Origin of the sequence: Lysobacter dokdonensis DS-58, from assembly GCF_000770795.1 — a bacterium.
GTDB lineage: Bacteria > Pseudomonadota > Gammaproteobacteria > Xanthomonadales > Xanthomonadaceae > Noviluteimonas > Noviluteimonas dokdonensis.
In genome coordinates this window covers 1-57,671 of sequence record NZ_JRKJ01000003.1, presented here as the reverse complement: position 1 = coordinate 57,671, position 57,671 = coordinate 1, and the positions used below count along the sequence as shown (strand labels likewise).

Here is a 57,671-nt window from a genome sequence, read left to right as displayed (position 1 = left end):
CGATGTCTACGTCGGCGCCGCCGCCGTCGCCGACTTCACGCCGGAGAACATCGCGACTTCGAAAATCAAGAAAATCCCCGGCGAAGCGGCGCTCGTGCTGCGCCTGGTGCGCACGCCCGACATCCTTGCCGACGTCGCGCGCGATGCGCGCCGCCCGCGCGTGGTGCTGGGGTTCGCCGCCGAAACCGACGATGTCGCCGCTTACGCGCGCGGCAAGCTCGACGCCAAGCGCGTCGACATGATCGCCGCCAACCGCGTGGGCCAGGCCGGCAGCGGATTCGAAAGCGACGACAACGCGCTCTCGGTGTACTGGCGGCGCGACGATGGAACCGTCGGCGAACGCACGCTCGGCCCCGCGCCGAAGGTCGCGCTCGCCGATGCCTTGCTGGACCTGGTCGAGGAGCGATTGCCCGCATGACGCACAAGGTGCTCGAAGTGAAGGTGCTGGACCCTCGGTTCGGCGACGAGTGGCCGATGCCGGCCTACGCGACGGAACACAGCGCCGGCCTGGACCTGCGCGCCGCGCTCGAGGCGCCGCTGGTGCTCGAGGCGGGCGACACCGCGCTGATCCCCTCGGGCCTGGCGATCCACCTCGCCGACCCGACGCTCTGTGCGGTGATCCTGCCCCGCTCGGGCCTCGGCCACCGGCACGGCATCGTGCTCGGCAACGGCACGGGCCTGATCGACGCCGACTACCAGGGCCCGCTGATGATCAGCACGTGGAACCGCGGCCGCGAAGCGTTCACCATTTCGCCCGGGGATCGGATCGCGCAACTGGTCGTGCTGCCCATCGTGCGCGCGACGTTGCAGGTAGTGGATACTTTCGAAGAAAGCGCGCGCGGCAGCGGTGGGTTCGGCCACACCGGCGTGCGTTAACCAGGGGATTTTTGCAATGACGGACCAGGATCTCGCCACACCGGCGAAGGGCAAACTCGGCATTCCCGGCGGCGCACTCAAGCCGCTGATGCCCGTCGTAGCAGTGGTCTGCGGGCTGCTCGCGCTGTGGCTGGCATGGTGCGGGTGGGTGCAGTTCCAGGCGCACAGCCGGGAGTCGGCGCTCACCGGCACGCGTGACCAGGCCGCGCGGCAGGTGTCGGAGTCGGTCGCCAAGCAACTGGCCGAACTCGACAAGCGCCTGCAGTCGCCGGCCGTGCAGGCCGCGCTCGCCCAGAACGATTTCAACGCCGCCGCCGCCGCGATCAAGCAGGGCTGGGCCGGCGCGGAATCGGCGGAGATCTTCCCGGACGGCTTCGAATCGCAATACGCCGGCCTTCCGAAGCAGGGCTTCGGCAAGGTGGGCATCGCGGAGAACGCGGTCGCCGAGAACAAGGCGGTCGCCGCGATCGTGCGCGATGCCGGCGGCCCGAAGCTCGCCGTGGCCGCGCCCGCCAACAACGGGCCGGTGCGCGTCGGCGTGGCTTACGTCCGCCTCCCGCTCGATCAGGCCACGGGCCCGATCGCCAGCGGCAACGTGCGCGACGACAGCTACCTCGCGCTGCGCCAGGGCAGCTACAGCGTCGCCGAGCGCGGCGACAAGGAACTGGCCAGCGGCGCCGAAGTGCTCGCCGTTCCGGTGAAGGGAACGACGTGGCGCGTGGCCGCCGGCCTGCCCGACGCGGGCAACGCGCCGTTCGGCATGGGCGCGCTGCCGTGCTGGATCTCGGCGCTCGTGTTCGTGATCCTCGGCTGGCTGGCGCTGCGCGCGGGGCGTCGTCCCGTGCGCGCCGCCGATGACGCGGACCACGCCGAAGCCCCCACGCTGTCGCAGATGCAGGCCGCGGTCGCCGGCCCGGTCGCCGCAGCGCCGGCCGTCGTCGCACCGGCCGCCGCCGCGTCCGACACGCCGGAAGCACCGCCGCAGCCGCGCGCCGTCGAACCCGCGAAGGGCCCGGCCGGCCAGGTGCTGATCGACAAGTCGATCTTCCGCGCGTACGACATCCGCGGCATCGTCGGGAAGACACTCGACCACGGCGTCGCCGAGTTGATCGGCCAGGCGATCGGTTCGCTGATGACCGAGCGCGGCCTGCACGACATCGTCGTCGGGCGCGACGGCCGCCTGTCGGGCCCCGACATGGTCGACGGTCTCGTGCGCGGCCTGCGCAAGACCGGCCGCAACGTCGTGGACATCGGCCTTGCCGCCACGCCGGTCGTGTACTTCGCCGCGTACCAGTTGCGCACCGGGTGCTGCGTCGCGGTCACCGGCAGCCACAACCCGCCGGACTACAACGGCTTCAAGATCGTCGTCGGCGGCGAAACGCTGTCGGGCAAGGCGATCGAGGACCTCTACGCGCGCATCGCCGAAGACCGCCTCCACGAGTCCGCCTCGCCGGGCAACGTGCAGCAACGCGACGTGTCGAAGGACTACATCGACCGCATCGCCTCCGACGTGCAGCTCGACCGCCGCCTGAAGGTGGTCGTCGACGCGGGCAACGGCGTCGCCGGCGCGATCGCGCCGCAAGTGCTCACCGCGATCGGCGCGGACGTCACGCCGCTGTATTGCGAAGTCGACGGCACGTTCCCGAACCACCATCCCGATCCGAGCGAGGCGCACAACCTCGAAGACCTCATCAAGATGGTCAAGCGCCTCGACGCGGACATCGGCGTGGCCTTCGACGGCGACGGCGACCGCCTGGGCGTGGTCACCAAGGACGGCCACAACATCTTCCCCGATCGCCTGCTGATGCTCTTCGCGGCCGACGTGCTCGAACGCAACCCGGGCGCGGTCATCGTCTACGACGTGAAGTGCACCGGTCGCCTGCCGGGCCAGATCCTGCGCCACGGCGGCAGCCCGCTGATGTGGAAGACCGGCCATTCGCTGATCAAGGCCAAGATGCGCGAGACCGACGCCGAGCTCGCCGGCGAGATGAGCGGCCACTTCTTCTTCAAGGAGCGCTGGTTCGGCTTCGACGACGGCATCTACGCCGCCTCGCGCCTGCTCGAAATCCTCGCCAGCCGCAGCACGTCGCCGAGCGATGTGCTCGACGCGTTGCCCGACGGCGTGTCGACGGCCGAGATCAAGGTGCCCGCGCCGAACGACGATCCGCACGCGTTCGTCGACCTGTTCAAGGCGAAGGCGAAATTCGAAGGCGGGCGGTTGTCGTCGATCGACGGCCTGCGCGCCGACTGGCCGGATGGCTGGGGCCTGGTGCGCGCGTCCAACACGACGCCGGTGCTGGTGCTGCGCTTCGACGGCGACAACAAGGACGCGTTGGCGCGCATCCAGAACGCGTTCCGCGAGCAGCTGCTCGCGGTGCGGCCGGACCTCGTGCTGCCGTTCTGATTCTTGCCCGGATCAGCCGCCCGTCGCGGGCGGCTGCGCGGGCGTGGCGGCCGCCGATTCCGGCGCGCGCTGGCCCTGCTTGATCTCGCGGTAGCGCGTGAGCACCGATTCGAGTTCTTCGTCGAGGCTCGCGCGCTGCACGCGCTGCGTGGCGAACAGGCGTTCGCGGCGGCGCAGTTCGGCGTGCTGCTTGGCGATGTTGGCGCGCGCGACCGGCGTGACCGGCTTGCCGGCCAGTTCGTTCTCGCCCGCCTGGCGCAGCAGTGCGACCAGGCTCTGGCGCAATCCGACGACGCCCAGCTCGGAGGCCTTCAGCGACTCGTCCAGCAGCGCGATGCGCTCGTGGAAGGATTTGCGCAGGTCCTCTTCGGTCGCGTAGGACTCGGCCATCGCCATCTCGCGCAGGAAGCGCATCTTTTCGCTTTCCGCGTGTTCGCGCTCGGCCTTGGCGGCGGCTTCGGCGGCGGCGCGTTCTTCCGGCGTCATCGCACGCGCGATCTCGCCGGTATGCGCACCGGTGGTGCTGAACTCCGAGCGGCGCGCGCCGGCGGCCTCGGCGGGCAGTGCGTCGCCGCAGACCTTCGCGCCGTTCTGTTCCCAGCAATAGAGCTTCTTGGTTTTCGGTTGCGCGCCGCGCTTCTGGGCGTGCGCGTCGATCGGCACGAGCGCCAGCGCGAGCAGCGGCGCGAGCAACAACGTGGCGGTGGCGATGGTCTTGTTCGGCATGGTCGCAGCCCCTGTTCTGCGATGTTCGCGATTACGCACTGGCGATGCCGTAGCGCGCGCGGTAGGCGAGCAGGGCATCGCGATGGTCTAAAAGGTCCGCGCTTTCGCCGGCAAACGCAAGCAGGTCGCCCAGGCTCGCCACGCTCACGACCGGCAGCGCGTGTTCCTCGGCGACGGCCTGCGCGGCCGACTGCGCGTGCGCCTCGCTGGCCCGCTCCTGGCGGTCCAGGGCGATCACGATGCCGGCGGGGATGCCGCCGACCTCACGAATGATGCCGAGCGCTTCGCGGATCGCGGTGCCGGCGGTGATCACGTCATCGACGATCAGCACGCGCTTGCCCGCGAGCGGGGCGCCGATCAGCGTCCCGCCTTCGCCGTGCGCCTTGGCTTCCTTCCGATTGAACGCGAGCGGCAGGTCACGGCCGCGGCGCGCGAATTCGCAGGCCAGCGCGGTCGCCAGCGGGATGCCCTTGTAGGCCGGGCCGAAGAGGACGTCGAACTCCAGGCCGGCCTCGTCCAGCGCATCGGCGTAGCACGCGGCCACCTCGGCCAGCGCCGCCCCCGAATCGAAGCGGCCGGCGTTGAAGAAATAGGGACTCTCGCGCCCGGACTTGAGCGTGAACGCGCCGAAGCGCAGGGCCTGCGCGCGCAGTGCGAGGGTGAGGAAGCGGGCGCGGTGGTCGGTCACGTGGGAGGTCGGGCGAATGAGCGTTGGTGCGAATGATAAGGGCCGGGGGACCGGCGGGTCGTGCCCTTGCATGCGGATGGGCTAGGCTTGCCGTTGCACTCGCCCATGGGTCCGTGATTTGCGCATCGTCAGTTTCAACGCCAACGGCGTCCGCTCCGCGGCGGGCAAGGGGTTCTTCGACTGGTTCGCCGACCAGCGCGCCGACGTCCTCTGCCTGCAGGAAACCAAGGCGCAGGAACACCAGGTCTCCGGCCCCGAGTTCCTGCCCAAGGGCTACAAGGCCTTCTTCCGCGACGCGACGACGAAGAAGGGCTACAGCGGCGTGGCGATCTACAGCAAGCGCGAGCCCGACGAAATCCGAACGGGCCTGGGCTGGGCGCCGTTCGACGACGAGGGCCGCTACATCGAGGCGCGCTTCGGCAACCTGAGCGTGGTGTCGTTCTACATCCCGTCGGGCTCGTCGGGCGAGTTGCGCCAGGGCTTCAAGTTCGAAGTGATGGAATGGCTGCGGCCGATCCTCCACCACTGGCTGCACAGCGGACGCGACTACGTGCTGTGCGGCGACTGGAACATCGTGCGCAGCGAGCTCGACATCCGGAACTGGAAATCCAACCAGAAGAATTCCGGCTGCCTGCCGCGCGAGCGCGACTGGCTCAACGGCATGTGCGCGCAGGGCAACGGGTGGGTGGATGCCTACCGCGCGCTGCATGCGGACGGCCAGGATTACACCTGGTGGAGCAACCGCGGCGCGGCGCGCGCCAAGAACGTGGGGTGGCGCATCGACTACCAATTCTGCACGCCGTCGCTGCGCGACAAGCTCGCCGCGTGTTCGATCCATCCCGCGCCGCGTTTTTCCGACCACGCACCGTTCGTCGTGGACTACACGCTATGACGAAGGGCGGCTGGCGCACGGTGCTGCGCAACCTGCGGGAACCGAAAGTCTTCGTGATGTTGCTGCTCGGCTTTTCGTCGGGCATCCCGATCTACCTGGTGGGCAACACGCTCGGCTACTGGATGCGCGACAACAAGATCGAGTTGTCGACGATCGGGTTCCTGTCCTGGGTGGGCATCGCATATTCGCTGAAATTCCTGTGGGCGCCGCTGGTCGACAAGATCGACGCGCCGGTGCTAGGCAAATGGCTGGGGCGCCGCCGCGGCTGGATGCTGGTCGCGCAGATCGTCGTCGCCGCGGCACTGGTCGGCATGGCGCTCGTGCAGCCTGGCATCGGCGGGATCACGATCGCGGGCGTCGCGCTGAGCCAACTGCTGGTGTTCGGCGGGCTCGCACTGGTCGTGGCGTTCGCATCCGCCACGCAGGACATCGTCATCGACGCCTGGCGCATCGAGAGTGCCGACACGCCCGACCAGCAGGGCATGCTGACCTCGTCGGCGACACTCGGTTACCGCGCCGCGTTGCTCGTCACCGATTCGCTGATCCTGATCTTCGCCGCGCACGTGGGCTGGTCGGTGTCCTACGAGATCATGGCGTTGCTGATGATGGTCGGCGCCGCCGCGGTGTTCATGGCGCGCGAACCCGAAGCCAGCGTGCGCGCGGCCACCACGCCGCACCCGGCGCTGTTCACGGCGCGCGGGATGATGGATGCGGTCTTCGGCCCGTTCGTCGCGTTCTTCCGCGACCACGGGTGGTGGGCGTTGCTGATGCTCGCGGCGATCAGCCTGTATCGCCTGCCTGACTTCCTGCTCGGTCCGATGGCCAACCCGTTCTATTCCGACCTGGGGATGGACAAGGAAGTCGTGGGCGCGGTGCGCGGCTCGATCGGGCTCGTGGCGACCATCGTCGGCATCGCGGTCGCCGGCCTGTCGTCGATCCGCTTCGGCACGCTGCCGACGTTGCTGGCTGGCGCGGTGCTGGGGCCGGGGTCGAACCTCGCGTTCTCGTACCTGGCGCTGCATGGCGCCGATTCGGGCGTCTTCGCCGCGGCCATGGCGATCGACAACTTCTGCAACGGGTTCGTGGGCGTGGCGCTCATCGCCTACATGTCGCAACTGACGCACGCGGGCTATACCGCAACGCAATATGCATTGCTCAGTTCGTTCTACGCGCTGCCGGGCAAGTTCCTGAAGGGTCTGTCGGGCGTGGCGGTGGAGTACCTCGAACAAGGCCGCACGCTGTTGGAGGGCTACGCCCTGTTCTTCCTCGGAACTGCGTTGATGGGAATACCGGCCCTGCTGTTGTGCCTCTGGCTGGCGTGGAAGATGCCTGTACGCAAGGCCTCCCCCGCCGTAACCTGAAGGCCTCCCCCGGGGATTTCCTTTCGCGGCCACGGGCCGGGAGGCGAAGTGACCGACCTGGTGTTGCGGGACATCGATCCGGAGATGGCGGATCGCATCAAGCGCCTGGCCGACGCGCGCGGCTGGAACATGCACGTCACCCTCGAAAACCTCCTGCAACGCGGGCTGCAGGCCTGCGAGGCGGGGCTCGAGGTGCACCTCGACGACCGCGAATCGACCGCGCTGGAACAGGCGATCGCCGCGCTTGAAGGCGTGCCGCGCGACGAAGGCTTCGGGTTGATCGGCCGCGCGCCTCCGGCGCCGGCGCCCACGCACATCCTCGACCGCTGGGTCGAGGAGATCTGACGGTCAGCGCGGGTAGACCACGCCGAGCACGCGCGGACCGCGCGCGCCGGTGACCGCGGGCACGTTGCCGGGGCGGCCGGCCAGGGTTTCGCGCGCGAGCCACGCGAACGCCATCGCTTCGACGAAATCCGGATCGAGCCCGTGCGCGGCGGTGGATTCGACATGCACGCCCGGCAGGTTGGCCGCGATGCGCGCGAGCAGCACGGGGTTGTGCACGCCGCCGCCGCACACGAGGATCCTGCGCGTCTCCGGCTGTTGCGCGCGCAACGCATCGGCGACCGTGCGCGCGGTGAGTTCGACCAGCGTGGCCTGCACGTCTTCCGGCGTTTGCACGCCGTGCATGTGCGTGCGGACCCAGTCGAGATGGAATTGCTCGCGGCCGCTGCTCTTGGGCGGCGGGCGCGTGAACCACGGGTCGGAAAGGAGGCTGTGCAGCAACGCCTCGTCGATGCGTCCGCGCGCGGCGAATGCCCCGTGTGCATCGAACGGCGTGCCGTGATGCAGCTCGCACCAGGCGTCCATCAGCGCGTTCGCCGGGCCGGTGTCGAAACCACGCACGTCGCCCTGCGTCGGCAGCAGCGTGAAGTTCGCGATGCCGCCGAGGTTGAGGACGGCGCGCGGTTCGTCCGCATCGTGCAACAGCGCGGCGTGGAAGGCGGGGACGAGCGGCGCGCCCTGTCCGCCGGCTGCGACATCCCGGCGGCGGAAATCCGCGACGGTGTCGATGCCGGTGCGTTCGGCGATCACGTTGCCGTCGCCGATCTGCCAGGTGAAGCGATGCTTCGCGGCGGGGCGATGGCGGATGGTCTGCCCGTGCGAGCCGATGGCGCGCACGTCGGCCGGCGCGAGTTTCGCAGCGGCGATCAAGTGCAGCGCGGCGTCGGCGAAGGCTTGCGCGACTTGAACGTCGAGTTCGCCCAGTTCGTCGAGCGACGTCGCGTCGCCGCCCTGGCCGAGCGCGACCAGGCGCGCGCGCAGCGTGGCGTCCCAGCGACAGGTTTCGCCGCGGACGAGCGTGCAGTGGTCGCCATCGAACCGGACGAGCGCGGCGTCGATGCCGTCGGCGCTCGTTCCCGAAATCAGCCCGAGGTACAGCCCGCCGTCGCGTGTTTCCACGCGCGCGTCAGGCCTTCTTGTTCTTCTTGGGCGGCGCGCCTGCGTCGGCGTAGATCACCTTCTCGACGCTCTGGATGCGCGCGAGCGCGTTGGAGGTCTGCGAACGGAACTGCGCGAGTGCGGCGCCGTTGAGCGGCTCCGGCGGCGGCATGGTGATCGACAGCGGATTGCGATGCACGCCGTTGATGCGGAATTCGTAGTGCAGGTGCGGGCCGGTGGCCAGGCCCGTCATGCCGACGTAGCCGATGACCTTGCCCTGCGGGATCTTCTGGCCCTGCTTGATCTCGCCGAAGCGCGACATGTGCCCGTACAGCGTGGTGTAGCCGCGGCCGTGGTCGAGGATGACCGCGCGGCCGTAACCGCCCTTCCAGCCCACGAACTGCACGCGCGCATCGCCGGCGGCCATGATCGGCGTGCCGGTGGACGCGCCGTAGTCGACGCCCTTGTGCTGGCGCACGGTGCCGAGCACCGGATGGCGGCGCGAACCGAACGACGAGGTCAGGCGCGCATACGGAATCGGCATGCGGATGAAGCTTTTCTTCAGCGGGCGGCCATCGGCGGTGAAGTACTCGGCCTTGCCGTTGCGCTCGAAGCGGAAACCCGAGTGCAGCTTGCCGCCGACGGTGAACGTCGCGGCCTGCACCGGGCCGGTGCGGATCAGCTCGCCGTCGCGCCAGGTCTGCTCGACGACGACGCTGAAGCGGTCGTTGGAGGCGACGTCTTCGTTGAAGTCGATGTCGTACTTGAAGATGTCGTCGGTGAGCGTGTTGATCGCCCCGCCGGACAGCCCGAGCTTGCGCGCCGAATGGAACAGCGACTTGCCGACGGTGCCGCTGATGACGACGGTGCGCGATTCGGTCGGGCGCTCGATGACCTTTTCGGTGAGCTTGTCGCCGTCGAAGGTGTATTCGACGCGGTGCGTCTCGTCGCGGTCGAAGCGGAACGCACGCAGCTTGCCGTCGACCGGCAGGTCGAACGCGAGCTCGGTGCCGGGCTTCATGCGCGTCAGCGCCTGCTTCGCGCCGGGCTGCTCGAGCAGCTGGTGCATCGTGGCGGCGGGCAGGTCCATGTCTTCGAACAGGCTGCCGAGCGTCTGGCCGCGCTCGACATGGACGATCTGCCAGCTGTCGCCGGCATGGCCGCGCAACTTGGCGACCGACAGCGGCGGCAACGACAGGGCCAGGGTGGTGCGGGCCTGCGCAGGCGCGATGCCGTCGGCATGGCGGGAATCGGAGAAACCGGGGACGATGGCGGCGACGAGCGCGGCCAGCGTGGCGAAGAGGGACACGTGGGCCCATTGGCGGCGGGTCCAGCGGCCGTTGAAGCCCTCGGGCAGGCGCGCGGCCACGTGGCGGTGGAGCGCCGCTTCGCGCAGGATGTCGAGCCGCGCGCGGCGTGCCTTGTCGATGCCGGATTTGCCCATGGTGCGTCCCCTTCTGAAAAACGGTTACCGCGTCGTGAGGCGCGCGTAACGGCGCTACCATAGTCACGCTAGAAACGTGCGTCAAACCCTTGAGTGGGATGGATTTTTTGTTTTAACCCCGCTTTAACGCTACTTTCACGATCCGGGTCACGGATCCGTAACTTCCCTTATCGAGTTCATCTTCGTGTCGATTCAGGCAGCCCTCGACCTCATCGCCCGCGGCGCGGACGAAATCCTCAAGCGCGACGAGCTGGAAACCCGTCTTAAGACCGGGCGTCCGCTGCGCATCAAGGCCGGTTTCGACCCCACGGCCCCGGACCTGCACCTGGGCCACACGGTCCTGCTCAACAAGATGCGGCAGTTCCAGGGCCTCGGGCACCAGGTGATCTTCCTGATCGGGGACTTCACCGGGATGATCGGCGACCCGACCGGCAAGAACGTCACCCGCAAGCCGCTGACGCGCGAGGATGTCGAGGCCAACGCGCGCACCTACGCCGACCAGGTCTTCAAGGTGCTCGATCGCGAGCGCACCGAATTGCGCTTCAACAGCGAATGGTTCGCGCAGATGGGCGCGGCCGACATGATCAAGCTGGCCGCGCAGCACACGGTGGCGCGGATGCTGGAGCGCGACGACTTCGCCAAGCGATACGCGGGGCAACAGTCGATCGCGATCCACGAGTTCCTGTATCCGCTCGTGCAGGGGTACGACTCGGTCGCGTTGAAGGCCGATGTCGAACTCGGAGGCACCGACCAGAAGTTCAACCTGCTGATGGGACGCGGGCTGCAGGAACATTTCGGGCAGGCGCCGCAGATCGTGCTGACGATGCCGCTGCTCGAGGGCCTCGACGGCGTGCAGAAAATGAGCAAGTCGCTCGGCAACTACATCGGCATCGACGAGCCGGCGATCGACATGGTCACCAAGACGATGAAGATCGGCGATGCGTTGATGTGGCGGTGGATCGAGTTGCTGAGCTTCGAGATCGGCGCGGCCGAAGCCGTGCGGTTGAACGCGGACGTCGCTTCGGGTGCGTTGAACCCGCGCGACGTGAAGCTGCGCCTGGCGCGCGAGCTCGCCGCGCGCTTCCACGGGCGGGAGGCGGCCGAGATCGCGATCGCCGGATGGAATGCCGCGGTGCGCGGCGAAGGCGACATCGCATCGCTGCCGCTGCACGACGTGGCCGTGCCCGCCGAAGGGCTGCGCATCGCGCAACTGTTGGTCGCCGCGGGCCTCGCGCCGAGCAACTCGGAAGCCAATCGCAAGTTGAAGGAGCGCGCGGTGCGCGTGGACGGCGCGGTCGTCGAAGACGCCGCGCGCGTGTTTTCGGCCGGTTTCGAAGGCGTGCTGGCGATCGGCAAGCGCAACTTCGCGCGCATCAGGCTCGTCGCTTCGGCCTGATCACCGCGTCGTGAACCGGCGTGGGGCAGTCTCCGGTGGATGATCGGAGACTGGCACCCGCAGTGGATCCTCGTGCTCGGCACCATGTACGCGATGGTGCTCGGCGGTGCGATCGGATTCGAACGCGAAATGAAGGATCGGCCGGCGGGATTCCGCACGCACATGTTGGTGTCGGGCGCGGCGTCGTTGCTGGTGGGGCTTGGGCCCCTCATTCTTTCGGATCCGGCGTTCACCGGCCGCGGCGAATCGCTGCGCCTCGATCCGATCCGCCTGGTCGAAGCGACCATCACCGGCGTGGCCTTCATCGGCGCCGGCACGATCTTCAGCCATCGCTCGAAAGAGCAGGTCGCCGGCATCACCACGGCCGCTTCGTTGCTGATGGTCGCGGTGATCGGCATCGTCGTCGCGCTGCGGTATTACCTGCTCGCGCTGCTCGTCACCGCGCTGACGTTGGGCGTGTTGTTCGGACTGGGTTGGATCGATCGGAAATTCAGTCGAAAAAACGGTTGACGCATTTTCTTGGATCGGCATAATGCGCGGCCCGCTGGAGCGGTTGCGGAAGTTGTTTTCTCCGCAGCGATGACATCACTGAATCGCGCGTCGCTCCTCCGGTTTTTTTCTTCATCGGGTGTTGACGTTCCTCGGAACGCCTGTATGATGTGCGGCTCCCTCGGGCACTTTGGTGCGGCGGGGGAAGGGAGAAGGCGCTGAGGCCGATCCCGACGATCTTTGACAGTGTGCGCAGGTGACTTGTGCGGGCGTCTGGCGGGTGGAAAGTTGTCCATCTTGCAGACGTTCGTAACAGAGCAACAAAGTCAATTCAAATGGCGACCAAGCAATTGGTCAGCCAGCGAGTGATTTCGGGCTCGGTGACGACGACTGCACTCAAAGCATTGGCGAAGACTTCGGTCGGAGCCGCAATACTTAAGTGAAGAGTTTGATCCTGGCTCAGAGTGAACGCTGGCGGCAGGCCTAACACATGCAAGTCGAACGGCAGCGCAGCAGTAGCAATACTGTGGGCGGCGAGTGGCGGACGGGTGAGGAATACATGGGAATCTGCCCTGTCGTGGGGGATAACGTAGGGAAACTTACGCTAATACCGCATACGACCGGAAGGTGAAAGCGGCGGACCGCAAGGCGTCGCGCGACTGGATGAGCCCATGTCGGATTAGCTAGTTGGCGGGGTAAAGGCCCACCAAGGCGACGATCCGTAGCTGGTCTGAGAGGATGATCAGCCACACTGGAACTGAGACACGGTCCAGACTCCTACGGGAGGCAGCAGTGGGGAATATTGGACAATGGGCGCAAGCCTGATCCAGCCATGCCGCGTGAGTGAAGAAGGCCTTCGGGTTGTAAAGCTCTTTTGTCCGGAAAGAAAAGCCTTCGGTTAATACCCGGGGGTGATGACGGTACCGGAAGAATAAGCACCGGCTAACTTCGTGCCAGCAGCCGCGGTAATACGAAGGGTGCAAGCGTTACTCGGAATTACTGGGCGTAAAGCGTGCGTAGGTGGTTCGTTAAGTCTGATGTGAAAGCCCTGGGCTCAACCTGGGAATGGCATTGGAAACTGGCGACCTAGAGTGCGGTAGAGGGTAGTGGAATTCCCGGTGTAGCAGTGAAATGCGTAGAGATCGGGAGGAACATCCGTGGCGAAGGCGACTACCTGGACCAGCACTGACACTGAGGCACGAAAGCGTGGGGAGCAAACAGGATTAGATACCCTGGTAGTCCACGCCCTAAACGATGCGAACTGGATGTTGGGTGCAACTAGGCACTCAGTATCGAAGCTAACGCGTTAAGTTCGCCGCCTGGGGAGTACGGTCGCAAGACTGAAACTCAAAGGAATTGACGGGGGCCCGCACAAGCGGTGGAGTATGTGGTTTAATTCGATGCAACGCGAAGAACCTTACCTGGCCTTGACATCCACGGAACTTTCCAGAGATGGATTGGTGCCTTCGGGAACCGTGAGACAGGTGCTGCATGGCTGTCGTCAGCTCGTGTCGTGAGATGTTGGGTTAAGTCCCGCAACGAGCGCAACCCTTGTCCCTAGTTGCCAGCACGTAATGGTGGGAACTCTAGGGAGACCGCCGGTGACAAACCGGAGGAAGGTGGGGATGACGTCAAGTCATCATGGCCCTTACGGCCAGGGCTACACACGTACTACAATGGTGGGGACAGAGGGCTGCAATCCCGCGAGGGTGAGCCAATCCCAGAAACCCCATCTCAGTCCGGATTGGAGTCTGCAACTCGACTCCATGAAGTCGGAATCGCTAGTAATCGCAGATCAGCATTGCTGCGGTGAATACGTTCCCGGGCCTTGTACACACCGCCCGTCACACCATGGGAGTTTGTTGCACCAGAAGCAGGTAGCTTAACCTTCGGGAGGGCGCTTGCCACGGTGTGGCCGATGACTGGGGTGAAGTCGTAACAAGGTAGCCGTATCGGAAGGTGCGGCTGGATCACCTCCTTTAGAGACACAAAGACAGCGCATTGCCTGTCAGGCGTCCGCACAAGTGACCTGCATTCAGAGCGTCCCGGCACACGGGGCCATAGCTCAGCTGGGAGAGCACCTGCTTTGCAAGCAGGGGGTCGTCGGTTCGATCCCGACTGGCTCCACCACTTTTCCTGCATGACTTTTGGGTCTGTAGCTCAGGTGGTTAGAGCGCACCCCTGATAAGGGTGAGGCCGGTGGTTCGAGTCCTCCCAGACCCACCAACTCTGAATGACAATTGCGCACACGAAGATCTGAAACACGCCTGGCGCTGAAGCCTGGCGGGTGTTCTTTGACAATGGGATGTAGCGAGCGTTTTGAGACGAATGTCCATGACGTGTCGTAGAGGCTAAGGCGAGGTGCGAGAGCACCTTTATTTGAAGTGATAAGTCGTTTTACGTTCGCAAACGACGTATGCCCCGAGGCGACTTGGGGTGATATGGTCAAGCGAATAAGCGCACACGGTGGATGCCTTGGCGGTCAGAGGCGATGAAGGACGTGGCAGCCTGCGAAAAGTGTCGGGGAGCTGGCAACAAGCATTGATCCGACAATGTCCGAATGGGGAAACCCACCCGCAAGGGTATTGCATGGTGAATACATAGCCATGCAAGGCGAACCCGGGGAACTGAAATATCTAAGTACCCGGAGGAAAAGAAATCAACCGAGATTCCGTCAGTAGCGACGAGCGAACGCGGAGCAGCCCAAAAGTCCGTACGGTTCTAGCAGAACACGCTGGGAAGCGTGGCCGTAGATGGTGACAGCCCTGTATGCGAAAGGGCCGCACGGATGAAATTGAGTAGGGCGGGGCACGTGAAACCCTGTCTGAACATGGGGGGACCATCCTCCAAGGCTAAATACTCCTGACCGACCGATAGTGAACCAGTACCGTGAGGGAAAGGCGAAAAGAACCCTGGTGAAGGGAGTGAAATAGACCCTGAAACCGTGTGCGTACAAGCAGTCGGAGCCCGCAAGGGTGACGGCGTACCTTTTGTATAATGGGTCAGCGACTTACTGTTTGTGGCGAGCTTAACCGTATAGGGGAGGCGAAGGGAAACCGAGTCTGATAAGGGCGCATAGTCGCAGGCAGTAGACCCGAAACCGGGTGATCTAGTCATGCCCAGGGTGAAGGTTGAGTAACATCAACTGGAGGCCCGAACCCACTCCCGTTGCAAAGGTAGGGGATGAGGTGTGATTAGGAGTGAAAAGCTAATCGAACCCGGAGATAGCTGGTTCTCCTCGAAAGCTATTTAGGTAGCGCCTCATGTGAATCCTCTCGGGGGTAGAGCACTGTTATGGCTAGGGGGTCATTGCGACTTACCAAACCATGGCAAACTCCGAATACCGAGACGGACTGCATGGGAGACACACGGCGGGTGCTAACGTCCGTCGTGAAAAGGGAAACAACCCAGACCCACAGCTAAGGTCCCAAATTCATCGCTCAGTGGTGAACGATGTGGAAAGGCACAGACAGCCAGGAGGTTGGCTTAGAAGCAGCCACCCTTTAAAGAAAGCGTAATAGCTCACTGGTCGAGTCGGTCTGCGCGGAAGATTTAACGGGGCTAAGCGATGAACCGAAGCTTGGGGTGCACAGCAATGTGCGCGGTAGAGGAGCGTTCCGTAAGCCGATGAAGGTGGATTGAGAAGTCTGCTGGAGGTATCGGAAGTGCGAATGCTGACATGAGTAACGATAATGGGGGTGAAAAGCCCCCACGCCGAAAGCCCAAGGTTTCCTTGCGCAACGTTCATCGGCGCAGGGTGAGTCGGCCCCTAAGGCGAGGCAGAAATGCGTAGTCGATGGGAAGCTGGTTAATATTCCAGCACCTCGCGTCAGTGCGATGGGGGGACGGAGAAGGGTAGGTGTACCGGGCGTTGGTTGTCCCGGGGAAAGCAGGTAGGCGGATCCTCTTGGCAAATCCGGAGGGTCATACGCCGAGCAGCGAGACCAGGCCATTAGGCCGAAGTCACTGATCCCACGCTTCCAGGAAAAGCCCCTAAGCTTCAGCTGACGCAGACCGTACCGTAATCCGACACAGGTGGGCAGGATGAGAATTCTAAGGCGCTTGAGAGAACTCGGGTGAAGGAACTAGGCAACATGGCACCGTAACTTCGGGAGAAGGTGCACCGCTTCCGGTGGCCCATGCGGGCTATAGCTGGGAGCGGTCGCAGAAACCAGGCCGCTGCGACTGTTTATCAAAAACACAGCACTCTGCAAACACGAAAGTGGACGTATAGGGTGTGACGCCTGCCCGGTGCTGGAAGGTTAATTGATGGGGTCAGCCGCAAGGCGAAGCTCTTGATCGAAGCCCCAGTAAACGGCGGCCGTAACTATAACGGTCCTAAGGTAGCGAAATTCCTTGTCGGGTAAGTTCCGACCTGCACGAATGGCGTAACGACAGCGGCGCTGTCTCCACCCGAGACTCAGTGAAATTGAAATCGCTGTGAAGATGCAGCGTTCCCGCGGCAAGACGGAAAGACCCCGTGAACCTTTACTACAGCTTTACACTGAACGTTGAGTTCGTCTGTGTAGGATAGGTGGGAGCCTGTGAAACCGAGGCGCTAGCTTCGGTGGAGGCAACCTTGAAATACCACCCTGATGTGCTTGACGTTCTAACCTGGGCCCGTGATCCGGGTCGGGGACCGTGTATGGTGGGTAGTTTGACTGGGGCGGTCTCCTCCCAAAGTGTAACGGAGGAGCACGAAGGTACGCTCAGCGCGGTCGGACATCGCGCACTGTGTGCAAAGGCATAAGCGTGCTTGACTGCAAGAGCGACGGCTCAAGCAGGTACGAAAGTAGGTCTTAGTGATCCGGTGGTTCTGTATGGAAGGGCCATCGCTCAACGGATAAAAGGTACTCCGGGGATAACAGGCTGATACCGCCCAAGAGTTCATATCGACGGCGGTGTTTGGCACCTCGATGTCGGCTCATCACATCCTGGGGCTGTAGTCGGTCCCAAGGGTATGGCTGTTCGCCATTTAAAGTGGTACGCGAGCTGGGTTCAGAACGTCGTGAGACAGTTCGGTCCCTATCTGTCGTGGGCGTTGGAGATTTGAGAGGGGCTGCTCCTAGTACGAGAGGACCGGAGTGGACGAACCCCTGGTGTTCCGGTTGTCACGCCAGTGGCATTGCCGGGTAGCTACGTTCGGAAGCGATAACCGCTGAAAGCATCTAAGCGGGAAGCGCGCCTCAAGATGAGATCTCCCGGGACGCAAGTCCCCTGAAGGAACCATCAAGACCAGGTGGTTGATAGGCACGGTGTGTAAGCAGGGCAACCTGTTGAGCTAACGTGTACTAATGATCCGTGAGGCTTGACCATATCACCTCAAGCCGCCTTATCCTCGACAACACGTCGATGGCATTCGATCCAGGCTTTCGCAAGAAAACCGCTTCGCAAGAAGCAAACGACTCGCTACGTCCCACCCCTTGAGAGCGTGAGCGCGATCAGTCCGACTAACCCCGGACCGAACCGCGACCCTCCACCCTCTCCCTGGTGACAATAGCGCTGTGGCACCACCCGATCCCATTCCGAACTCGGAAGTGAAACGCAGCCGCGCCGATGGTAGTGTGCATCCGCATGCAAGAGTAGGTCATCGCCAGGGCCTTACACCAAAACCCCGCCAGCAATGGCGGGGTTTTTCTTTGTGCGTGTTACTAACCCGGCAAACGCCAAGGTCCGACTTACGCGTCGAAAACTTACCTGCAACCTACTTATCTGAAATCCCGCGACGTCGCATCCAGCGGCCCAAGCAAAGTCGCCAGATTCGTCAATCGCTTCGCGATCAGGTGCTGCACCCCGTCCTGCGATTCCAGGCGCCCTTCGACCGCGAGCAAACGCGACTCCAGCAAGGGTCGCCGTTGTTCTTCGGCCACCTGCCGCCACACCACGACATTCACCAGCCCGTCTTCGTCCTCGAGTGTCAGGAACGTCACGCCGCTCGCGGTTTCCGGCCGCTGGCGCAAGGTCACCAACCCGGCGAACGACACCTGCCGCCCATGCGGCATCGCGCGCAACTCCGATGAGCGCCGGAAACGCCGCGCCCGCAATTGCGATCGCAGCAACTGCAGTGGATGCTTGCCGAGGGTGAGCCCCGTCATCGCGTAATCGGTGCGCATCTCCTCTTCCGCGGTCGGCAGTGGCAACGCCACCGTCGGTTCCGCGGTCGCGCCGATGGCGTCGAACAATGGCCGCTGCGCTTCGACCCCCGCCGCCGCCCACCGCGCCTTGTGCCGATGCCCCGCCAATGCACGCAACGCGCCGGCGTCGGCAAGCAATCCCCGCGCGCGCGCATCGAGATCGCTGCGCACGCACAGGTCGGTGAGATCGGCGAACCCGCACGTCGACCGCGCCGCCATGATCCGCTCGGCATCGGCCTGGCGGAATCCATCCACCATCCGCATCCCCAATCGCAATGCCGGTTGCGCGGCTGCATCGCCGAGGGATTCGAGCGTGCAATCCCAATCGCTGTAACGCACGTCGACCGGCCGCACGATCACGCCGTGCCGCCGTACGTCCTGCACGATCTGGCTCGGCGCGTAGAACCCCATCGGTTGCGAGTTGATCAGGGCCGCCGCGAACGCCGCCGGTTCATGGCATTTCAGCCAGGAGCTCGAATACGCGATGAGCGCGAAGCTCGCCGCATGCGATTCCGGGAACCCGTAACTGCCGAAGCCCTTGATCTGCTCGAAGATCTGCTCGGCGAACGCGCTCGTATATCCGTTGCGCAACATCCCGTCGATGATTTTCTGCCGGTGATGTTCCATGCCGCCGTAGCGCTTCCACGCCGCCATCGAACGCCGTAGCTGGTCCGCCTCACCCGGTGTGTAATTCGCCGCGACGATCGCCAGCTGCATCACCTGTTCCTGGAACAACGGCACGCCCAGCGTGCGCCGGAACACCTCGCGCAACGCCTCCGACGGATACGTCACCGGTTCCTCGCCGTTCCGCCGGCGCAGGTAGGGATGCACCATGTCGCCCTGGATCGGCCCGGGCCGCACGATGGCCACCTGCACGACGAGGTCGTAGAACACGCGCGGTTTCAGCCGCGGCAACATCGCCATCTGCGCACGCGATTCGATCTGGAACGTACCGACCGTGTCGGCCTTGCGGATCATCGCGTAGGTCGCATCGTCGCCTTGCGGGATGTCGTCGAGCCCGATGTCGCGCCGCCCGCTCGCACGCAACAAGTCGAATGTCTTGTGCACGCACGTGAGCATGCCGAGCGCGAGGCAGTCGACCTTCAGCAGCTTCATCACGTCGAGGTCGTCCTTGTCCCACTGGATGACCGTGCGGTCGTCCATCGCCGCGTTTTCCACCGGCACCAGCGTCGACAACGGATGCTCGGAAATCACGAACCCGCCCGGATGCTGCGACAAATGTCGCGGAAACCCCAGCAATTCGCCGGCGATCGCCAGCACGCGCCGCAACAGCGGCGACTCCGGATCGAACCCGTGCCCGCGCAAGTGATCGGGCATCGGTACGTCGCTGTTCCAGCGATCCATGGTCTTGGCGATCTCGTCGACCTGGTCGGGCGGCAACCCGAGCGCCCGCGCGACATCGCGCACCGCGCTGCGGCCGCGATAACGAATGACCACCGCCGCCAGCGCCGCGCGCCCGCGTCCATAACGTTCGAACACGTACTGCAACACTTCCTCGCGCCGCTCGTGCTCGAAGTCGACGTCGATGTCCGGCGGCTCGTTGCGCTCCTCCGACACGAAGCGCTCGAACAACATCTCCATCTGCCCCGGCTGCAACTCGGTGATGCCGAGCGCGTAGCACACGGCCGAATTGGCGGCCGACCCGCGCCCCTGGCACAGGATGTCGCGGCTGCGCGCGAAGCGCACGATGTCGTGCACGGTGAGGAAGTAGGACTCGTACCCGAGCCGCCCGATGATCGTCAGTTCCTTCTCGATCAGCTCGCGCGCCTTGGCGCGTTCATGTGCGTTCGAGCGCGCCTTCGCCCAACGCGCATGGATGCCTGCTTCGACCAATTCGCGCAACCACGTGGCCGCCGTCTCCCCCACGGGCACGAGTTCGTGCGGATACGTGTACGCCAATTGCCGCAGGTTGAACGTGCAGCGTTGCGCGATGGCCAGCGTTTCCGCCAGCAACGCCGCCGGATGGATCGCCGCCAGCGCCTGGCGCGTACGCAAGTGTCGCTCGCCGTTGGGGAACAGCGCGCGTCCCGCTTCGGCGAGCGTCTTGTGCAACCGGATCGCGGTCATCGTGTCCTGCAACGCGCGACGCCCGCGCACATGCATGTGGACATCGCCGCACGCGACCATCGGCAGCCCCGTCGCGCGCGACAACGCCTGCAATGCATCCAGCCGCGCCTGATCGTCCGGCCCGCGATGCAGATGCACCGCCAGCCATGCGCGATCGGCGAAGCAGGACCGCAGCCACTCCGCATCGTCGGCATCGCGCGCATCGCCGCGCGACACCCATATCGCCAGCAATCCATCGAGCGGCGCGGATTCGAAATCGGCGCGCAACAACCGGTACATGCCCTTTTCCGCACGCCGGCGCGCGGCCGTGATCAATTCGCACAGGCGGCGATAACCGGCCTGCGATTCCACGAGCAACACACACTTCGGCCCATCCTCGACCTGCATTTCGCTGCCGACGATCAACGACACGCCGGTGGCTTCCGACGCTTCCAGCGCACGCACGATGCCGGCCAGCGTGCATTCGTCGGTGATCGCCAGCGCGCTGTAGCCCTGTTGCTTCGCGCGATCGAACAACTCCCGCGCACTCGATGCACCACGCTGGAAACTGAAGTTCGACAGGCAGTGCAGTTCCGCATAGGCCGGCAGGCGGCTCATGCGAACCATCCATGCAACATCAGGTGCGATGGCGCGGGGCCCGGATCCACCGGTTCGCCCGCCGCGCAGAAGGCCCAGGCGCGTTGCCCGAGCGAGGTTTCGACGACGTAGTAATCGCGGCGCACGTCGCCGCCGTCCCACCAGCCGCTTTCGATGCGTTCGGGGCCGGCGAGGACGCGCAGCGCGTGGTCGCGCAACGGCAGCACGTGCGGCAGTAACCAACCGGGACGCGGGCGCGCATCGGGCACCGGCTTGCCCGACATCGACACGCGCTCGGGCCGATGTTCCGGCGAGTGCCCGATCCCGTGCACCGATTCATCGCCCAGGCGCGCACGCAAGCGTTCGCGCAATTGCGGCCATGGCACGTCCTGTTGCGCGCGTGTTTCGAACAGGTCGGGCGCGGCGGGCACGAACGGCGGCAACTCATCGGCGACCAGGCGGAATCCGCGCACGGGCGCCGGCAAACGCGCCTGTTCCAATCGTCCGCGCCCGAGTTCGAACAGCATGTTCGCCTCGCGCTGCGGCGTGAGCAGCCCGACACAGACCGAGCTGTCTTCGCAACGTTCGTGCTCGAGCACCAGCGTGTAGCGCTGCACGCCGCCATCGCGTCCGGCGAGGAAGGCCGACAGGTCCTGCGACAACCGCCGCAACGGAAACAGCAGCGCCTGGCTGGATTCGACGTCGGTCTCGAACTCGATGCGCCCCTCGAACCGATCAGGCGGCATGTAGCAATGCAACGGCGCGATGCGGTCGCCGCGGAGCGCGTCGAGATGTTCGAGGATCGCCTTCGGGAAGCGGCGCGCGATTGCATCGCGCGGCAGGTCGAACACCTGCCGCAACTTGCGCAAGCCCATGCGCGAAAGCGCGAAGGCCACCGGTTGCGGCAACCCGCTGCGTTCGAGCGGCAACTGGCCGAGCGCATTGCGCAAGGTGTGTTCGTCGACCGCCAGCCCGTCGTGCACGTTCGCCAGCACCCGCGCCGCATGCGGATTGGATGCGGCGGCGATGCGATGCCGGAATCCGAGCGCGCGCAATTCCTCGCGCATGCGCGCTTCCAGGCGCGGCCACGGCCCGAACAAGCGCAGGCTGTGCCCGACTTCGAGCAACAACGCATGCGGCAAATCCGTGCTCACCTGCGAGCTGAAGCGATAGGCCCATGCCGCGAGCAATGCGCGCTCGCGCTCGGCCGCCTCAGGATCGAAATCGACCGCCTGGAACTGCGTGCTCAACGCCTGCGCCGCAGCCAGCGACAACCCCGGGCGCAAGCCGAGCATGCGCGCGGCCGGCGTCACCGAATGCAGCGTGCGTTTCTGCACCGGTCCTTCGACGAGTGCGATCGCAGCCGCGTCCGGCGTTTCGAGTCGGCGAAGGACACCGTCCATCGCCAGTTGCGGCAGCAACACGCACGCCCACTGCATGGCGGCCCCTCATCCCGCCGTCGAAGTCGCGGGGAAGGGGAAGGGCGAGGGCGGCGCCAATGCGCCGCGGCACTTCAGGACACGCACGCGGTGCGGCGCGGTTTCGATCGCGATGCGCAACGGCGCGGGCGAGGGATTCAAGGCCGCATGCGCGTCGCGGAATGCGAAGCCCGGCGTGCGCCCGGTTTCGGCGGCGACCTGCAGGCGGCGCAATGCGCGGTCGTCGGCGGATCGCGGCCAGCACAACACCGCCGCGCACGCGCCGGAGCGCAGGCATTGTTCGGCGGCCCACAACGCATCGCGCGGATTGGCGTCGACGACCTGCAGCGATTCGTGGCGCAAACCCGCCGATTGCCACGCCGGTGCATGCGCGCGATACGGCGGCGCGACGATCGCGATGACCCCGTCGCCCTTGCTCAACCGTGCGAGCGCCGGCCACACCAGGCGCAACTCGCCGACGCCATCGGCCGGCAACAGGATTTCGCTGAGCGCCGCCGCCGGCCAGCCGCCGCCGGGCAGCACCGCGTCGAGCGCGTTCCATCCGGTGGCGACGGCATCGGCCGGCGCCTGTGTCGTCGGTTGTCCGCGCCAGACGCGCCGTGCTGCCAGCAAGCCGTCGAGGGCAATCACCGCGCTCATGCGCGATGCCCTCGATCAAGGAGAGAAAGACGGAATGGGAGAGGGAAATGTCGCATGGTTAGTAACAATACTAACACCGGCGACGGGAAGTGGAAGCGGCCGTCGCTACGGCCGTTCCAGTAGATGAATCAACGACTTAGCTGTCGAGCCAAGCAGCCCTCACAGCACGATTGGCGGCTCTCCGCCGACGATCACGACGTCCGCCGGCCGCCGCGCGAACAGCCCGACCGACACCACGCCGGGGATCTGGTTCAACTCGCGCTCCAGGCCCACCGGGTCGACGATCGCCAGGCCGTGCACGTCGAGGATCCAGTTGCCGTTGTCGGTGGTGACGCCATCGCGCCACACCGGCTGCGCGCCGGTGCGCGCCAGGATCTCGCGCGCCACCAGGCTGCGCGCCATCGGGATCACTTCGACCGGCAACGGGAACTTGCCCAGCACGTCGACGCGCTTGGCCGGATCGATGATGCAAACGAACGTCTTGCTCGCCTCGGCGATGATCTTCTCGCGCGTGAGCGCCGCGCCGCCGCCCTTGATCAGGCGCTTGTGCCCGTCGCACTCGTCCGCGCCGTCGACGTACAAGGACAACGGCCCGGTGGAATTCAGATCCAGCACTTCGATGCCGTGCGCGCGCAAGCGTTGCGTGCTCTGCTCCGAACTCGACACCGTCCCCGCGATGCGGTCCTTGATGCGCGCGAGCGCATCGATGAAGAAGGCGACGGTCGACCCCGTGCCCACCCCGACGATCATCCCGTCCTCGACGTAATCGATCGCCTTCTCGCCCGCCAGTCGCTTGGCTTCGCTCATCAGCGTTGTTCCAGTTTCAAGAGTTGCTTCCACTGCGCGGCGGTCACCGGCAGCACGGACAAACGGTTGCCGCGGCGGATCAGCGCAAACTCCCCGTCGAATTGATCGGCATGCGCCTTGATGGTTTCCAGCGTGATCGGCTGCGCGAACTTGCGCTCGAACTCCACGTCCACCAGCGACCAGCGCGGTTCCTCCCGCGTGCTCTTTGGATCGTAGTAGTCGGATTTCTTGTCGAACTGCGTCGGATCCGGATACGCCGCGGTGGCGACCTTCGCCAAACCCGCGATGCCCGGCACCGCGCAACTGGAGTGATAGAGGAATACGCCGTCGCCCGGCTGCATCGCGCGCATGTGGTTGCGCGCCTGGTAGTTGCGCACGCCGTTCCAGGGTTCGACGCGCACACGCTCCAGGTCGTCGATCGAGAACGTGTCCGGCTCGGTCTTCATCAGCCAGTAGCGGCGCTTTGAACTCATCGGGCGGGAACCGTTTCAAAAAGATGCGTGTCCGATTCGCTGCACAATGCATCGAGCGGCATGTCCCACGGTTGCGGCGAGACGGTGTCGACTTGTTGCGCGGCGAACGCGGCGCCGACCAGGTGCGGCGGCGCACCGTGGTCGCGGCGGAACGCGAAGGTGCGATCGTACCAGCCGCCTCCCATGCCCAGGCGATGGCCGCGGGCGTCGAACGCCACGAGCGGCGCGACGACGAATGCCATCGCTTCTGCGGGCAGCAGCGAGGCCGGCGGAACGTCGGGTTCGGGAATGCCGTGCTTGTTGGACACCAGCGCCGCGCCGCCGCGCCATGGCGCGAAGCGCAGCAACCCGTCCTCGTGCAGCACCGGCAGGCAATACGTGCAGCCACGCGGCAGGCGCAGTTGCCAGGACGACAACGCGATTTCGCCATCCATCGCCCAGTAACCGGCGACGTGCCCGGACACCGGTGCGAAGGGAAGCGAAAGGAGGCGATGGGCGAGCGCGTCGGCCGCGGCGATGCGCGCGGGCGCGGGAATGGCGCGACGCCGCGCGCGGAGTTCCCTGCGGAGAGTGTCGCGCGAGAACGTCATGGAAAAAGAACATCCTCCGCCGTGAAGATGCGCGCGAAACGACCTTGAACCCGAGGTTCAAGTGGGAACGTTTGGCGACCATCGGGCTTCCCGCTCGTGGCGGACTTGCACACCCGGTCTCCGCTACATCCCCGGTGTCGTCTTAAAGGGACAAGGTGAATGTTTGCGCGCGCCGTCGACACAGCAGAGGACGCAGGGCGCAGTATAGCGCCGCGGTCGAAAGACGAAAGTCCGTTCGTCGGTCGAGGCATGGCGTGGATTCAGTTGTGGACGCGTCGAAAGTTTTTTCGTGCACGCGGTCTCGACACGACACGCGTGCGCATGGGCTTCAGGCCGGCGGCGTGTCGAACAGATCGTCGAGGCGCCGCTGCATCGCGCCGACGGTCTTCGCCAGTTCGCGCTCGCGGCGGTCGGTGTCGCTGCGCGCCTGTTGCAGTTCGTGCGCGAGGTTCAGCGCGGCGAGCACGGCGATGCGGTCCACCGCCGCCAACTTGTTGGTGCCGCGGATCTCGCGCATCTTCGCATCGAGCAACTTCGCGGCGGCGACCAGGCTGTCGCGCTCGTCGGGCTCGACGCCCACCGTGTATTCGCGATCCAGCACGCGGATGGTGACCGGCTCGTTGCCCTTGCTCACGTGTGCTGCTCCAGCGACTTCAAGCGCGTGATCATCGCTTCCACGCGCGAGCGTGCCTGTTCGTTCTTCGCGAGCAGTTGCGCGCGGTCGCCGGCCAGTTGTTCCTGCTGCGCGCGCAAGCTGCGGTTTTCCTCGGTCAGCCGCTGCGCGAGCGCGGCGAGCTGGTCGATGCGCGCGGCCAGGGCCTGCAGTTGGGCGAGGGAGTCGGCCGTGTCCATGCGCTGAGGTTAGGCAGGGGGGCGGGGGTGGTCAAGGCGCGGGCGGCCGGCGCCGTTCACGGAATGACCGCCGCATTGAGGTCCGGCGCCCAGGTGCGGATCAGGCCGAGGCAGCGGTGCGCGTCCAGCGGCTGCGAGAGCCAGTACCCCTGGATCTCGTCGCAGCGGTGCGCGCGGAGGAACAGGACCTGCGCTTCTTCCTCGACGCCCTCGGCCACGACGTTCAGGCCCAGCGAGTGCGCCATCGTGATGACCGTGCTGGTGATCGCCTCGTCGTCGGCGTCGCGGGTGAGGTCGCCGATGAACTCCTTGTCGATCTTCAGCGTCGTGATCGGCAGGCGCTTGAGGTAGGCCAGCGACGAATACCCGGTGCCGAAGTCGTCGACCGCCAGCTGCACGCCCAGTTCGCGGATCGCCTGCAGCGTCACCGCCGTTTGCGCGGCGTTGGACATGACCACGCTTTCGGTGAGCTCGAGTTCGAGGTACTCGGCAGGCACGCCGGTGTCTTCGAGCACGCGCGCCACCACCGCGGGCAGGTCGCCGCGCAGCAATTGCAGGGCCGAGACGTTCACCGCCATCGTCAGGCGGTCCAGGCCGTTCGCGCGCCAGCGCTTGAGCGTGTGGCACGCCTCGCGCAGCGCCCATTCGCCGATTTCCAGGATCAGCCCGCTTTCCTCGGCCAGCGGAATGAACTGCGCCGGCGGAATCTCGCCGTACTCCGGGCTCGTCCAGCGCAGCAGCGCTTCCACGCCCGTGATGCGCGCCTGCGGCAGCGACAACTTCGGCTGGAACACCAGGCGCAGCTCGTTGCGGTCGAGCACCTTGCGCAGCGCGGCGGAGATGGTCGCGCGGCGACGGATCGCGATCTCCATCGACTCGGTGTAGCGCATGTAGATGCGGCGGCCCGCGGCCTTCGCCTGGTACATCGCGGTGTCGGCGTGCTTGAGCAGGTCGGTGGGCACCGCGGCGTTGTCGGGATACAGGCTGATGCCGATCGACGGGGTGATCGCGACGTCCTGCGTCTCGTCGATGTCCAGCGGTGCTTCGAACGAAGTGATGATCTCGCGCGCGATCTTCTCCGCTTCCTCCGGCGTGTCGATGTTTTCCAGCACGACGGTGAACTCGTCGCCGCCCAGGCGCGCGACGGTGTGCTGCGGGCCCACCGTCTGCTGCAAACGCGCCGCGGTGGCGCGCAGGATGCGGTCGCCCGCCGCGTGGCCGAGCGAATCGTTGATGTCCTTGAAACGGTCGAGATCGAGGAACAGCACCGCGATGCGGCTTTCCTGGCGGCGCGCGCGCACGATGGCGCGCGACAGGCGCTCGGACAGCAAGGCGCGATTCGGCAAGCTCGTCAGCGTGTCGTAGTTCGCCAGGTAACGCAGTTCCTGCTCGGCGCGCTTCTTGTCGGTGATGTCTGTGAACACCGCGACGTAATGGCTGCGCTGGCCGCCGGCATCGAGCACCGCGCTGCTTTCGATCCAGCACAGGAACTCTTCGCCGTCCTTGCGCTGCTGCCACATCTCGCCGCTCCAGCGGCCGTTGCGGACGACTTCGGCGCGGGTCTGGCGGTAGAAGTCCGGGTCGTGCTGCGCGCTGTCCAGCAGGCTGGCGGATTTGCCGATGACTTCGGTCTCGTTGTAACCGCTGATGCGGCTGAAGGCCGGGTTGACCGATACGAACTGGAAGTCGCGGTCGAGCACCGCCACCGCTTCGGACATGCTGCGCAGCACTTCGGTGGCGATGCGGCGTTCGCGCTCGGCGGCGCGCCCCGCGGTGATGTCGCGCGCGGTGCCGGCCACGCGCAGGGCGCGGCCGTCGGGCCCGCGTTCGACGACGCGGCCGCGCGCGCGCACCCACGTCCATGCGCCGTTCGGCCCGCGCACGCGGTGTTCGGAGAGGAACAGGGGCGTTTCGCCGCGCAGGTGCTGCTTCAGGCGTTCGAGCACGCGCGGCAGATCGTCGTCGTGGATCTCGTGGCGCTGGTCGACTTCCGACTGCACCGCGATGCCCGGGCGCGCCGCATCGCTTTCCGACGTGCGCATGCTGCGCATCTCGCCGCGCGCCAGGTCGTAGTCCCAGAACATCTCGCCCGAGGCCCACAGCGCGAGCTGCAGGCGTTCCTCGCGGTCGCGGATCTGCGCGAAATACACCTTCTCGCGGCGCCGGCGCTGCACGATCAGCCACGCGACGCCGCCGACCAGCAACAGGCCCGCGACCGCATAGGCGAGCAGTGCGAACGGATGTCGCCACATCGGCGGCGCCACGTGCACCGGCAGGCGCAGCGATTGCGCGTTCCACACGCCGTCGCGGTTGGTGGCCTGCGCCAGGAACGTGTAGTCGCCCGGCGGCACGCGCGTGTAGGTGATCTCGGGCACCGCGCCGTTGTCGATCCAGTCGGTGTCGAAGCCTTCGAGCTTGTAGCGATAACGGATGTTGCCGCCGTCGGCGAAGTCCAGCGCACCCACGCGCAGGCGCAGCAGGCCGGCGTCGCTGGGCACGTCGATGCGTTCGGGCTGCCACGCCAAGTCCTGGTCGGTGGCCGCGCCTGCGCTGAAACGCGCGGACAACAGGCGCACCGGCGGCATGTAGGCGCTGTCATGCACCATGCGCGGGTCGAACAGGTTCAGCCCGCGCACACCGCCGAACAGCAATCGCCCATCGCGCAACCGCGCCGCCGAGCCGCCGTTGAATTCGAGGTCCTGCACGCCGTCGGCCATGCCGAACGTGCGCACGGCGTTGTGCGCGGGATCGAAGCGCATCAGGCCGGCGTCGGTGCCGAGCCACAACAGGCCCTGCGGCGATTCGGCGATGGAGAACACCACCGGCACGGGACGCGCACCGAGCGCGGCGTCGAGCGGATGTTCGAAGCGGATCTCGTTGCCTTCCTCGCGCACGCGGCTCAGGCCCGAATGCGTGCCGATCCAGATCGTGCCGTCGGAGGCTTCGAGCACGGCGCGCACCAGATTGCCCGCCAGGCTCTGCGGCGCGTCGGGTGCATGGCGGAACACGCGCATGCGTCCCGCAACCGGCTCCAGCAGTTGCAGGCCGTCGCTCGAACCGGCCCACACGCGGTGGTTGCGGTCGACCGTCACCACGTGGACGGTGGACGGCTCCGGCGAATTGCCGCGCGCCATGTACGCACGCACGCGCCCGCTGCCCGGGTCGAAGTGCAGCAGGCCGCGCAATTGCGAACCGATCCACAGCGTGCCGTCGTCGTCGCGCGCGATGGACCGCAGTTGCACGTCGGGGTAACCGGCCAGCGGGACCTGCGCGAGGACGCCGGTGCGCGTGTCGATCGTGCCGAGGCCGCGCGTGGTCGCCATCCACAGCTTGCCGGCTTCGCCGCGCGCGAAGCCCATCACGCGCAGCAGGTAACCCGGGCCCGAAGGGAACGTCGCGGTGAAGGCTTCGACCGGCGCCAGCGAATCGCCGCGCGCGTCGCTGCGGTACAGCTCGCCGTTGTCGGTGCCGAACCACCACTGCCGCGCATCGTCCTCGACGATCGCCCGCACGCTGTTGCCCGCCACGCCCGAGGCGAAATTGCGGGGCTCGCCGCCGGCCAGGTAGCGGAAGCGCGTGCCGAGCGGATCGGTCACCGACGGCCCGCGGAACTGCCCGCCGACCCACAGCGCGCCGCCGCGGTCGAGCATCAACTTGCCGATCGCGCTTTCCGACAGCGCGCCCTGCATCCAGTTCTCCCGCAGCGCCTGCACGTGGCCGCCGTCGACGTCCATGCGCCGCAGGCCATCGCCGAACACCGAGATCCACAGGCGGCGGTCGGGCGCCTGCACGATCGCGCGCACGTCGGGATTCACCTCGCCGCTGTCGGCGCCGGGCCATACGTGCAGCAGCGCACGCCCGTCGTCGCGCAGGCGATACAAGCCGTCGGCGCGGCCGATCCACAAACGCCCGTCGCGATCGAAGCCCATCGAATGCACGGCGCCTTCGGCGATGCGTTCCGAACCGCCGCCCGCGCCGAATCGATACAGCCCCGACGCGCTGCCGAACCACACCGCGCGATCGCGATCGCGCAGCAACGCCTGCTGCGGCGAGGTCGCGACGTTGCGCGGGTCGAGCGTCAGCAGATCCCGGCTCTTGCCGGTCTTCGGGTCGAACCGCACCAGGCCGGCCTGCGTGCCGACCCACAACTGTCCGTCCACCGGCAACAGTGCGAGCACCTGCTTGCGCGGCGAACCGGGCAGGGCGGCGCCGCCGTCGATCGCGAAGCGCTTGATCGCGCCATCGTGCAGGTCGAGCCGCGCGACGAACTCCGAATACGTACCGACCCACACCGCATCGCGCCCTTCGATCGCCAGCGCGGTGACGTAGCTGTCGGGGAGCGAGGCGGGATCGCGCGGGTCGTGGCGGAAGAGGTGGTAACGCTGGCCGTCGTAGCGGTGCAGGCCGCCCTGCGTGCCGACCCACACGAAGCCGTCGAGGTCTTGCGCGAAGGCGGTGACGGTGTTCTGCGCCAGCCCGTGCTCGCTGCCGATGTTGCGGAAATGGAAATCGCGGGTGGCCGCCCACGTCGATGCCGCCGGGGCGATCAACGCCAGCGCAAGAGCGAACAACACGCCCGCGACACGCTCCCCGGCGCGGGTGGATGGATCGAAGATCGACAGGCGCACGGGCTCCGCATCCCGGTGGCTCGTCCGGAGTGTGCGGCCAACGGCCGCCGCGGCGCAAACCAAGCGGTACACTGCGGCCCTGCGCGAAGGAGCCCCGCAGTGTCCGATGTCGCCTTGCCGAGCTGGTCGTCCGTCCACGATGCAATCGCAGCCCAGCGCCTGGGTGTATCGCCGGCGGAAATGCACGGGTCCCTGACGGGCTGGTTCGCCGGCGGCGGGGCCGATTCCCCGGACTGGCTGGCCCGCGTGATGGCCGATGACGCACTGCCGCAAATCGCGGAGGGCACGCCGCTCGATGCACTGCGCGTGGCCAGCACGGGCCAGTTGGACGACCGCGGCTTCGCATTCGAACTGCTGCTTCCCGAAGCCGACGCCACGCTGGGCGAGCGCAGCGGCGCGTTGTTCGATTGGTGTCGCGGCTTCCTCGGCGCCTTCGGCCTGGCCGTCGGCGAGAATCCGCCGTTGTCGGAAGAGGGCAGCGAAGCGCTGGCGGACCTGGCAAAGCTCGCCGCCGCCACCCCGCAGGACGACGGCGACGAAGACGACGAGGAAGCCCTCGCCGAGATCGAGGAGTTCGTGCGCGTCGCAGTCCTGTTGCTGCATGGGGACTGCGTGCTTGCCCCGCGCCATCGCCAGCAGTTCAACTGACGATGGCCGCCAAGCCGCAACGCCCGATCACGCTGCCGGGTGCGGCGTTCCACCGCCGCCGCCGGCAACTCATGCGCATGGCTGGCGACGACGCGATCCTCGTCCTGCCCGCCGCGCCCGAACGCGTGCGCAGCCGCGACACGCACTACCCGTATCGACAGGATTCCGACTTCTGGTACCTCACCGGATTTCCTGAACCCGAAGCCGTGCTCGTCCTCGTGCCCGGCCGCAAGCACGGCGAGACCATCCTCTTCTGCCGCGAGCGCGATCCTGATCGCGAAGCGTGGGACGGCCCGCGCGCCGGGCAGGAAGGCGCGGTCGATGCCTACGGCATGGACGATGCGTATCCGATCGCCGACCTCGACGAAATCCTCCCCGGCCTGCTCGAAGGCCGGACGCGCGTGTACTACCACTTCGGTCGAGACGCGGAGTTCGACCTCAAGCTGATCGGCTGGCTCAACCGCGTGCGCGCGCAGGTGAGGTCGGGCGCGCAGCCGCCACACGAATTCCTCGCCCTCGGGCACCTGCTCGACGAGATGCGACTGTTCAAGTCGAACGACGAAATCAAGTTGATGCAGCGCGCCGCCGACATCAGCGTGCAGGCGCACCAGGCGGCGATGCGCGCTTCGCGCGCGGGCGTGCGCGAATTCGAGTTGCAGGCCGAGCTGGAGCGCGTGTTCCGCGCCAACGACGCCGACGCCGCGTACGGCAGCATCGTCGGCGCCGGCGTGAATGCCTGCGTGCTGCACTACCGCGCGAACAACGCGACGGCGCGCGCGGGGGATCTCGTGTTGATCGACGCCGGCGCGGAATACCGTAACTACGCCGCCGACATCACGCGCACCTTCCCGGTCGACGGACGGTTCTCGAAGGAACAGCGCGCGCTGCACGACCTCGTGGGCGCGGCGCAGCGCGCGGCATTGGCGAAGGCGCGGCCCGGCATGCCATACGAAGCCGGGCACGTGGCCGCGGTCGAAACACTGACCGAAGGCTTGCTGCGCCTCGGGCTATTGAAGGGGCGCCTGGAAAAGGCGATCGCCGACGGCGCGTATCGCCGCTTCTATCGCCACAAGACCGGCCACTGGCTCGGACTGGACGTGCACGACGTCGGCGAATACCGCATCGACGGCGAGTCGCGCCTGCTCGAGCCGGGCATGGTGTTCACCATCGAGCCCGGGCTGTACGTCGCGCCCGACGACAAGAGCGTGCACGCGAAGTGGCGCGGCATCGGCATCCGCACGGAAGACGACGTGCTGGTCACCAACGACGGCCACCGCATCCTCACCGACGCGCTCGTGCGCGACGCCGACGAGATCGAAGCGTTCATGGCCGGCGCTTAAGCGGCGAAGGCCTCTCGCGTCAGGTTGATCGGCGCGCCGTCCGTGCACACCACGTCGTCTTCGATCCGGATCCCGCCGAACGGGCGGAACGCATCGACGCGCGCCCAATCGACGCTCGGACCGAGGCCGCGGTCCTTCAGTTGTTCCAGCAGCATGTCGATGAAGTAAAGGCCCGGCTCGATGGTCACGACCATCCCCGGCGCAAGCGCCCGCGTCAGGCGCAGGTACGGATGTCCGTCGGGTTTCGGCAGCGTGCCGCCGCGGTCGCTTTCCGCGAAACCGGCGACATCGTGCACCTGCAACCCGATCCCGTGGCCGATGCCGTGCGGGAAGAACGCCGAACTCACGCCCGTCTCCACCGCGACTTCCGGTGTCACCGTGATCAGGCCGAAGTCCTTCAGGATGCGCGACAACGACAGATGCGCATCCAGGTGCAATCGACGGTAGTCGAACCCGTTGCGCACCTGGTCGCACATCGCCAGTTGCGCGCGGTCCACCGCGTCGATCAGCGCCTGAAACTCGTCGCTGGTGTCGTTGGAATAGGTGCGCGTGATGTCGCACGCGTAGCCATCGAAGCTCGCGCCGGCATCGATCAGGAAGCTGCGCACCGGCTTGGGCGGCATGCGGTCGCGGTCGGTGTAATGCAGCACCGCGCCATGCTCGTTGAGCGCGACGATGTTGGAGTAGGGCAGGTCGTTGGCATCCTGCTGCGCGGCCTGGCAATAGGCCAGGTGGATGCCGAATTCGCTCGCGCCCGCGCGGAACGCACGCTCGGCGGCGCGATGCGCGCGCACGCCGATGCGGCTGGCGGCGCGCATCATCTCGACCTCGTACGGCGTCTTGAACGCGCGGTGATATTCGAGATACGCCACCACCGGCACCGGATTGTTCGGCACGTAGTCGCCCAGCGCGCTTTGCGGCTCGCCGAGGATCGCGCAGCGCGCGATGTCCTTCGGCAGGTGCTGCGCCGCCTCTTCCGGCTTGCGGATGATCGCGACGTCCATGTGTTCGACCCAATCGCCCGACGGCGCGCTCGGCACGACGTGCCAGTAATCGAACGGCTGCAGGTAGATCACCTTCGGCCGCTGGCCCGGCTGGTACACCAGCCAACTGTCGGGCACGCGCACCAGCGGCAACCACGCCTTGAACTGCGGGTTCACCGCGTAGGGATAGTCGCGGTCGTCGAAGTACTGGAAGTGCAGTCGCCCGCTCGGCACGACGAGCGCGTCGAACCCGCCGCGTTGCAACGCTTCATCCGCGCGCTGCTTGAGCGTGTCGAGGTGGTCGGCGTAGAGAACGGACAGGTCGGGACGCATGGCGGGCGCTCGTGGTGCGGTGGGGACCCCAATTCTGCCCCAACGCACGGCGCCCGGCGTTTATTCGAACTGGCCTCCCGGCCCGTCGATCCATTCACGCAACTGCTTCATGTGGTCGTCCGGCACCGTGATGAAGCGGAAGCCGCTCCAGCGCTGGCCCGAAGCGTGCGCCGCGTCCTGCCAGAGCAGGTGCGCGCCGACTTCGATCGGGGCTTCGCGGCCCTGCGCGTCGTTGAGGTTGAAGCGGAACTGGTACAGCGCGTCTTCCTGCATCTGCGTGTTGGCCATCAGCAACATGCCGGTTTCCGACAGGTTGCCCAGGCGGCCGACGACCGCATCGACCATCGTGTCCACCACGATCACCGTGTCGGCGACCTTGCGGCGCTTGGCACGGCGGAATTCGTCGATCATGCGCCGACCTCCTTGTCCTTTTCCTTGTCCTTGCCGCCGCCGGCGAAACTGCGCAGCGCGCTGAGCGCGGCCTGCCACGCGCGGTCGACGAGGCGGCCCTTGTCGGCCGTGACGATGTAGGCCTGGCCGATCGCGATCATGCGCGCCAGGCTGTCGAGCGACTGCTCGCCCAGGCGCTGGCCGCGCTGGTTCACGAACAACGCGTTGTCGGTGACCGGGCTGAACCAGGACAGGCGGCGGCGCACCTTGTCGCCCTGCTGGTTGGTGTTGAACTCGAACCACGTGCCGAAGGGCAGGGTGCGCAGGTGTTCGTACGCGGCCTGCTCGTCGGGGGTGCGCGGCGGCAGCTTCGGCTTCGGCGTGTCGCTGTCTTCGCCCAGGCGCGCGCGCGCCTTGAGCTTCATCGCCAGTTCCGTGCGCGAGGCCGGATCGTCTTCGTCTTCCGCGATGCCCGTCGTCAGCCGGCGTGCGATCGCCGCGGCTTCATCGATGTGGTAACCGACCTGGACCAGCGAGCTTTCGATCTGCTGGGTGAGCTGCGGATCGGTTTCGCCCGTTGCCTTGCCGGTGGTGGCCGCGACGATGTGGCGCGTGGCTTCGAGCTGGCGCTGCCACTCTTCGGAGTCCTCGCCGTGGCGCAGCAGCGACAGGGTGAGCACGTCGGCCCACGCCTGGTTGAGCAGCGCGCGCACGAACTTCGGCAGGCGCTGGTCGCGCACCGAGGCTTCGATGACTTCGGTCGAACGGCGCTTGGCGAGTTCGAGTTTTTCCTTGCCGCGCGCCGCTTCGACATGGCGGCGCTCGGTGACTTCGGCCTTGCGCGCGAGTTGTTGCAGGCTGCCCTGCAGTTCGCGGTTGGCGGTTTCGAAGGCCTGCGGGTCTTCGCGGAAATTCTGGACGACGTGTTCGACCGCGCTGCGCAGCGAGTGCACGAGTTGCGGATCGACTTCCTCGTCGCCGAGCCAAGTGGCGCCGGATTCGGCGACCGCGTTGAGCAGCTGGCGCGCAGGATGCTGCTGGCGCACGAAGAACGCGCGGTCCTGCAACGCCACGCGCAACAGCGGCACCTGCAGGCGGCCCAGCAGGCCGACGGCGGGCGTGTCGCGCCGCACTTCGCGCTCGATCTGCGAATACAGCATGCCGAGCAGTTCGAACGCGTCGTTGTCTTCGCGCGAGAACGCCGCGCCCTTGCCATGCACCTGGCGCGACTGCGCGAGCAGCGTCTGCTTGATGTCGAGCAGGCTGCGCGGGCTCCCGGTGGGCGAGGTGGCCGGCGTGGGGCCGATGGAGTCGAGCGCGCGCAGCAGGTCCGGCGTGGTGAGTTCCTGGCGCGCGCGTTCCGGGCGGCCCGGCCGCAACTTGCCGATCAGGTCGCGGCGGCCGGACAGCAATTGCTGCAGCAGTGCGAAGGCCTGCGCTTCGTCGTAGCCCGGGTCGCCGTCCTCGGACTCGCCCATCCATGCGGTGTGCGGGCGGGCTTGTTCGCGGGCGCCCATGACGCGGTTGCGTGCGCCACCGACGCGCGGTTGCGCGGCACCGGTGTCGCCCTCGGATTCGCTGGCCTGCGTGGCCGGCGCCGACGGATGCGGAACCTCATCGCCGCCGCCGAGCGCGAAGCTCGAGCCATCGCCGGCGGAACCGCCACCACCACCGCCACCCCCGCCCGTGCCGGGCGGCGGCGCCACTTTTTCCTTGCGCGGCTGCGGCTTGGCGTTCTGCACCGTCGGGCGCAGGCGGAGCGGGACGTAGGCCAGGCTCGGGAGGATGCCGTCGCGTTCCAGCAGCGCGTTCATCGTTTCGGCCAGGTGCGTGTAATGCACCATCACCACGCGATCGAACGTGCGGAACAGCAACAGGCGCGCTTCGAGCCCGATCTGCAAGGCGTTGGTCGCTTCGCGCAGGATGCGGCCCAGCATCTGCGGGCCGACCGGCAGGCGCTCGGCGTCGAAGGCCGGCGCGCCGGCGAGCACGCCCATGCGCTGGCCGAGCAGGTGCAGGGGCAGGCTGGCGCGGGATTCGTGGCGCAGCGCGATGTCGCGCAGCACCGACTCTTCGTCCATCGAGTCGTCGTCGACCAGGCTCAGGTTGCGGAACGAGGGGGGCTTGGAGCCGGTCGTGCCGATCTTCTGCGAGAGCTTGGGGTCGCGGACCGAGGCCAGCGCCGCTTCCAGGCCGATCAGGTAACGCGGCACGAGGTCCGCCCGGTTCAGGCGGAGCGTGCGCAGCGTTTCCATGTGCCCCGCCTGGATGCCGGGGTTTCGCGCATGGTCGGCGAGGCGGAAGAGCTGTTGCTCGGCCTCGTTGAGCATCTGCGAGAGATGGCGGGCCATCTCGTCGGAAACGAAGCTGAGGAGGTGCTCCATCACCCGGCGCACTCGGCGCGGCAGGTTCGTGGAGGCCAGGGTGGCCGGAGGCGTATGGGTGCCGGGCAGGTCGAACGAAACGGGCATCGGTCGCTCGCGCGGAACGGTTAACTGCTAGATAACACGCCGTCGTGACGCCCGCCACTGGGGCGGACTCAGTCGTCGGCGAGGAACAGTTCGATCACGTCGTTGGTGAAGCGCCGGCCCAGCTCGGTGGGCCGCACGCGGCCGGCCGGGTCGACCGTCAGCCATCCCCGTTCAATGGCTTGCCGCAGTTGCGGGGCGATGGATGCCCGCGGCAGCCCGGTGCGCGCCTCGAAGGCCTCGAGGCTGAAGCCTTCATGCAGGCGCAGGGCATTGAGCATGTAGTCGAAGGGCAAGCGCGCCGCGGTCAGCGTTTCGTCCCCGCCGATGCTGGCCGGCGAGCCCGCCTTCACCAGGTACTCGGTGGGGTGCTTGACCTTCCAGCGCCGCAGTACCGATTGCGAGGCCCCGAGCGTGAGCTTGCCGTGCGCCCCGGCGCCGATGCCGAGGTAATCGCCGAAGCGCCAGTAATTGAGGTTGTGCTGTGACTGCCGGCCCGGCCGCGCGTAGGCCGACACTTCGTAGTGCTCGAAGCCCGCCTGCGCGATGCGCGCCTGGCAGGCTTCCTGGATGTCCCAACTTTCGTCGAGGCCCGGCACGCCCTGCGGCGGGCGCGCGGCGAACACGGTGTTGGGTTCCAGCGTGAGCTGGTAATGCGACAGGTGCACCGGCTGCAGCGCGAGCGCGCGCTCCACGTCCTCGACCGCCATCGCGAGCGTCTGCTCGGGCAGTGCGTACATCAGGTCGAGGTTGATGTTGTCGAAGCCGGCGTCCTGCGCGAGTTTCACCGCGCTGTCGGCCTCGCGACTGTCGTGGATGCGGCCGAGGCGTTGCAGGCAGCCGTCGTCGAAACTCTGGATGCCGAAGCTCAAACGGTTCACGCCGGCGGCGAGATATCCCTCGAAACGCCCGTGTTCCGCCGTGCCGGGGTTGGTCTCCAGCGTGATCTCCGCACCCGGCGCGATGCGCAACCGCGCGCTCGCCTGCTGCAGGAACGCATCGATCGCTTCGGCGGGGAACAGCGACGGCGTGCCGCCTCCGAAGAACACCGAATGCACCACGCGTCCCCACGCGAGCGGCAGGTCCTGGTCGAGGTCGGCGATCAACGCATCGACGTACGCCGCGAACGGCAACGCGCCGCGCGCTTCATGCGAGTTGAAATCGCAATACGGGCACTTGCGCACGCACCATGGCAGGTGGACGTACAACGACAGCGGGGGCGTGAGGAGCGACATCGGACTGCGGGATCAGAGTTCGTGCAAACGCGCGCGCAACGTGGACAGCGCCAGGCCGCGATGGCTGCGCGCATGCTTGGTGGCCGCGTCGAGTTCGGCGGCCGATGCGCCCAGCGACGGATCGAGGAACACCGGGTCGTACCCGAATCCCCCCGCACCGCGCGGCGCATGCAGGATGCGTCCCGGCCAGCGGCCTTCGGCGATGATCGGCTGCGGGTCGTCGGGCGTGCGCAGCAGGACGACGACCGCATGGAAATGCGCGGTGCGGCGTTCATCGGGCACGTCGCGCAGCGCATCGAGCAACTTGGCGATGTTCGCCCGCGCATCGCCATGCGTGCCGGCGTAGCGCGCCGAATACAGGCCGGGTGCACCGCCGAGGGCGTCGACGCACAGCCCCGAATCATCGCCAAGCGCCGGCAAGCCGGTTTCGCGCGCGGCGTGGCGCGCCTTGAGCAAGGCGTTCTCGACGAAGGTCAGGCCGGTCTCGTCGACATCCTGCACGCCGAACTCCGACTGCGCGTGCAAATCCAGGCCCGCGTCGGCCAGCAGATCGCGCAACTCGACCAACTTGCCTGCATTGCCGCTCGCGAGCACCAGCTTGCGCACCGCGTTCACCCTTGCGCCAACGCCTCGCGCTGCGCGGCGAGCAGTTGCGCGATGCCGCCCTCGGCGAGCGAGAGCAGGCGGTCGAGTTCGTCGCGGCGGAAGGCGTGGCCCTCGGCCGTGCCCTGCAATTCGATGAAGCCGCCGCCGTCGTTCATCACGACGTTCATGTCGGTGTCGCAGCCACTGTCCTCGGCATAGTCGAGATCGAGCACCGGCACGCCCTTGTAGATGCCGACGGACACGGCGGCCACGGCGCCGAAGATCGGGTCCTTCGTGATTTCGCGGCGCGACCGCAACTGGCGGACCGCGTCGACCAGCGCGACGTACGCGCCGGTGATGGCGGCCGTGCGCGTGCCGCCGTCGGCCTGCAGGACGTCGCAGTCGAGCGTGATGGTGCGCTCGCCCAGCGCGGTGCGGTCGACGCAGGCGCGCAACGCGCGGCCGATCAGGCGCTGGATCTCGAGCGTGCGGCCGCCCTGCTTGCCGCGCGCGGCCTCGCGGTCGGAGCGCGTGTGCGTGGCGCGGGGCAACATGCCGTACTCGGCCGTGACCCAGCCTTCGCCCTTGCCGCGCAGGAACGGCGGGACCTTGTTGTCGACGCTGGCGGTGCACAGCACGCGCGTGTCGCCGAAGGAGACGAGCACCGAGCCTTCGGCATGGCGCGTGAAGCCGCGCTGGAGGGACACCGCCCGCAATTGCTCGGGCATGCGGCCGCTGGGGCGCACGACGGTCATGGAATGGTCCGGGGGGAACGCAGGATGCGGGCGGCTAGATTACCATCCGCCCTCCGCCGCCCCGGCAGCACCGCATTGGACGCCACGTGATCCGCAGCATGACCGCCTTCGCTTCCGGCGAGCGCACGACGCCCTGGGGCACGCTGGCGTGCGAGCTGCGTTCGGTGAACCACCGGTTCCTCGAAATCGGCACGCGGCTGCCCGACGACCTGCGCGCGCTGGAACCGGCGCTGCGCGAACGCATCGGCGCGCGGATGTCGCGCGGCAAGATCGACGTCGGCATGCGCCTGCGCGCGCCGGAAGGCGGCGAGTCGCTGCGCGTGGACGCCGCGGTGGTCGACCAGCTGGCCGGCATCGCGCGCGAGATGTTGCCCAAATTCCCGATGATGCAGGTCGGCTTCACCGAGCTGCTGCAATTCCCCGGCGTGCTCGGCACTCGCGCGACCGATACCGCCGCGCTGCACGCCGAAGCACTGGCGCTGCTGGATGGCGTGATCTCCGATTTCGTCGCCGCGCGCGAACGCGAAGGCGCGAGCCTCGCCGCCGTGATCGGCGAGCGCAACGACGCCATCGCCCGCATCGCCGCCGACGTGCGCACGCTGGTGCCGCAGATCCGCGCGGCGTTGAAGGTCAAGCTCGAAGCGCGACTGGCGGACCTGGCGCAGCCCGTCGATCCGGGCCGCTTCGAACAGGAACTCGTGCTGGGCCTGCAGAAGCTCGATGTCGACGAAGAACTCGACCGGCTCGACAGTCACGTGGCCGAGCTCAAGCGCGCGCTGAAGCAGAAGGAGCCGGTCGGCCGGCGCCTGGATTTCCTGCTGCAGGAGTTCAATCGCGAGGCCAATACGCTCGGCAGCAAGTCGGTCGATGCGCGGACGTCCAACGCGGCGGTCGAGCTGAAGGTGCTGATCGACCAGATCCGCGAACAGATCCAGAACATCGAATGAGCAGCCCGATGCGCGGAACCTTGTTCATCGTCGCCGCGCCCTCGGGCGCCGGCAAATCCAGCATCGTCAACGCGTGCCTGGCGCGCGACCCCAACATCCGGCTGTCGATCTCCTTCACCTCGCGCGGCCCGCGCCCCGGCGAGCGGCACGCCGAGCACTACCACTTCGTCAGCGCGGATCAGTTCCAGGCCATGGTGGCGGCGGGGGACTTCTTCGAGCACGCGCTCGTGCATGGCGACTGGAAGGGCACGGCCAAGCAGTCGGTCGAACCGCAACTGGCGGCCGGGCACGACGTGCTGCTGGAAATCGACTGGCAGGGCGCGCAGCAGGTCCAGAAGCAGGTGCCGGACGCGGTGAGCGTCTTCATCCTGCCGCCTTCGCGCGAAGCCCTCGAGCAGCGCATGCGCAAGCGGGCGCAGGACAGCGAAGACACGATCCGCAAGCGCCTGGCCGCCGCCCGTGAAGAGATGTCGCACTACGACGAGTTCGATTACGTCATCGTCAACGAGCACTTCGACGCGGCCGTCGACGAGATGTGCGCGATCTTCGTGGCCAGCCGCCTGCGCCGGCCGATGCAGCAGGCGCGCCACGGGGGCCTGATCGCGGCCCTGCTGGCGGACGATGGGGCCGCTTCGTGAACGTAACTGCCTGATTTCCAAAGAAGCGGCTTGCACCCGGAACGGCCGCCCCCCTACAATCGCGACCCTTCTGAAGTCAGCCAGGCCGCAAGGCCCCGGAGCCCCATGGCCCGCATTACCGTCGAAGATTGCCTGGAAGTGGTCGATAACCGCTTCGAACTCGTGATGATGGCCGCCAAGCGCGCGCGCCAGCTCGCCAATGGCGTCGAGCCCCGCATCGACAACTCCGAATCCAACGACAAGCCGACGGTCCTCGCCCTGCGCGAGATCGCCGCCCGCCAGATCGACACCGATTACATCGATGCCGTCGACAAGGCCGAACGCGAGCGCAAGGAGCGCGAAGCCCTCGAATGGGCCGCCGCCGAAGTGGTCGCCGACGACGACATGTCCAAGGGCGACGATTGAACCGACGACAAGCCCCGCGATGCGGGGCTTTTCGTTATGGGGGGCAAAAGCGGTAGGCTCCTCGCATGCCGTCCCCCGAACCCGCGCATCTGCTCGCCGATCCGCCGACGACCCCGGTGGTGCCCGAGTACGTCCTCGCGCTGGAGAAGGCCGCCTCCTACCTCCCGCATGACCAACTCGGCCTGCTGCGCCGGGCATGGGCCGTCGGCGCCGCCGCGCATGTCGGCCAGACCCGCAAGTCGGGCGAGCCCTACATCACGCACCCCGTCGCCGTGGCGACGGTGCTGGCCGAGGAACGCCTCGACGTCGAAACGCTGATCGCCGCAATCCTGCACGACACCATCGAGGACACGCCGCTCACCCGGCTGGCGATCGCGAAGGAATTCGGCGAAACCGTGGCCGACCTGGTCGACGGCGTCACCAAGCTGGACAAGCTCCAGTTCCGCGACCGCCAGGAAGCGGCCGCCGAAAGCTTCCGCAAGATGTTGCTGGCGATGGCGCGCGACCTGCGCGTGATCCTGATCAAGCTCGCCGACCGCCTGCACAACATGCGCACGCTCGGCGCACAGAGCATCGAAGCGCGTCGCCGCATCGCCACCGAGACGCTCGAGATCTACGCGCCCATCGCGCAGCGCCTGGGCATGAACCTGATCAAGGCCGAACTGCAGGACCTCGGGTTCCGCGGCCTGCATCCCTGGCGCCACGCGGTGATCGAAAAGCGCATCCGCATGCAGCCGGTCGTGCGCCGCGAATCGCTGACGCAGATCGAAGCCCGCCTGGCGCAGCGCCTGACGAAGGAAGGGTTCTCGTATCGCCTCGTCGGCCGCATCAAGTCGCCGTGGAGCATCTACAGCAAGATGCGCACGGAAGGAAAGACGCTCGACCAGGTGATGGATGTCTTCGGCTTCCGCATCGTCGTGCGCACGGTGCCCGAGTGTTACCACGCCCTCGGCGTCGTCCACACCGCGTTCAAACCGCTCGACGGCCGCTTCCGCGATTTCGTCGCGATCCCGAAGGCCAACGGCTACCAGTCGCTGCACACCGTGTTGTTCGGGCCGTACGGCTCGCCGATCGAAGTGCAGATCCGCACCGAGGAAATGGACCTCATCGCCGAGCGCGGCATCGCGGCCCACTGGTCCTACAAGCACGGCGGCGAGACGCCGACGAGCGCGCAGAGCCGCGCGCACCAGTGGATCGCCAACCTCGTCGAATCGCAGCGTTCGACCGGCTCGTCGCTGGAGTTCCTCGAGAACGTCAAGGTCGATCTGTTCCCCGACGAGGTCTACCTGTTCACGCCGAAGGGCGCGATCCTCTCGCTGCCGCGCAACGCCACCGTGCTCGACTTCGCCTACGCGGTGCACACCGACGTGGGCAACAAGGCCGTCGCCGCGCGCGTCGACCGCGCGCTGGTGCCGCTGCGCACCAAGCTGGTGAGCGGGCAGACGGTGGAGATCATCACCGCCAAATCCTCGACGCCCAAGCCGCAGTGGCTCGAATTCGTCGTCTCCGGCAAGGCGCGCACGGCGATCCGCCACCAGCTCAAGCACCTCGAACACGAGGACGCCGTGCAGCTCGGCCATCGCATGCTCGACCGCGCGCTGGAAACCCTCGGCACCTCGCTCGACCGCCTGCCGCAGCAACACCTCGACACGTATCTGTCCGAACATCGCTATCCGCGCCTGGAAGCGCTGCTGGCCGACATCGCGCTCGGCAACCGCATGCCTTCGCAGGTCGCGAACGTGCTCGCTCGCCGCGCGCCGGACGTCGCAGACGCAAGCGAGCTGCTCGACGCGGCGGGTCTGTTCCGGCCGTCGACCGACCGCATCCTGATCACCGGCGCCGAGCGCGGCGTGATCACCTTCGCCAACTGTTGCCTGCCGATCCCCGGCGACGACATCATGGGTTACCACACGGCGGGGCGCGGCATCGTGGTGCATCGCATCGAGTGCCCCAACGTCGTCGAGTTGCGCAAGTCGCCCGAGCGTTGGGTGCCGGTCGGCTGGGACCGCGAAGTCACCGGCGATTACCAGGCCGCGCTTAAGATCGAAGTCGATAACCGCCCGGGCGTTCTCGCGCAGGTGGCCGCGGCGATCGCGCAGGCCGAGTCGAATATCGACCGCGTCGAATACGTCGAACGCGACAGCAACATCAGCGCCATCCGCTTCTCGATCGAAGTGCACGACCGCAAGCACCTGGCCGACGTGATCCGACGCGTGCGCCGCCTGCACGTCGTGCACGGCGTGCAGCGGCTCTGAGGCCGCTACACTTCCGCATCTCGTCCACGGAGCTTGCCCGATGCCCCGCCAGCCCATCCACACCGACCGCGCACCGGCGGCCATCGGGCCGTATTCGCAGGCCACGCGCGCCGGCGACACGGTGTTCCTTTCGGGCCAGATCGCGCTCGACCCCGCCACCGGCCTGATCGTCGAAGGCGGCATCGAGGCGCAGGCGCGCCGCGCGTTCGACAACCTCAAGGCAGTGTGCGAAGCGGCCGACGGGTCGCTCGATGACGTCGTGCGCCTGGGCCTGTACCTCACCGACCTGAGCCAGTTCGCGGTCGTGAACCAGGTGATGTCGGATTATTTCGACGCACCGTTCCCCGCGCGTTCGACCATCGAGGTGTCCGGCCTGCCGCGCGGGGCGCAATTCGAAGTCGACGCCATCCTCGTCCTGCGCTGATCGCACCACGACCATCGCGTGGCGCGCGTCGCTAAACCGCTTCCCGGGTTCGCCGCCGTCGGCGACACGCGCCTGTCGACGCTCGCCCGCGTCGGCCCCGTCGTCGCCGAAAAGCTCGCCACGCGGGGCCTGCTCACCTTGCAGGACCTGTGGCTGCACTTGCCGCGCCAGTACGAAGACCGCACGTCGCTCACGCCGATCCGCGCGCTGAAGCCGGGGCAGGCGGCGCAGGTCGAAGGCATCGTCGAAGCGGTCGATCGCGGGTTTCGTTTCCGTCCTTCGCTGCGCGTGGCCATCGGTGATGAATCGCAGGGCACGCTCGTGCTGCGGTTCTTCCATTTCCGCGCGCAGCAGGCGGCGCAATTCGCGCCGGGCACGCGCGTGCGCTGCTACGGCACGCCGCGCGCGGGCGCCAAGGGCATGGAGATGGTGCATCCGAGCTATCGCGTCGTCGGCGACGCCGGGGATGCGCTCGGCGAGTTGCTCGATCCGGTGTATCCGGCCATCGAAGGCATCGGCCCCGGCGCGTTGCGCAAGTTGATCGGGCAGGCGCTCGACAAATTGCCCGAGGCCGAAGCGCTCGAACTCTTGCCGCAGGCGATGCGCGACGAACTCGCGTTGCCGTCGTTGCGCGATGCGCTGCTCACGATGCACCGCCCGCCGCGCGATGCGGACCTCAACGCCTTGCTCGCGGGCACGCACCCTTCGCAACAGCGCCTTGCGCTGGAAGAGCTGCTCGCGCACAACCTCAGCCTGCGGCGCCAGCGCATCGCGTTGCAGCGGCATCGCGCGCCGGTGCTCGATTCCCGCGGCGTGCTCGCGGGGCGATTGGAGAAGTCGCTGCCGTTCGCGCTGACCGGCGCGCAGGCGCGCGTGTTCGCGCAGGTGCGTCACGACCTGGCACAGCCGCACCCGATGTTGCGGCTGGTGCAGGGCGACGTCGGCAGCGGCAAGACGGTGGTCGCCGCGCTGGCCGCGATGCTCGCGGTGGAAAAACAGCAACAGGCCGCCTTGATGGCGCCGACGGAATTGCTCGCCGAACAGCATCTGGCGAATCTGCGCGGATGGCTCGAACCGCTCGGCGTGCGCGTGGCCTGGCTTGCCGGCAAGGTCACGGGCAAGGCGCGCGCGTCGGTGCTGGCCGCGGTCGCGTCCGGCGAGGCGCAGGTCGTCGTCGGCACGCACGCGTTGATGCAGGAGGGCGTGGTGTTCGACGACCTCGCGCTGGCGATCGTCGACGAGCAACACCGCTTCGGCGTGCACCAGCGCCTCGCGCTGCGCGACAAGGGCGCCGGCGGAGACAGCGTGCCGCACCAATTGGTGATGACCGCGACGCCGATCCCGCGCACGCTCGCGATGGCCGCCTATGCGGACCTCGACGTCTCGGCCATCGACGAGTTGCCGCCGGGCCGCACGCCGGTGCAGACCGTCGCGCTCAGCAGCGATCGCCGGCCCGAATTGATCGAGCGCATCCGCGCCGCCTGCGCCGAGGGCCGCCAGGCCTACTGGGTATGCACGTTGATCGACGATTCGGACGAGGTGATCGCGCAAGCGGCGCAATCGACGTTCGAGATGTTGTCCGCCGCATTGCCGTCCGTGCGCGTCGGCCTCGTGCACGGGCGCATGAAGCCCGCCGAAAAACAGGTGACGATGCGTGCGTTCAAGGAAGGCGCGATGGACCTGCTGGTGGCCACGACGGTGATCGAAGTCGGCGTCGACGTGCCCAACGCGTCGCTGATGATCATCGAGAATGCCGAACGCCTCGGACTGTCGCAATTGCACCAGTTGCGCGGACGAGTCGGGCGGGGCAGCGCGGTGTCCTCGTGCGTGCTGCTGTACCAATCGCCGCTGTCGATGATGGCCAAGCAGCGCCTGGAGACGATGCGCGAAACCAACGACGGCTTCGTGATCGCGGAGAAGGACCTCGAACTGCGCGGCCCGGGAGAACTGCTCGGGACGAAGCAAACGGGCCTGGCCGCGTTCCGCGTCGCCGATCTCGCACGCGACGCCGCGATGCTGCCGCAAGTGCGCGCACTCGCCGACCGCCTGCTCGCCGACGACCCCGCGCTCGCCGATCGCGTCATCGACCGGTGGGTCGGCGGCGCGGCGCGTTACGCTTCCGCCTGATTCCCTATTCGAAACGCCATGACCCGCATCCCGCTCCTGATCGACACCGATCCCGGCGTCGACGACGCACTCGCCCTGCTGATGGCTTTCGACGATCCGCGCCATGACGTCGTCGGGCTGACCATCGCCGCGGGCAACGTCGGCCTGCAACACACCGTGCGCAACGCGCTGAAACTGTGCGAAGTCGCAGGACACCCCGTGCCCGTGTTCGCGGGCACGCAGGAACCGCTGCTGCATCCGGCGCGCGATGCCGGTTACGTGCACGGCCTCGACGGTTTCGGCGACATCGCCTACGACGCGCCGACGCGCGCCGCGGAAGCCGAACACGCCGCGCTCGCGATCCTGCGCCTGTCGCACGCGCATGCCGGCAAGTTGCTGCTCGTCGCGCTCGGCCCCCTGACCAACCTCGCGCTTGCGCTGAAACTCGACCCGACGCTGCCCTCGCGCATCGCCCGCCTGGTGGTGATGGGCGGCGCGGTCACCGCGCACGGCAACATCACCGCCGCCGCGGAATTCAACATCGCCTTCGACCCGGAAGCGGCGCACATCGTGTTCAACGCCTTCCCGCGCACCGACCTCGTCGACTGGGAAGCGGTGATGGCGCACGGCTTCCCGCACGATCGTTTCGAACGCTGGCTGCAGGCCGACTCCCCGCGCGCGCGCTTCTACGACGCGATCTCGCGCCGCACCCGCGACTGGGCCGCCGACCGCCGCGGCGAGGATTGGCACTCCGCCGACGCCCTCGCGATGGCGCATGCGCTGGCGCCCGAAGGCGCACTGGAAATCGCCGAACGCCCGATGACCGTCGAACTCGCCGGCCGCCACACGCGCGGCGCCACGGTCGTCGACTGGCGCCGCGAAGAAGGCCGCCCCGACAACGTCGCCATCCTGCTGCGCTACGAGCAGGCGGCGTTCGAGGCGCGACTGGCGTCCGCGCTGGCGGCCCGCTGAGCGCGGCGGCGGGGCGGATTCATCATTCCGCCGCCCGACCGGGTTGCGCCGGACTCAGCCGCCCGGCTAGAATGCCGCTCTTCCCTAGCTCAAGACCCGGTGGCAGCCATGAAGGCCGGCATCCATCCCGAATACCGTGACGTCGTCTTCCACGACGTGACCTCCGATTTCAAGATCCTCACGCGCTCGACGCTTTCCTCCAAGGAAACGACGAAGTGGGAGGACGGCAACGAGTATCCGCTGATCAAGGTGGAAGTCTCGTCGGCCACGCATCCGTTCTATACGGGCAAGAACAAGCTGGTCGACACCAGCGGTCGCGTGGACAAGTTCCGCAAGCGCTACGGCGCCGCCAAGTAATTCGCGATACGTGCAGGCCTCGCGCCTGCCGACGACGGCCGCCCCAGGGGCGGCCGTTTTCGTTTGCGCGCCTGCGCCGGACGCCCGTTTTTTAGTGCATTCCCTCAGTTTCGGTGCAACGCCGTAGGTCGAAAGTACGAGCGTCCCGAAAACGGTTCCCATGCAATAATTCCGGCCTTCCGCGGCGTGCCCGCGGCTCGTCGCCGCCCCCTCGCGCGGGGCGTTTCGTTATTCCAAGGAGTGCGTTGTGTCCAAACTCGACCAGGTGTCGTTGACCGCCGGCGACAAGAACGTCGCGCTGCCGGTGCAGCATCCCGTGCTGGGCCAGCCGTGCATCGACATCGCGAAGCTGCCGAAGGAAACCGGCTGCTTCACGTACGATCCGGGCTTCACCGCCACGGCCGCGTGCAAGTCGGCCATCACCTACATCGACGGCGACGCGGGCGTGCTGCTGTATCGCGGTTACCCGATCGAGCAACTGGCCAAGAACTCCAGCTTCCTCGAAGTGGCCTACCTGCTGATGCACGGCGAGCTGCCGTCGAAGACCGAGTTCGACGCCTTCGACCACGAGGTCACGCATCACACGATGATGCACGAGGCCTTCCGCACGTTCCTGTACGGCTTCCGCCACGACGCGCACCCGATGGCGATGATGGTCGGCATGCTCGGTTCGATGGCGAGCTTCTACCACGGCTCGCTGGACCTGGAAGACGCCGAGCAGCGCCGCCTCGCCGCGATCCGCCTGATCGCGAAGGTGCCGACGATCGCCGCCGCGTGCTATCGCTATTCGATCGGCTGGCCGATCCGTTATCCGAAGAACAACCTCGAGTACACCACGCGCTTCCTGCACATGATGAAGGAAGTGCCGAGCGAGCCGCTGGAGCTCAGCCCGGTCGCCGCCAAGGCGCTGGACCTGCTCTTCATCCTGCACGCCGACCACGAGCAGAACGCATCCACCTCGACGGTGCGCCTCGTCGGTTCCACCGGCGCCAACCCGTATGCGTGCGTCGCCGCCGGCGTCGCCGCGCTGTGGGGCCCCGCGCACGGTGGTGCGAACGAAGCCGTGCTCAAGATGCTCGAAGAGATCGGCCGCCCGGAAAACGTGGGCTCGGCCGTCGCCAAGGCGAAGGACAAGGAATCGGGCTTCCGCCTGATGGGCTTCGGCCACCGCGTGTACAAGAACTTCGATCCGCGCGCCAAGATCATCCGCGAGATGACCTACCAGGTGCTCGGCGAGCTCGGGGTCAACGATCCGCTGCTCGACGTGGCGATGAAGCTGGAAGAAGCCGCGCTGAAGGACGACTACTTCGTGCAGCGCAAGCTCTACCCGAACGTCGATTTCTACTCGGGCATCATCTACAAGGCCCTCGGCATCCCGACGGAGATGTTCACCGTCATGTTCGCCATCGCGCGCACCGCCGGCTGGGTGTCGCATTGGCTGGAACAGCAGACCGACCCGGAAGCCAAGATCGGCCGCCCGCGCCAGATCTACACCGGCTACGCCGAACGCGACTACGTCGATCTGGCCAAGCGCTGACCGGCACGGTGTCCCAGGGAAAAGCCCCGCGAACGCGGGGCTTTTTTCATGCGCGCGATTCGTAACCGGCGATTTCGTCTTCCGCGATCAACTCGCGCAGTTGCGACAGCGACGCGCGCTTCATCGGCTTCTCGTCGATCGCCGACAACGGCGCCTGCCGCAACGCATCGCGCGGCAGCACGGTCAGGTCGAACGTCAGCTCTTCGGCGCTGAACACCCACACCGGCACGTCGCCCGCGCGCTCGCGGTCGAAGCGCACGCGGCGCGCGCGCGATTCGGCGGGGATGCCGTGTTGTTCGAGGAAGCGCGAAGCCGAATCGGCATCGTCGGTGTACAGGTGCAGCGCGACGGGCGAATTGCGGTCGGCCGTGCCGTCGAGCACGGGGCCGACCAGGCGCGGATCGAATGCGTGGAAGAACTCCAGCGCACGCAACGCGGCCTGCCGTCGTTCGCGCAATCCGCTCGCCTGCGCATCGCCCTGGAACAGGCGCTGGTATTCGCGCAGCGCGTCTTCGATCTCGCGATTGCGCGGCAGCGATGCGTCGTCGTGGATGCCCAGGCGCTCGGCGGCCTTGCGCTTGGCCTGGTGGAAATCGCGAATGCCGCCTTCGGCCATCAGGCGCGCCGCCTCGTGGGCGAGGCGGCGCCTGCGTTCGTTGGTCCGGGTCTGCGCGTGCTGGCGGGCGTGGTGCATGGCGCGTCTCCCGGATCGACCCGGGCCGACTCTACCGCATCGGCCCGTGATCAGAAGATGTCGTACGTGTCCTCGCTGGGCGCCGCGTCGTCGGGACCGTAATCGACGTAGGTTTCCATGCGTTCGAGGTCTTCGGCCTTCACCCACTCGGTGATGCCGCCGCTGCTTGCGGGCACCAGGTGACCACCGGGACCCACCGCGACTTCCACCATGCCTTCGGGCGGATCGTTGGCCATCACCGGGCGGCCTTCGAGCGCGACGCGCATGTAGTCGATCCAGATCGGCAACGCGGCCTTGCCGCCGTATTCGCGGTAACCGAGCGACTTGTAGTCGTCGCGGCCGACCCACACGGTCGTCGCCATGTTGCCGCCGAAGCCGGAGAACCACGCATCGCGGTGGTCGTTGGTCGAACCGGTCTTGCCGCCGATGTCCTCGCGGCCGAGCACCTTCGCCGCGGTGCCGGTGCCGCGCTGCACGACGTCGCGCATCATCGACACAAGCTGGTAGGCGACGCGTTCGTCGATCGCGCGCGGTGCGAGCGTCGTGCCTTCGGCGATCTTCTGCGGTTCGACCGGCTTGGACGTGCGCACCGTGGCGGCGGGCGCCGGCGTGTTGCCGAGGTCGAAACCATCGACGACCGTCGAGGTCACGAGCTGCCCGTTGCGCATGCCGCAACCGCGGCACGCAACCGCCGGCTTCTCCTTGAAGATCACCTTGCCGCTGCGGTCCTTCACTTCGTCCACGAGCCAGGGCGTGACGAGGAAGCCGCCGTTGGCGAAGACCGCGTAACCGCGCGCGACCGCGAGCGGCTGCAGCGACGAGCTGCCGAGCGACATCGACAGATTCGGCACGAGCTGGTCGATCGGGAATCCGAAGTGGCTGATGTACTTGCGCGCGTAGTCCACGCCGATGCCGTCGAGCAGGCGCACGGAGACGAGGTTGCGCGATTGCACCAGCGCTTCGCGCAAGCGCATGGGGCCGGCGAAGTTGCCCGTGTCGTTCTGCGGACGCCACAGGTGGCCGACGCGATCGCGGAACACGACCGGCGCATCGAGCACGATCGAGGCCGGATTGAAGCCGCGTTCGAACGCCGCCGCATACAGGAACGGCTTGAAGCTCGAGCCCGGCTGGCGGCGCGACTGCGTGGCGCGGTTGAACTTGTTCGCCGCGAAGCTGTAGCCGCCGACGAGCGCACGCAACGCACCGGTGTCGGCTTCCATCGAAATCAGCGTGGACTGCGCGCGCGGCACCTGGTCGATCGCGTAGGTCGGCGTGGCATCGGCCGGCGGCGGCACGGACTTGCCGTCCTTGCCGACGGTGGGCTTGGGCATGTCGCGGCGCACGCGCACGATGTCGCCGCGCTTGAGCAGGGCGGCGGGGGAGCGGCCAGTCCACTGGCTCGCCTTCGCATCCAGTTCCAGTTCGGTGCCGTCGGCGAGCATCACCGTCGCGCTGCTGCCCGCGGTGCCGGTGACGAGCGCCGGCAGCAGGTTGCCTTGCGAGACGATGCCGCGCAGGTGCGCACGCAGTGCGTCGGGCGTTTCGTTCGCCTGCAGTTCGACCTGCTTTTCCGCGCCGCGCCAGCCATGGCGATGGTCGTACGTCGCCAGACCGTCGCGGATCGCCTGCTCGGCGGCGGCCTGGTAGGCCGGGTCGATCGTCGTGGTGACGTGGTAGCCCTTGGTGAGCACGTCGCCGCCGAACTTCGCGACCATCTCCTGGCGCACCATCTCCGCCACGTACGGCGCGTACACCTCGATGGGGCGCTCGTGCGGCGTGGCGTGCATCGCCACCGCCGCGCTGGCCTGCTCATCGCCGGCGGAAATGAAGTTCAACTCGCGCATGCGTTGCAGCACGTAGTCGCGGCGGATCTTCGCGCGCTCGGGATTGGTGATCGGGTTGCCGCTGGAGGGGAACTTCGGGATGGAGGCGAGCGTGGCCATCTCGTCGAGCGAGAGCTGGTCGAGCTTCTTGCCGAAGTAGAACTCCGCGGCCGCGCCCACGCCGTAGGCGCGATTGCCGAAGAACGACTTGTTGAGATACAGCTCGAGGATCTCGTCCTTCGTCAGCTCGTTCTCCATGCGCATCGCCAGCATCATCTCGGCGAACTTGCGCGAGTAGCTGTATTCCGAGCTCAGGAAGAACTGGCGCGCCACCTGCTGCGTGATCGTCGACCCGCCCGGCACGCGCTTGTCGTCGGTGGTGGCGAGCAGCCACACCGCGCGCGCGACGCCCTTGTAGTCCACGCCGTGGTGCTCGTAGAAGCGCGCGTCCTCGATGGCGATGAAGGCCTGCTTCAGGCGCGGCGGGACCTTCTCGATCTCGATGGGGTAGCGCCGCGTTTCGCCGAACAGGGCCATCAGGCGCCCGTCGCGCGCGTACACGTAGAGGGGCTCCTGCAGCTCGACGTTCCGCAGCTGGTCCACGTCGGGCAGCTTGGGCGCGATCAGGAAGTAGAGGAGGCCAAGTCCCAGGACACCCAGGACGGCCGCGCCGAGGAAACCCGCCAAACCCCAACGCAGCACACGACGAAAACGAGACATCAAACCAATCCGATTGCGGCCTTCTTGGGGCAAGGAGTATAGAGGAGGCGTGGGAAACGTCCGGGCGGCCGGAAACCGTCGCCAAGGCCGTTCAGGTAGGGGAATGTCGGACTTGTGATCGGCGCCCGGGGTTGGGGAGGTTGCCAGATCGTTTAAAGTCCGTTATTTAATGCTTCGGGGCACGAAGTGCGCGTAAGCGCCCGTGAATAGGGGAGAAAACGTGGGACTGATCACAAATAGTCAGCCGCCGCTGATCGGGGTCGACATCAGCTCGACCGCCGTCAAGCTGCTGCAGCTCTCCCGCTCGGGGAATCGTTACCGCGTGGAGCACTACGCGGTGGAACCGCTGCCGCCGAACGCGGTGGTGGAAAAGAACATCGTCGAGGTGGAAGCCGTCGGCGAAGCGATCAAGCGCGCCGTCGCCCGCTCCGGCGCCCGCGCGCGCCATGCGGCCGCGGCCGTCGCCGGGTCGGCGGTGATCACCAAGATCATCCCGATGCCGGGCGACCTCGACGAGAACGACCTAGAATCGCAGGTCGAGCTCGAGGCGGTCAACTACATCCCGTACCCGATCGAGGAAGTGAACCTCGACTTCGAGGTGCTGGGCCAGATGCCGGGCAACGCGGAAATGGTGCAGGTGCTGCTCGCAGCCTCGCGCACCGAAAACGTCGATGCCCGCGTCGCGGCGCTGGAGCTGGGCGGCCTCACCGCGAAGGTGATGGACGTCGAGGCCTTCGCCATCGAGAACGCGTTCTCGCTGCTCTCCGACACGCTGACCGCGCCGCGCGACGGGATCATCGCGCTGGTCGACACCGGCGCGACGATGACCACGCTCAACATCCTGCGCAACGGCCGCAGCCTCTACAGCCGCGAGCAGGTCTTCGGCGGCAAGCAGCTGACCGACGAAGTGATGCGCCGCTACGGCCTGAGCTACGAAGAAGCCGGCCTGGCCAAGCGCCAGGGCGGGCTGCCCGAGAGCTACGACATCGAAGTCCTCGAGCCCTTCAAGGAAGCGATGGTCCAGCAGGTCAGCCGCCTGTTGCAGTTCTTCTACGCCGGCAGCGAGTTCAACCGCGTCGACCAGATCGTCCTCGCCGGCGGTTGCGCCTCGATCCCCGGCATCGCCGCGATGGTCGAAGAGCAACTGGGCGTGCCGACGGTGATGGCCAACCCGCTGGCGCAGATGACGCTCGGTCCGCGCGTGCAGGCGCACGCGCTGAACCAGGATGCCCCCGCGCTCATGATCGCCTGCGGCCTGGCCATGAGGAGCTTCGACTGATGGCACGGATCAACCTCCTCCCCTGGCGCGCTGAGCGCCGCCGCCAACGCCAGAAGGAATTCATGGCGATGGTGGGTGCGTCCGCGCTCGGCGCGGTCGTCGTCGCCTTCCTGATCTACATGTTCTACAACGTGCAGATCGACGGGCAGACCGAGCGCAACAAGTACCTCGAAGACCAGATCACGCAGGTGCAGGCCAAGATCGACGAGATCAAGTTGCTCGACGAGAAGAAATCCAAGCTGCTCGCGCGCAAGACGGTCATCGAAGAATTGCAGGCCAACCGCTCGCAGATGGTCCACCTGTTCGATTCGCTGGTGCGCACCATCCCCGATGGCGTCACGCTGATGTCGATCCAGCAGAACGGCGACCTGCTCACGCTCAAGGGCCGCTCGCAGTCCAACGCGCGCGTGTCCACCTACATGCGCAATCTCGAGAGCTCCGGGTGGATGACCAACCCCGAGCTTTCGGTGATCGAAGCGCGTGGCAGCAACAAGGGCCTGCCGTACGAGTTCAGCCTGCAGGTCAAGCTGGCCAACCCGAACGCGCCGAAGGACGAAAACAAGGACGGCATCCCGGACACCGTGCCGCAGATCGCGCCGCCCACCGACGTGACGCCGCCCGCGCCCACCGGCACTGCCGCCGCGCCCGCCAACGCCGCGCCGGCGCCCGCCGCGCCCGCTGCCGCCCCGACCAATGGAGCCGCGCCATGAGCCAGAAAACGATGGCGCTCAAGGACGTCAACTTCAACAACACCGCGTCCTGGCCGCAGTCCTACAAGATCCTGTTCTGCGGAATCATCGCGGCGGTCATCATCGGCCTGGCTTGGTACTTCGTGGTCACCGACCAGCGCGCCGAACTCGCCGACCTCGACCGCAAGGAAGGCGAACTGCGCGCCTCCTTCGAGGAAAAGCAGGGTCGCGCCGCCAACCTCGAACCGCTCAAGCTCCAGCTCGTGCAGATGGAACAGCAGCTCCAGCAGATGCTGCGCCAGCTGCCGAGCAAGACCGAGATGCCGGACCTGATCATCGACATCTCGCAGACCGCGCTCGCCACCGGCATCACCAACGAGCTCTTCCAGCCGGGTCCGGAAGCGCCGAAGGAGTTCTACGCCGAGAAGCCGATCCAGCTGCGCATGGTGGGCACCTACCACCAGTTCGGCGCGTTCGTCAGCGGCGTGGCCTCGCTGCCGCGCGTGGTCATCATGACGATGCACAACATCGTGCTGACTCCGCGCAACCCCTCGCCGGGCGCCAAGATCGGCCCGAACAGCGTGTTGCAGCTTGCCGGTACGGTGAAGACTTACCGTTATCTCGACGACAACGAGACCGGCGCCGGCGCCGGTGCGCCCGCCAAGGGCGGCAAGAAGCCCGCAGCGCCGAAGGGAGGGAAGAAGTAATGACTTCCAAGCACACCTCCCGCATCTTGCTGGCGCTGGCCTTGCTTGCGCTCGCCGCCTGCGGCCGCAGCGTCACCAGTGGCCCGGACCCGGCCAACAACCTTGAAAAGTGGGTCGCCGAAGTGAAGGCGCGCCCGGCACCGCCGCTCGATCCGCTGCCCGTCATGCAGCAGTTCGAAACCTTCGAATACGCCGCCCAGGCGCTGCGCGATCCGTTCAGCGAAGCCTTCAGCGACGTGAGCGGCGGCAGCGGCCCGCGCCCGGATCCGAACCGGCCGAAGCAGACGCTCGAGCAGTTCCCGCTCGACAGCCTCGACATGGTCGGCACGATCGGCGGCGGGGCCAACCTCCTCGCGCTGGTCATGGCGCCGGACAAGGTCACTTATCGCGTTCGCCCAGGCGTCTACATGGGGCAGGCCGACGGTCGCGTGACCGCGGTGTACGAAGACCGGATCGAACTCGTGGAATTGGTGCCGGACGGAGCGGGCGGCTGGCTGGAACGCCCTGCGACGGTCGCGCTCGAAGATCAATAAGGGGAAAGGACGATGACCGTAACCAATGCCACACCGATGCGGCCTGCACGGCGCCCCTTCCTCCGGGCGGGCGCCCTCGGGCTCGCGATCGGGCTCGTGACGGCTTTCGGCGCAGCCGATGCCGCACAGGCATCGCGCGTCCTGGCGGCGCAGTCGGCCGCGGCCAACACGGCCACCGCGCCCACGCCGAGCCTGGATCCGAGCAAGAACCTGCCCGGCACGATCTCGGTGTCCAACATCGACTTCAAGCGCGGCGACGGCGGCTCCGGCCGGCTCAGCCTGCGCTTCAACGGCGCCGGCGCCATCCCCGACATGCGCAATGAAGGCTCGCGCGTGATCATCGACGTGGGCAACGCCAAGTTGCCGGCCTCGCTGAGCAAGCCGCTCAACGTCGCCGACTTCGCCACGCCGGTGCAGCGCATCGACGCACGTGCCGACGGCGCGGGCACCAAGCTCGTGTTGGCCACCAACGGCAACTTCGAGTCGATGGCCTACCAGTCGGGCAACGAGTACGTCGTCGAGATCGTTCCGCGCGCCGCCGCCGCGAAGCCGGCGCCGGGTGCGAACGTCGGTGCCACGGCCTCCAACACCCCGGTCCGCGCCTACGGCGGCCGCCCGGTCACGTTCAACTTCCAGGACGTGCCAGTGCGCACCGTCTTGCAGCTGATCGCCGAGGAGTCCAACCTCAACATCGTCGCCTCCGACACCGTGTCGGGCAACGTGACGCTGCGCCTGATCAACGTGCCGTGGGACCAGGCGCTGGACATCGTCCTGCGCGCCAAGGGCCTCGACAAGCGCCGCGACGGCAACGTGGTGTGGGTCGCGCCGCAGGATGAAATCGCCAAGTACGAGCAGGCGAAGGAAGACGCGCGCATCGCGATCGAAAACCGCGCGGAGATGATCACCGAGTACGTGCCGATCAACTACGGCAACGCCGAGGACATCGCCAAGCTGCTCACCGAGGAAAGCAAGTCGAGCTCGGGCGGCGGCGGTGCCGGCGCCACCAACCAGCGCGGCTTCCTCTCCCCGCGCGGCAGCATCAGCTTCGACCGCCGCACCAACACGCTGCTGGTCATCGACATCCCGTCGAAGGTCTCGGAAATCCGCCGCCTCGTCAGCCTGCTCGACAAGCCGGTCGACCAGGTGTTGATCGAAGCCCGCATCGTGATCGCCACCGAATCCTTCGCCCGCGAACTGGGTGCGAAGTTCGGCATCGCCGGCGGCAACAACAACGTGCTGTTCAACGGCTCGGTCGCCGGCAACACGGCCAACAGCGTCACGCCGCGCCCGAACCCGCCGCCGAACAAGACGCTCAACGTCAACCTGCCCGTCGTCGATGCCGCCGGTGCGCTCGCACTGTCGATCATCAACGCCGGCTACGTGCTCGACGTCGAACTCTCCGCGCTGCAGGAAGAAGGTCGCGGCGAAGTGATCTCCAACCCGCGCATCGTCACCAGCAACCAGAAGGAAGCGGTGATCCGCCAGGGCCAGGAAGTCGGTTACGTGACGATTTCGCAGCAGCAGGGCGCCGGCGCCGCCGCCATCCCGAACGTCCAGTTCAAGGACGTGCTGCTCGAGCTCAAGGTCACCCCGACGATCACCAACGACGGCCGCGTGTTCCTCAACATGGCGGTCAAGAAGGACGAAATCGAAGGCTTCGTCCAGTCGGGCATCGGCGACGTGCCGCAGATCAACAAGCGTGAGGTCAACACGGCGGTGCTGGTCGACAACGGCCAGACGGTGGTGATCGGCGGCGTGTACGAATTCCGCGACCGCGCCGACGTGACCAAGGTGCCGTGGCTGGGTGATCTCCCGGTGATCGGCAACCTCTTCAAGAAGAAGGGCCGCACGAAGGAGAAGGCCGAGCTGCTGATCTTCGTGACGCCGAAGGTGATGCAGGTCGCCCAGCGCGGTTGATCTTCCGCACCGAAGGATGAATGCAACGGGGCCTCACGGCCCCGTTGCCGTTTCCGGATGAACCAACGGCCGGGGAACCAGTCAAACTCGGCCCGTCACCCTCTCGGATCCCCCGCCCGGATGGACAGCCGCGCCGAGCCCCGCACCGATCCGCCTTCCCGATTGCACGCCGCGTTCGCGGCCCTGCGCGACCAGCTCTCCGCGGAGATCGTCGGGCAGGGCGAACTGATCGAACGCCTCCTCATCGCGCTGCTCGCCGACGGCCACCTGCTCGTCGAAGGCGCGCCGGGCCTGGCGAAGACGAGCGCGATCCGCGCACTCGCCGCGCGCCTGGACGCGGCATTCGCGCGCGTTCAGTTCACGCCCGACCTGCTGCCCGCCGACCTCACCGGCACCGAAGTCTGGCGCCCACAGGACGGCCGCTTCGAATTCCAGCCCGGCCCGATCTTCCATCCGATCCTGCTGGCCGACGAGATCAACCGCGCGCCAGCGAAGGTGCAGTCCGCGCTGCTCGAAGCGATGGGCGAGCGCCAGGTGACCGTCGGGCGGCAGACCTATCCGTTGCCGGCACTGTTCCTGGTGATGGCCACGCAGAACCCGATCGAACAAGAGGGCACCTTCCCGCTGCCCGAAGCGCAACTCGATCGCTTCCTGATGTACCTGCGCATCGGCTACCCGGCCGCCGCGGCGGAAACCGAAATCCTGCGCCTGGCCCGCGAACGCGCGCGCACCGTGCTGCAAGCCACGGGCGAGGCGATCGAGCGCATGCCCATCGACACGGTGTTCGAAGCGCGCGCCGCCGTGCTCGACCTGCACCTGGCACCGCCGGTCGAGCGTTACCTCATCGAACTCGTCCTGGCCTCGCGCGAACCCACGCGCTACGACGCCGCGCTCGCGCGCCGCATCGCCTGGGGCGCCAGCCCGCGCGGTTCCATCGCGCTGGAACGCTGCGCGCGGGCGCGCGCCTGGCTCGCGGGCCGCGACTTCGT

Annotated in this window: 44 protein-coding genes, 2 tRNA genes, 3 rRNA genes, 1 other RNA gene and 2 pseudogenes (1 of these 52 running past the window's edge); 30 read left to right on the top strand and 22 right to left on the bottom strand. The window is 67.1% G+C overall.

The annotated features are described in order from the left end of the window. The 3 genes and pseudogenes from coaBC to LF41_RS03565 form a co-directional block, all read left to right on the top strand. Positions 1-418, top strand: a pseudogene (coaBC, locus tag LF41_RS03575) (bifunctional phosphopantothenoylcysteine decarboxylase/phosphopantothenate--cysteine ligase CoaBC) (it extends 811 nt beyond the left edge of the window). Next, positions 415-876, top strand: a complete 462-nt coding sequence (dut, locus tag LF41_RS03570; RefSeq protein WP_036166014.1) for a dUTP diphosphatase — start codon at positions 415-417, stop codon at positions 874-876. The pseudogene coaBC and the gene dut overlap by 4 nt, the downstream one beginning before the upstream one ends. A gap of 88 nt (positions 877-964) precedes the next feature. Beyond that, positions 965-3,280 carry a phosphomannomutase/phosphoglucomutase gene (locus LF41_RS03565; protein WP_425599464.1) on the top strand — a complete coding sequence of 772 codons (2,316 nt, stop codon included), beginning with the start codon at positions 965-967 and terminating at the stop codon, positions 3,278-3,280. A gap of 12 nt (positions 3,281-3,292) precedes the next feature. Here LF41_RS03565 and LF41_RS03560 read toward each other — a convergent pair whose 3' ends face one another. Continuing rightward, positions 3,293-4,006 carry a hypothetical protein gene (locus LF41_RS03560; RefSeq protein ID WP_052116101.1) on the bottom strand — a complete coding sequence of 238 codons (714 nt, stop codon included), beginning with the start codon at positions 4,004-4,006 and terminating at the stop codon, positions 3,293-3,295. A 31-nt stretch (positions 4,007-4,037) separates the two neighbouring features. Next, positions 4,038-4,694, bottom strand: coding sequence for an orotate phosphoribosyltransferase (pyrE, locus tag LF41_RS03555; protein WP_036166010.1), 657 nt, complete (start codon positions 4,692-4,694; stop codon positions 4,038-4,040). Between the two features lie 118 nt (positions 4,695-4,812). Between pyrE and LF41_RS03550 the strand changes: the two genes are divergently transcribed. From LF41_RS03550 to LF41_RS03540, 3 genes and pseudogenes are all read left to right on the top strand, one after another. Beyond that, positions 4,813-5,586, top strand: coding sequence for an exodeoxyribonuclease III (locus tag LF41_RS03550; RefSeq protein ID WP_036166007.1), 774 nt, complete (start codon positions 4,813-4,815; stop codon positions 5,584-5,586). Beyond that, positions 5,583-6,947: an AmpG family muropeptide MFS transporter gene (locus LF41_RS03545; RefSeq protein ID WP_036166004.1), complete on the top strand. Its 1,365-nt coding sequence runs from the start codon at positions 5,583-5,585 to the stop codon at positions 6,945-6,947. Before LF41_RS03550 ends, LF41_RS03545 begins: the two co-directional genes overlap by 4 nt. Before the next feature lie 48 nt (positions 6,948-6,995). Beyond that, positions 6,996-7,205: pseudogene (locus LF41_RS03540) on the top strand (hypothetical protein); the annotation flags it as partial. A gap of 90 nt (positions 7,206-7,295) precedes the next feature. On the opposite strand, the gene LF41_RS03535 reads toward LF41_RS03540, so the two are convergent. Both LF41_RS03535 and LF41_RS03530 read right to left on the bottom strand, forming a co-directional pair. Next, positions 7,296-8,408, bottom strand: coding sequence for an anhydro-N-acetylmuramic acid kinase (locus LF41_RS03535; protein ID WP_036166001.1), 1,113 nt, complete (start codon positions 8,406-8,408; stop codon positions 7,296-7,298). A 7-nt stretch (positions 8,409-8,415) separates the two neighbouring features. Continuing rightward, positions 8,416-9,831, bottom strand: a complete 1,416-nt coding sequence (locus LF41_RS03530; protein ID WP_036165997.1) for a peptidoglycan DD-metalloendopeptidase family protein — start codon at positions 9,829-9,831, stop codon at positions 8,416-8,418. Between the two features lie 184 nt (positions 9,832-10,015). On the opposite strand from LF41_RS03530, the gene tyrS reads away from it, so the two are divergent. The 7 genes from tyrS to rrf all read left to right on the top strand — a co-directional run bounded on the left by tyrS (position 10,016) and on the right by rrf (position 17,315). Continuing rightward, positions 10,016-11,227 carry a tyrosine--tRNA ligase gene (gene tyrS / locus LF41_RS03525; RefSeq protein WP_036165993.1) on the top strand — a complete coding sequence of 404 codons (1,212 nt, stop codon included), beginning with the start codon at positions 10,016-10,018 and terminating at the stop codon, positions 11,225-11,227. Positions 11,228-11,266: 39 nt separating this feature from the next. Continuing rightward, entirely contained in the window at positions 11,267-11,737 is a 471-nt protein-coding gene (locus LF41_RS03520) for an MgtC/SapB family protein (protein ID WP_036165991.1), read from the top strand. A 415-nt stretch (positions 11,738-12,152) separates the two neighbouring features. Continuing rightward, a 16S ribosomal RNA gene (locus LF41_RS03515) occupies positions 12,153-13,697 on the top strand. A gap of 73 nt (positions 13,698-13,770) precedes the next feature. Beyond that, positions 13,771-13,846 (top strand) — tRNA-Ala (locus LF41_RS03510). A gap of 19 nt (positions 13,847-13,865) precedes the next feature. Beyond that, positions 13,866-13,942 (top strand) — tRNA-Ile (locus tag LF41_RS03505). Positions 13,943-14,159: 217 nt separating this feature from the next. Further along, a 23S ribosomal RNA gene (locus LF41_RS03500) occupies positions 14,160-17,032 on the top strand. 170 nt (positions 17,033-17,202) lie between these two features. After that, positions 17,203-17,315: ribosomal RNA gene (gene rrf / locus LF41_RS03495) — 5S ribosomal RNA — on the top strand. The 16S, 23S and 5S rRNA genes sit together here with 2 tRNA genes alongside, the layout of an rRNA operon. A gap of 109 nt (positions 17,316-17,424) precedes the next feature. On the opposite strand, the gene LF41_RS03490 is transcribed toward rrf, so the two are convergent. From LF41_RS03490 to LF41_RS15975, 10 genes are all read right to left on the bottom strand, one after another. Then, on the bottom strand, positions 17,425-20,544 hold the full coding sequence (locus LF41_RS03490) for an error-prone DNA polymerase (protein WP_202594015.1): 3,120 nt from the start codon (positions 20,542-20,544) through the stop codon (positions 17,425-17,427). Next, positions 20,532-21,953: a Y-family DNA polymerase gene (locus tag LF41_RS03485; protein WP_036165984.1), complete on the bottom strand. Its 1,422-nt coding sequence runs from the start codon at positions 21,951-21,953 to the stop codon at positions 20,532-20,534. Before LF41_RS03485 ends, LF41_RS03490 begins: the two co-directional genes overlap by 13 nt. Positions 21,954-21,962: 9 nt before the next feature. Beyond that, entirely contained in the window at positions 21,963-22,592 is a 630-nt protein-coding gene (imuA, locus tag LF41_RS03480) for a translesion DNA synthesis-associated protein ImuA (RefSeq protein ID WP_036165981.1), read from the bottom strand. A gap of 159 nt (positions 22,593-22,751) precedes the next feature. Then, positions 22,752-23,399 (bottom strand): ribose-5-phosphate isomerase RpiA, encoded by a 648-nt coding sequence (gene rpiA, locus LF41_RS03475; RefSeq protein ID WP_036165978.1) that lies wholly within the window; start codon positions 23,397-23,399, stop codon positions 22,752-22,754. Then, positions 23,399-23,872: an EVE domain-containing protein gene (locus LF41_RS03470; protein WP_036165977.1), complete on the bottom strand. Its 474-nt coding sequence runs from the start codon at positions 23,870-23,872 to the stop codon at positions 23,399-23,401. The genes rpiA and LF41_RS03470 overlap by 1 nt, the downstream gene beginning before the upstream one ends. Next, positions 23,869-24,462, bottom strand: coding sequence for a 5-formyltetrahydrofolate cyclo-ligase (locus tag LF41_RS03465; protein ID WP_036165974.1), 594 nt, complete (start codon positions 24,460-24,462; stop codon positions 23,869-23,871). Before LF41_RS03465 ends, LF41_RS03470 begins: the two co-directional genes overlap by 4 nt. A gap of 9 nt (positions 24,463-24,471) precedes the next feature. Beyond that, a non-coding RNA gene (gene ssrS / locus LF41_RS16400) (6S RNA) lies at positions 24,472-24,655 on the bottom strand. Positions 24,656-24,790: 135 nt separating this feature from the next. Beyond that, positions 24,791-25,096, bottom strand: a complete 306-nt coding sequence (locus LF41_RS03460) for a cell division protein ZapA (RefSeq protein ID WP_036165971.1) — start codon at positions 25,094-25,096, stop codon at positions 24,791-24,793. Further along, complete coding sequence (locus LF41_RS03455) at positions 25,093-25,314, bottom strand: TIGR02449 family protein (protein WP_036165969.1); 222 nt, start codon at positions 25,312-25,314, stop codon at positions 25,093-25,095. Before LF41_RS03455 ends, LF41_RS03460 begins: the two co-directional genes overlap by 4 nt. Positions 25,315-25,370: 56 nt before the next feature. Continuing rightward, positions 25,371-29,942: an EAL domain-containing protein gene (locus LF41_RS15975; RefSeq protein ID WP_052116100.1), complete on the bottom strand. Its 4,572-nt coding sequence runs from the start codon at positions 29,940-29,942 to the stop codon at positions 25,371-25,373. Positions 29,943-30,041: 99 nt separating this feature from the next. On the opposite strand from LF41_RS15975, the gene LF41_RS03445 reads away from it, so the two are divergent. Together LF41_RS03445 and LF41_RS03440 are read left to right on the top strand one after the other, a co-directional pair. Next, the gene (locus tag LF41_RS03445) at positions 30,042-30,590 is read left to right on the top strand and encodes a UPF0149 family protein (protein ID WP_036165966.1); all 549 of its coding nucleotides are present in this window, start codon (positions 30,042-30,044) and stop codon (positions 30,588-30,590) included. Positions 30,591-30,592: 2 nt separating this feature from the next. After that, positions 30,593-31,930, top strand: a complete 1,338-nt coding sequence (locus LF41_RS03440; protein WP_036165963.1) for an aminopeptidase P N-terminal domain-containing protein — start codon at positions 30,593-30,595, stop codon at positions 31,928-31,930. Here LF41_RS03440 and pepQ read toward each other — a convergent pair. The 6 genes from pepQ to rph form a co-directional block, all read right to left on the bottom strand. After that, positions 31,927-33,246, bottom strand: coding sequence for a Xaa-Pro dipeptidase (pepQ, locus tag LF41_RS03435; RefSeq protein WP_052116099.1), 1,320 nt, complete (start codon positions 33,244-33,246; stop codon positions 31,927-31,929). The two genes, LF41_RS03440 and pepQ, sit on opposite strands and share 4 nt — an antisense overlap. A 60-nt stretch (positions 33,247-33,306) precedes the next feature. Beyond that, positions 33,307-33,657: a PilZ domain-containing protein gene (locus tag LF41_RS03430; RefSeq protein ID WP_036165959.1), complete on the bottom strand. Its 351-nt coding sequence runs from the start codon at positions 33,655-33,657 to the stop codon at positions 33,307-33,309. Beyond that, entirely contained in the window at positions 33,654-36,107 is a 2,454-nt protein-coding gene (locus LF41_RS03425) for a DUF1631 domain-containing protein (protein WP_052116098.1), read from the bottom strand. Before LF41_RS03425 ends, LF41_RS03430 begins: the two co-directional genes overlap by 4 nt. Before the next feature lie 68 nt (positions 36,108-36,175). After that, entirely contained in the window at positions 36,176-37,339 is a 1,164-nt protein-coding gene (gene hemW, locus LF41_RS03420; protein ID WP_036165956.1) for a radical SAM family heme chaperone HemW, read from the bottom strand. A gap of 12 nt (positions 37,340-37,351) precedes the next feature. Beyond that, positions 37,352-37,945, bottom strand: coding sequence for an RdgB/HAM1 family non-canonical purine NTP pyrophosphatase (rdgB, locus tag LF41_RS03415; protein ID WP_036166164.1), 594 nt, complete (start codon positions 37,943-37,945; stop codon positions 37,352-37,354). 5 nt (positions 37,946-37,950) lie between these two features. Then, positions 37,951-38,679 carry a ribonuclease PH gene (gene rph, locus LF41_RS03410; protein WP_036165953.1) on the bottom strand — a complete coding sequence of 243 codons (729 nt, stop codon included), beginning with the start codon at positions 38,677-38,679 and terminating at the stop codon, positions 37,951-37,953. An 86-nt stretch (positions 38,680-38,765) separates the two neighbouring features. Between rph and LF41_RS03405 the strand changes: the two genes are divergently transcribed. The 9 genes from LF41_RS03405 to LF41_RS03365 all read left to right on the top strand — a co-directional run bounded on the left by LF41_RS03405 (position 38,766) and on the right by LF41_RS03365 (position 48,320). Continuing rightward, positions 38,766-39,626, top strand: a complete 861-nt coding sequence (locus LF41_RS03405; RefSeq protein ID WP_036165950.1) for a YicC/YloC family endoribonuclease — start codon at positions 38,766-38,768, stop codon at positions 39,624-39,626. Between the two features lie 8 nt (positions 39,627-39,634). Next, complete coding sequence (gmk, locus tag LF41_RS03400; protein ID WP_036166162.1) at positions 39,635-40,264, top strand: guanylate kinase; 630 nt, start codon at positions 39,635-39,637, stop codon at positions 40,262-40,264. Between the two features lie 105 nt (positions 40,265-40,369). Continuing rightward, the gene (rpoZ, locus tag LF41_RS03395) at positions 40,370-40,669 is read left to right on the top strand and encodes a DNA-directed RNA polymerase subunit omega (RefSeq protein ID WP_036165947.1); all 300 of its coding nucleotides are present in this window, start codon (positions 40,370-40,372) and stop codon (positions 40,667-40,669) included. A 65-nt stretch (positions 40,670-40,734) separates the two neighbouring features. Next, positions 40,735-42,924, top strand: coding sequence for a RelA/SpoT family protein (locus LF41_RS03390; RefSeq protein WP_036165944.1), 2,190 nt, complete (start codon positions 40,735-40,737; stop codon positions 42,922-42,924). Positions 42,925-42,964: 40 nt separating this feature from the next. Further along, the gene (locus tag LF41_RS03385) at positions 42,965-43,348 is read left to right on the top strand and encodes a RidA family protein (RefSeq protein WP_036165941.1); all 384 of its coding nucleotides are present in this window, start codon (positions 42,965-42,967) and stop codon (positions 43,346-43,348) included. Between the two features lie 18 nt (positions 43,349-43,366). Then, entirely contained in the window at positions 43,367-45,475 is a 2,109-nt protein-coding gene (recG, locus tag LF41_RS03380) for an ATP-dependent DNA helicase RecG (RefSeq protein WP_036165938.1), read from the top strand. Between the two features lie 18 nt (positions 45,476-45,493). Further along, on the top strand, positions 45,494-46,426 hold the full coding sequence (locus LF41_RS03375) for a nucleoside hydrolase (protein WP_036165935.1): 933 nt from the start codon (positions 45,494-45,496) through the stop codon (positions 46,424-46,426). 108 nt (positions 46,427-46,534) lie between these two features. Then, entirely contained in the window at positions 46,535-46,783 is a 249-nt protein-coding gene (locus LF41_RS03370) for a type B 50S ribosomal protein L31 (RefSeq protein ID WP_036165933.1), read from the top strand. A 247-nt stretch (positions 46,784-47,030) separates the two neighbouring features. After that, positions 47,031-48,320: a citrate synthase gene (locus tag LF41_RS03365; RefSeq protein ID WP_036165931.1), complete on the top strand. Its 1,290-nt coding sequence runs from the start codon at positions 47,031-47,033 to the stop codon at positions 48,318-48,320. 46 nt (positions 48,321-48,366) lie between these two features. On the opposite strand, the gene LF41_RS03360 is transcribed toward LF41_RS03365, so the two are convergent. Further along, positions 48,367-49,014 (bottom strand): hypothetical protein, encoded by a 648-nt coding sequence (locus LF41_RS03360; RefSeq protein ID WP_036165928.1) that lies wholly within the window; start codon positions 49,012-49,014, stop codon positions 48,367-48,369. 50 nt (positions 49,015-49,064) lie between these two features. Next, positions 49,065-51,557 carry a penicillin-binding protein 1A gene (locus LF41_RS03355; RefSeq protein WP_036165925.1) on the bottom strand — a complete coding sequence of 831 codons (2,493 nt, stop codon included), beginning with the start codon at positions 51,555-51,557 and terminating at the stop codon, positions 49,065-49,067. Positions 51,558-51,777: 220 nt separating this feature from the next. Here LF41_RS03355 and LF41_RS03350 point away from each other — a divergent pair, with 220 nt between their 5' ends. The 6 genes from LF41_RS03350 to LF41_RS03325 form a co-directional block, all read left to right on the top strand. Next, entirely contained in the window at positions 51,778-52,836 is a 1,059-nt protein-coding gene (locus LF41_RS03350) for a pilus assembly protein PilM (RefSeq protein ID WP_036165923.1), read from the top strand. Next, positions 52,836-53,546 (top strand): PilN domain-containing protein, encoded by a 711-nt coding sequence (locus LF41_RS03345; RefSeq protein WP_036165919.1) that lies wholly within the window; start codon positions 52,836-52,838, stop codon positions 53,544-53,546. Before LF41_RS03350 ends, LF41_RS03345 begins: the two co-directional genes overlap by 1 nt. Further along, a complete protein-coding gene (locus tag LF41_RS03340) occupies positions 53,543-54,232 on the top strand; it encodes a type IV pilus inner membrane component PilO (protein ID WP_036165916.1) in 690 nt (229 codons plus the stop codon). The genes LF41_RS03345 and LF41_RS03340 overlap by 4 nt, the downstream gene beginning before the upstream one ends. Continuing rightward, on the top strand, positions 54,232-54,765 hold the full coding sequence (locus LF41_RS03335) for a pilus assembly protein PilP (RefSeq protein WP_036165913.1): 534 nt from the start codon (positions 54,232-54,234) through the stop codon (positions 54,763-54,765). Before LF41_RS03340 ends, LF41_RS03335 begins: the two co-directional genes overlap by 1 nt. 12 nt (positions 54,766-54,777) lie before the next feature. Further along, positions 54,778-56,682 carry a type IV pilus secretin PilQ gene (locus tag LF41_RS03330; protein ID WP_036165911.1) on the top strand — a complete coding sequence of 635 codons (1,905 nt, stop codon included), beginning with the start codon at positions 54,778-54,780 and terminating at the stop codon, positions 56,680-56,682. Positions 56,683-56,802: 120 nt separating this feature from the next. Continuing rightward, the coding region (locus tag LF41_RS03325; RefSeq protein ID WP_036165909.1) for an AAA family ATPase at positions 56,803-57,671 on the top strand (869 nt) is incomplete at its 3' end.

Bases quoted from the DNA above. Each gene is read 5' to 3' on its own strand.
- dut (WP_036166014.1), top strand. From the start codon at position 415: ATGACGCACAAGGTGCTCGAAGTGAAGGTGCTGGACCCTCGGTTCGGC.
- LF41_RS03530 (WP_036165997.1), bottom strand. From the start codon at position 9,831: ATGGGCAAATCCGGCATCGACAAGGCACGCCGCGCGCGGCTCGACATC.
- LF41_RS03560 (WP_052116101.1), bottom strand. From the start codon at position 4,006: ATGCCGAACAAGACCATCGCCACCGCCACGTTGTTGCTCGCGCCGCTG.
- LF41_RS03425 (WP_052116098.1), bottom strand. From the start codon at position 36,107: ATGCCCGTTTCGTTCGACCTGCCCGGCACCCATACGCCTCCGGCCACC.
- rph (WP_036165953.1), bottom strand. From the start codon at position 38,679: ATGACCGTCGTGCGCCCCAGCGGCCGCATGCCCGAGCAATTGCGGGCG.
- LF41_RS03340 (WP_036165916.1), top strand. From the start codon at position 53,543: ATGAGCCAGAAAACGATGGCGCTCAAGGACGTCAACTTCAACAACACC.
- LF41_RS03375 (WP_036165935.1), top strand. From the start codon at position 45,494: ATGACCCGCATCCCGCTCCTGATCGACACCGATCCCGGCGTCGACGAC.
- LF41_RS03335 (WP_036165913.1), top strand. From the start codon at position 54,232: ATGACTTCCAAGCACACCTCCCGCATCTTGCTGGCGCTGGCCTTGCTT.
- LF41_RS03490 (WP_202594015.1), bottom strand. From the start codon at position 20,544: ATGGTTCGCATGAGCCGCCTGCCGGCCTATGCGGAACTGCACTGCCTG.
- imuA (WP_036165981.1), bottom strand. From the start codon at position 22,592: ATGAGCGCGGTGATTGCCCTCGACGGCTTGCTGGCAGCACGGCGCGTC.
- LF41_RS03430 (WP_036165959.1), bottom strand. From the start codon at position 33,657: ATGATCGACGAATTCCGCCGTGCCAAGCGCCGCAAGGTCGCCGACACG.
- LF41_RS03455 (WP_036165969.1), bottom strand. From the start codon at position 25,314: ATGGACACGGCCGACTCCCTCGCCCAACTGCAGGCCCTGGCCGCGCGC.
- LF41_RS03440 (WP_036165963.1), top strand. From the start codon at position 30,593: ATGGCCGCCAAGCCGCAACGCCCGATCACGCTGCCGGGTGCGGCGTTC.
- LF41_RS03545 (WP_036166004.1), top strand. From the start codon at position 5,583: ATGACGAAGGGCGGCTGGCGCACGGTGCTGCGCAACCTGCGGGAACCG.
- LF41_RS03385 (WP_036165941.1), top strand. From the start codon at position 42,965: ATGCCCCGCCAGCCCATCCACACCGACCGCGCACCGGCGGCCATCGGG.
- LF41_RS03520 (WP_036165991.1), top strand. From the start codon at position 11,267: ATGATCGGAGACTGGCACCCGCAGTGGATCCTCGTGCTCGGCACCATG.
- LF41_RS03355 (WP_036165925.1), bottom strand. From the start codon at position 51,557: ATGTCTCGTTTTCGTCGTGTGCTGCGTTGGGGTTTGGCGGGTTTCCTC.
- LF41_RS03330 (WP_036165911.1), top strand. From the start codon at position 54,778: ATGACCGTAACCAATGCCACACCGATGCGGCCTGCACGGCGCCCCTTC.
- hemW (WP_036165956.1), bottom strand. From the start codon at position 37,339: ATGTCGCTCCTCACGCCCCCGCTGTCGTTGTACGTCCACCTGCCATGG.
- LF41_RS03565 (WP_425599464.1), top strand. From the start codon at position 965: ATGCCCGTCGTAGCAGTGGTCTGCGGGCTGCTCGCGCTGTGGCTGGCA.
- rpiA (WP_036165978.1), bottom strand. From the start codon at position 23,399: ATGAGCGAAGCCAAGCGACTGGCGGGCGAGAAGGCGATCGATTACGTC.
- LF41_RS03360 (WP_036165928.1), bottom strand. From the start codon at position 49,014: ATGCACCACGCCCGCCAGCACGCGCAGACCCGGACCAACGAACGCAGG.
- LF41_RS03370 (WP_036165933.1), top strand. From the start codon at position 46,535: ATGAAGGCCGGCATCCATCCCGAATACCGTGACGTCGTCTTCCACGAC.
- gmk (WP_036166162.1), top strand. From the start codon at position 39,635: ATGCGCGGAACCTTGTTCATCGTCGCCGCGCCCTCGGGCGCCGGCAAA.
- pepQ (WP_052116099.1), bottom strand. From the start codon at position 33,246: ATGCGTCCCGACCTGTCCGTTCTCTACGCCGACCACCTCGACACGCTC.
- LF41_RS03390 (WP_036165944.1), top strand. From the start codon at position 40,735: ATGCCGTCCCCCGAACCCGCGCATCTGCTCGCCGATCCGCCGACGACC.
- LF41_RS03345 (WP_036165919.1), top strand. From the start codon at position 52,836: ATGGCACGGATCAACCTCCTCCCCTGGCGCGCTGAGCGCCGCCGCCAA.
- LF41_RS03470 (WP_036165977.1), bottom strand. From the start codon at position 23,872: ATGAGTTCAAAGCGCCGCTACTGGCTGATGAAGACCGAGCCGGACACG.
- LF41_RS03485 (WP_036165984.1), bottom strand. From the start codon at position 21,953: ATGCAGTGGGCGTGCGTGTTGCTGCCGCAACTGGCGATGGACGGTGTC.
- rpoZ (WP_036165947.1), top strand. From the start codon at position 40,370: ATGGCCCGCATTACCGTCGAAGATTGCCTGGAAGTGGTCGATAACCGC.
- LF41_RS03465 (WP_036165974.1), bottom strand. From the start codon at position 24,462: ATGACGTTCTCGCGCGACACTCTCCGCAGGGAACTCCGCGCGCGGCGT.